The sequence below is a fragment of the Verrucomicrobiia bacterium genome, assembly GCA_035577545.1.
Classification (GTDB): domain Bacteria; phylum Verrucomicrobiota; class Verrucomicrobiia; order Palsa-1439; family Palsa-1439; genus Palsa-1439.
This window is the reverse complement of the sequence record DATLVI010000017.1, coordinates 1-57,671: the sequence shown is the minus strand read 5'-3', so window position 1 is coordinate 57,671 and position 57,671 is coordinate 1. Positions and strand designations below refer to the sequence as shown.

At 58.6% G+C, this 57,671-nt stretch carries 35 protein-coding genes and 1 tRNA gene (1 of these 36 running past the window's edge); 23 read left to right on the top strand and 13 right to left on the bottom strand.

The genetic code is table 11. From position 1 onward, the window contains the following. Both ilvC and ilvN read right to left on the bottom strand, forming a co-directional pair. Positions 1 to 525, bottom strand: partial view of a ketol-acid reductoisomerase gene (ilvC, locus tag VNL17_05760; GenBank protein ID HXI83580.1) — the 5' portion only. 501 nt of this gene lie to the left of the window's left edge; 525 of the gene's 1,026 nt are visible here — the first part of the coding sequence; it begins with the start codon at positions 523 to 525; its stop codon lies beyond the left edge, outside the window. Between the two features lie 62 nt (positions 526 to 587). Further along, positions 588 to 1,061 carry an acetolactate synthase small subunit gene (ilvN, locus tag VNL17_05755; GenBank protein HXI83579.1) on the bottom strand — a complete coding sequence of 158 codons (474 nt, stop codon included), beginning with the start codon at positions 1,059 to 1,061 and terminating at the stop codon, positions 588 to 590. Positions 1,062 to 1,267: 206 nt separating this feature from the next. Here ilvN and VNL17_05750 point away from each other — a divergent pair, with 206 nt between their 5' ends. From VNL17_05750 to VNL17_05735, 4 genes are all read left to right on the top strand, one after another. After that, the gene (locus VNL17_05750; protein HXI83578.1) at positions 1,268 to 2,542 is read left to right on the top strand and encodes a hypothetical protein; all 1,275 of its coding nucleotides are present in this window, start codon (positions 1,268 to 1,270) and stop codon (positions 2,540 to 2,542) included. Positions 2,543 to 2,544: 2 nt separating this feature from the next. Further along, a complete protein-coding gene (locus tag VNL17_05745; GenBank protein ID HXI83577.1) occupies positions 2,545 to 3,222 on the top strand; it encodes a carboxypeptidase regulatory-like domain-containing protein in 678 nt (225 codons plus the stop codon). Positions 3,223 to 3,225: 3 nt separating this feature from the next. Further along, on the top strand, positions 3,226 to 5,460 hold the full coding sequence (locus VNL17_05740; GenBank protein ID HXI83576.1) for an ATP-binding protein: 2,235 nt from the start codon (positions 3,226 to 3,228) through the stop codon (positions 5,458 to 5,460). 81 nt (positions 5,461 to 5,541) lie between these two features. Then, positions 5,542 to 6,765 (top strand): DEAD/DEAH box helicase, encoded by a 1,224-nt coding sequence (locus VNL17_05735; protein ID HXI83575.1) that lies wholly within the window; start codon positions 5,542 to 5,544, stop codon positions 6,763 to 6,765. A gap of 19 nt (positions 6,766 to 6,784) precedes the next feature. Here VNL17_05735 and VNL17_05730 read toward each other — a convergent pair whose 3' ends face one another. Together VNL17_05730 and dusB are read right to left on the bottom strand one after the other, a co-directional pair. Continuing rightward, on the bottom strand, positions 6,785 to 6,997 hold the full coding sequence (locus VNL17_05730; protein ID HXI83574.1) for a hypothetical protein: 213 nt from the start codon (positions 6,995 to 6,997) through the stop codon (positions 6,785 to 6,787). Between the two features lie 9 nt (positions 6,998 to 7,006). Beyond that, positions 7,007 to 8,104 (bottom strand): tRNA dihydrouridine synthase DusB, encoded by a 1,098-nt coding sequence (dusB, locus tag VNL17_05725; GenBank protein ID HXI83573.1) that lies wholly within the window; start codon positions 8,102 to 8,104, stop codon positions 7,007 to 7,009. A gap of 151 nt (positions 8,105 to 8,255) precedes the next feature. Between dusB and VNL17_05720 the strand changes: the two genes are divergently transcribed. From VNL17_05720 to VNL17_05710, 3 genes are all read left to right on the top strand, one after another. Then, complete coding sequence (locus VNL17_05720; GenBank protein HXI83572.1) at positions 8,256 to 8,921, top strand: methyltransferase domain-containing protein; 666 nt, start codon at positions 8,256 to 8,258, stop codon at positions 8,919 to 8,921. A 117-nt stretch (positions 8,922 to 9,038) separates the two neighbouring features. Next, positions 9,039 to 10,337, top strand: coding sequence for a citrate synthase (locus VNL17_05715; GenBank protein ID HXI83571.1), 1,299 nt, complete (start codon positions 9,039 to 9,041; stop codon positions 10,335 to 10,337). Between the two features lie 8 nt (positions 10,338 to 10,345). Further along, on the top strand, positions 10,346 to 12,700 hold the full coding sequence (locus tag VNL17_05710; protein ID HXI83570.1) for a DUF748 domain-containing protein: 2,355 nt from the start codon (positions 10,346 to 10,348) through the stop codon (positions 12,698 to 12,700). 19 nt (positions 12,701 to 12,719) lie between these two features. On the opposite strand, the gene VNL17_05705 is transcribed toward VNL17_05710, so the two are convergent. Further along, positions 12,720 to 13,532: an ABC transporter ATP-binding protein gene (locus VNL17_05705; GenBank protein HXI83569.1), complete on the bottom strand. Its 813-nt coding sequence runs from the start codon at positions 13,530 to 13,532 to the stop codon at positions 12,720 to 12,722. A 95-nt stretch (positions 13,533 to 13,627) separates the two neighbouring features. Here VNL17_05705 and VNL17_05700 point away from each other — a divergent pair, with 95 nt between their 5' ends. The 9 genes from VNL17_05700 (at position 13,628) to VNL17_05660 (ending at position 22,656) form a co-directional block, all read left to right on the top strand. Next, positions 13,628 to 14,899 carry an adenylosuccinate synthase gene (locus VNL17_05700; GenBank protein ID HXI83568.1) on the top strand — a complete coding sequence of 424 codons (1,272 nt, stop codon included), beginning with the start codon at positions 13,628 to 13,630 and terminating at the stop codon, positions 14,897 to 14,899. Between the two features lie 24 nt (positions 14,900 to 14,923). Beyond that, a complete protein-coding gene (locus VNL17_05695) occupies positions 14,924 to 15,655 on the top strand; it encodes an isoprenyl transferase (protein ID HXI83567.1) in 732 nt (243 codons plus the stop codon). After that, positions 15,652 to 16,554 carry a phosphatidate cytidylyltransferase gene (locus tag VNL17_05690; protein ID HXI83566.1) on the top strand — a complete coding sequence of 301 codons (903 nt, stop codon included), beginning with the start codon at positions 15,652 to 15,654 and terminating at the stop codon, positions 16,552 to 16,554. Before VNL17_05695 ends, VNL17_05690 begins: the two co-directional genes overlap by 4 nt. 75 nt (positions 16,555 to 16,629) lie before the next feature. Further along, entirely contained in the window at positions 16,630 to 17,814 is a 1,185-nt protein-coding gene (locus VNL17_05685; GenBank protein HXI83565.1) for a 1-deoxy-D-xylulose-5-phosphate reductoisomerase, read from the top strand. 13 nt (positions 17,815 to 17,827) lie between these two features. After that, positions 17,828 to 19,210 (top strand): RIP metalloprotease RseP, encoded by a 1,383-nt coding sequence (gene rseP, locus VNL17_05680; protein HXI83564.1) that lies wholly within the window; start codon positions 17,828 to 17,830, stop codon positions 19,208 to 19,210. Then, positions 19,207 to 21,267, top strand: a complete 2,061-nt coding sequence (gene ispG / locus VNL17_05675) for a (E)-4-hydroxy-3-methylbut-2-enyl-diphosphate synthase (protein HXI83563.1) — start codon at positions 19,207 to 19,209, stop codon at positions 21,265 to 21,267. The genes rseP and ispG overlap by 4 nt, the downstream gene beginning before the upstream one ends. A gap of 12 nt (positions 21,268 to 21,279) precedes the next feature. After that, positions 21,280 to 21,702 carry a thioredoxin family protein gene (locus VNL17_05670; protein ID HXI83562.1) on the top strand — a complete coding sequence of 141 codons (423 nt, stop codon included), beginning with the start codon at positions 21,280 to 21,282 and terminating at the stop codon, positions 21,700 to 21,702. Further along, on the top strand, positions 21,699 to 22,259 hold the full coding sequence (locus VNL17_05665) for an NUDIX hydrolase (protein HXI83561.1): 561 nt from the start codon (positions 21,699 to 21,701) through the stop codon (positions 22,257 to 22,259). The genes VNL17_05670 and VNL17_05665 overlap by 4 nt, the downstream gene beginning before the upstream one ends. Beyond that, complete coding sequence (locus VNL17_05660; GenBank protein ID HXI83560.1) at positions 22,252 to 22,656, top strand: DUF6306 domain-containing protein; 405 nt, start codon at positions 22,252 to 22,254, stop codon at positions 22,654 to 22,656. The genes VNL17_05665 and VNL17_05660 overlap by 8 nt, the downstream gene beginning before the upstream one ends. A gap of 9 nt (positions 22,657 to 22,665) precedes the next feature. Here VNL17_05660 and VNL17_05655 read toward each other — a convergent pair whose 3' ends face one another. The 3 genes from VNL17_05655 to ppdK form a co-directional block, all read right to left on the bottom strand. Further along, complete coding sequence (locus tag VNL17_05655; protein HXI83559.1) at positions 22,666 to 23,184, bottom strand: adenine phosphoribosyltransferase; 519 nt, start codon at positions 23,182 to 23,184, stop codon at positions 22,666 to 22,668. Positions 23,185 to 23,268: 84 nt separating this feature from the next. Then, positions 23,269 to 24,123, bottom strand: coding sequence for an RNA polymerase sigma factor RpoD/SigA (locus VNL17_05650; GenBank protein ID HXI83558.1), 855 nt, complete (start codon positions 24,121 to 24,123; stop codon positions 23,269 to 23,271). A 222-nt stretch (positions 24,124 to 24,345) separates the two neighbouring features. Continuing rightward, positions 24,346 to 27,114, bottom strand: a complete 2,769-nt coding sequence (gene ppdK, locus VNL17_05645) for a pyruvate, phosphate dikinase (GenBank protein HXI83557.1) — start codon at positions 27,112 to 27,114, stop codon at positions 24,346 to 24,348. A 227-nt stretch (positions 27,115 to 27,341) separates the two neighbouring features. Here ppdK and VNL17_05640 point away from each other — a divergent pair, with 227 nt between their 5' ends. Further along, positions 27,342 to 27,551 carry a hypothetical protein gene (locus VNL17_05640; GenBank protein HXI83556.1) on the top strand — a complete coding sequence of 70 codons (210 nt, stop codon included), beginning with the start codon at positions 27,342 to 27,344 and terminating at the stop codon, positions 27,549 to 27,551. A gap of 54 nt (positions 27,552 to 27,605) precedes the next feature. Here VNL17_05640 and VNL17_05635 read toward each other — a convergent pair whose 3' ends face one another. Continuing rightward, positions 27,606 to 29,150: a glycosyl hydrolase family 28 protein gene (locus VNL17_05635; GenBank protein ID HXI83555.1), complete on the bottom strand. Its 1,545-nt coding sequence runs from the start codon at positions 29,148 to 29,150 to the stop codon at positions 27,606 to 27,608. A gap of 621 nt (positions 29,151 to 29,771) precedes the next feature. Here VNL17_05635 and VNL17_05630 point away from each other — a divergent pair. The 6 genes from VNL17_05630 to VNL17_05605 all read left to right on the top strand — a co-directional run bounded on the left by VNL17_05630 (position 29,772) and on the right by VNL17_05605 (position 35,820). Continuing rightward, the gene (locus tag VNL17_05630; GenBank protein HXI83554.1) at positions 29,772 to 30,848 is read left to right on the top strand and encodes a S1/P1 nuclease; all 1,077 of its coding nucleotides are present in this window, start codon (positions 29,772 to 29,774) and stop codon (positions 30,846 to 30,848) included. 84 nt (positions 30,849 to 30,932) lie between these two features. Beyond that, positions 30,933 to 32,000 carry a glutamate 5-kinase gene (proB, locus tag VNL17_05625; protein ID HXI83553.1) on the top strand — a complete coding sequence of 356 codons (1,068 nt, stop codon included), beginning with the start codon at positions 30,933 to 30,935 and terminating at the stop codon, positions 31,998 to 32,000. Next, the gene (locus tag VNL17_05620) at positions 32,001 to 33,245 is read left to right on the top strand and encodes a glutamate-5-semialdehyde dehydrogenase (GenBank protein HXI83552.1); all 1,245 of its coding nucleotides are present in this window, start codon (positions 32,001 to 32,003) and stop codon (positions 33,243 to 33,245) included. Continuing rightward, positions 33,242 to 34,561, top strand: a complete 1,320-nt coding sequence (locus VNL17_05615; GenBank protein ID HXI83551.1) for a hypothetical protein — start codon at positions 33,242 to 33,244, stop codon at positions 34,559 to 34,561. Before VNL17_05620 ends, VNL17_05615 begins: the two co-directional genes overlap by 4 nt. 114 nt (positions 34,562 to 34,675) lie before the next feature. Further along, positions 34,676 to 34,749: transfer RNA gene (locus tag VNL17_05610), tRNA-Gly, on the top strand. Positions 34,750 to 34,800: 51 nt separating this feature from the next. Next, complete coding sequence (locus tag VNL17_05605) at positions 34,801 to 35,820, top strand: DUF1573 domain-containing protein (GenBank protein ID HXI83550.1); 1,020 nt, start codon at positions 34,801 to 34,803, stop codon at positions 35,818 to 35,820. A gap of 14 nt (positions 35,821 to 35,834) precedes the next feature. On the opposite strand, the gene VNL17_05600 is transcribed toward VNL17_05605, so the two are convergent. From VNL17_05600 to VNL17_05585, 4 genes are all read right to left on the bottom strand, one after another. After that, complete coding sequence (locus tag VNL17_05600; protein ID HXI83549.1) at positions 35,835 to 47,855, bottom strand: choice-of-anchor D domain-containing protein; 12,021 nt, start codon at positions 47,853 to 47,855, stop codon at positions 35,835 to 35,837. Between the two features lie 131 nt (positions 47,856 to 47,986). Continuing rightward, complete coding sequence (locus tag VNL17_05595; protein ID HXI83548.1) at positions 47,987 to 53,158, bottom strand: hypothetical protein; 5,172 nt, start codon at positions 53,156 to 53,158, stop codon at positions 47,987 to 47,989. Between the two features lie 210 nt (positions 53,159 to 53,368). Beyond that, a complete protein-coding gene (locus VNL17_05590; protein ID HXI83547.1) occupies positions 53,369 to 56,326 on the bottom strand; it encodes a hypothetical protein in 2,958 nt (985 codons plus the stop codon). Between the two features lie 1,021 nt (positions 56,327 to 57,347). Next, the coding region (locus VNL17_05585) for a nucleotide-binding protein (protein ID HXI83546.1) at positions 57,348 to 57,671 on the bottom strand (324 nt) is incomplete at its 5' end.

Below are 57,671 nucleotides of genomic sequence, written 5' to 3'. Positions count from 1 at the left end.
CGCACCGATACCCTTGGCCCACGCGAGCGCGACCTGCTTGGCCTTGCCGGTAGCGTCCTGATGGATCGCGACGAGCGAAGGAACGCCTTTGCCTTCGGTATACATGCGGCGGACGAGGTGGCCAGGCCCTTTCGGGGCGACGAGAAACACATCGACATCCTCGGGCGGAACGATCTGGCCGAAATGCAGCGAGAAACCGTGCGCGACGCCGAGCGCCTTGCCTTTTTTCAGGTGCGGCGCGATCTCACGGCGGTACGTCTCGCCGTGGCGCGTGTCGGGGATCGTGATCATGATAACGTCGGCTGCCTTCGCGGCGTCGGCGACGGAAAGGACCTCGATACCCTGGCTTTTGGCGACCGCAGCCGACTTGCTGCCCTCGTAGAGGCCCACAACAACTTTCACGCCGCTATCCTTTAGGTTGAGCGAGTGGGCGTGGCCTTGCGAGCCGTAGCCGATGACGGCGCAGGTTTTGCCCTTGAGGTATTTCAGGTCTGCATCTTTGTCGTGATAGATTTTAGCTGCCATGATTTTTCCTTACGTGTGTTTGAGATCCTTCGTCTCGCTCAGGATGACACCGCTGCGCGGCGTCACTTTCGCGCCATCGCCACTTTGCCGGTGCGCGTGATGTCGCGGACGCCGAACGGTTCCATCAATTCCAAAAATTTGGTGATCTTTGATTCGTTGCCCGTGATCTCGATGGTCAGGGCCTTATGGGCCACGTCGACGATCTTCGCGCGGAAAATGTCGCAAATCTGCATCAGCTCGGAACGCGTCTTGTTGTCCGCGTTGACCTTGATGAGGACGAGTTCGCGGTCGACGTACTCGCCTTCCGGGAAATCCTGGACCTTGATGACGTCGACGAGTTTGTTGAGTTGTTTGGTGACCTGCTCGAGCACGGTATCGTCGCCTTTCACCACGATGGTCATGCGGGACTGCGTCGGGTCCTGCGTCGGGGCGACGTTGAGTGTGTCGATGTTGAACCCGCGGCCGCTGAACAGCCCCGAGATGCGGGTCAACACGCCGAATTTATTCTCGACCAAGACTGAAAGGGTATGCCTCATAAAGCGCCCCGCTTATACGGCAATCTGTCGCGCCAATCAACCCCCATTTCTTCGTACAAAAATGTACAAATCTGGCCGTTTATCGGCACCAGAACTCGGCAACGCAGCCTGCGGCACGTCGGGTGCTAATTTATGTGTATATGGGTGGCGTCCGCAAATTTCTGGCGCAGGCCGAACTATGCGCTTGCGTTGTTGCCATCGTCACAATGACTGGCATTACCTGCCGTGGCGACGACACAAACGACGTTCGGGAACAACTGCGCGTCTTGCAGCAACAGAACCAGCAGCTTCAAGAGCAGCTCAACCGGCAACAGCAAATGATCGATTCATTGTCGCGAAAAGTGTCCGAAGTGGACACCGCGAGCCAGGCGCGCGCGAGCGAACTACAGTCGGAACTCGCCACGCCACCCGCCGTCGCGACTCCGGCAGCCAAGCCTTTCTCATTCGGCAAGATCGTCCTGAGCGGCGAGGGCGGACTCGCGTTTTTCGAATCAGGCTCCCAGGGCCAATTTCCCAATGCAGAGTTTCGCATTGACGAAGCAAGACTGTTTCTCGACGCCCAGGTTTGGGACGACACGTATTTCTTCACGGAATTGGACCTCGCGACCCGCGAGAACCCGGGCGTGAACGTCAGCGTCGAGGAACTGTACGTCGATTTCGAAAATGTGTCGCGGCTGTGGAACCAGGATCGCATGCTAAACATCCGGGTGGGCCGTTTCAATATTCCGTTTGGCGAAGAATACCAGACACGCTATGCCATCGACAATCCACTGATCGCGCATTCTCTCAGCGATATTTGGGGCGTCGATCAAGGTCTCGAAGTGTACGGCTGCCTCGGAAAATTCGATTATGTGCTCGCCGTGCAAAACGGCGGAGTCAACGTGGACGATTTCAATGCCGACAAAAGCATCGCAGGCCGATTGGGCTACAGTCCCACCCACTGGCTGCGGCTCAGCGCCAGCGCGATGCGCACGGGGAACATCAACGTCCAGCAGGACGGAATCGCCGCGCTGTGGTTCGGAAATGCCTATCTCAGTTCCATTGGATCGCCGAGCACCACCCTGTTCCATTCGGAACTGGCCGAAGGCGATGTCCAACTGCGACTGGGGCGCGGCCAAATCAAGGCGGCCGGTGGATACCTGCATTATGGGGACAACGACACTGCCGCGAACAACAATCGCGATGTGTACTACTACTTCGTGGAAGGCCAATACGACGTGACCAAGAAGCTGTTCGCGGCGGCACGGTTCAGCCAGATCATGGCCAACGACGGCTTCCTCCTGATTGGCGATGGCAGCTTTCAAAATTACGGCAGCGCTCTCAGCAAGAACCTCTGGCGTCTGACCCTGGGCACGGGCTATCGCTTCAGCCCCAACCTTGTTTTGAAAGCCGATTACAGCCTCGAGCGCGGCGAGCAGTCGAACGGTGAAACGCGCGACCATGAAGACCTGTTCGACATCGAACTAGCCTACCGATTCTAGGCATGAAAACATACCAGATACTGTTTCTGGGTTGGCTGGTGACGACGGCCGGGGTGGACGCGGGGACGATCACCGGGACCGTGAGCGCGCATGGCAAGGAGGGCGCGGATGAGGATGTGGCGGGCGGGAAGTACGCAAGCCACAAGTTCAAATTCGCGGAACGCGTTGACTATAGCCAGTTCCATGATTTTGTCGTGTCAATCGACCAAACATTTTTGGAGAAGATGGCCCCGCCAGCTGCGCCGTTGCATGTAGTCGTGCAGAAAGACGCGGCATTTTCGCCGCACATTTTGCCCGTTCTGGTGGGTACCACGGTGGATTGGCCGAATCACGACGAGATCTTCCACAATGCTTTTTCAATTTCGGAGGCGAAACCATTCGATCTGGGTCTTTATAAAGACAAGGTCAAGCAAGTGACCTTCGACAAGCCCGGTCGTGTTGACGTGTTCTGTTCCATCCACTCGACGATGCACTGCATCATCCTGATATTTGAAAATCCTTATTTCGCAATGACGGACGCGAACGGCCGCTTCACGATTCCAAACGTACCCGCGGGAACCTACAAACTAAAAGCCTGGCATGAACGCCTGCCCGCCACGACGAGGGAAGTCACGGTCCCTGAAAAAGGGGAGGTCAGAGTCGATCTGACTCTCGGCATTACCGGCCTGCCAGAATACTGATCCATGAACAGCAGGCCATCACAACGACGATTCACGGTTAAGGCAAAGGTGCTCTTTCCCGTTGTCACCATTATGGTGGTGCTTGTCGTCAGCCTGCTGTGCATTGCCAACCACCGCATGACCGCCCAGGTCCAGGCCGAGGCTGGGCGACGCCTTGCGACTGCCCGCGCGGTTTTTTCAAATTCGCAAAGGATTCGTGCCAAGCATCTGCTGATGCGTTTCAGCAATATCGTCAACGAACCGCGCATCGAAGCGGCGTCGCAGCTTGGCGAGCCCAAGACAATGCTTCACCAACTCAACGAGTTGGTCGGCGAAGTCGACGCGGATATGATCACCTACACCTCGGCGAACGGTCGTCCTCTCGCCAGTGTCCATCGCGACCCGGAATTGAATTTAACGGAATTTGAATCGACCGCGTCCTCATCCATCCGCAAAGCGCTGGAAGGCCAGCCGAACGTGGATACCATCAGCGTGAGCGCAAGGTTGTTCGACGTTGTTTCGGTTCCCATAAGCGTTAGTGACCACCTCGTAGGTGTGCTGACCATCGGGACAGAAATTGGTGACGCAGTGGCCCACGATTTCCAACAACTCACACACAGCGAAATCGCGTTATTCACGCACGGGCGCGTGGCCGCGTCCACGCTTTCCAATCTCCCAATACACGACCAATTCGTCGCGACGCTCGGCAATCATTTTCCGATTGCGGGCACGCCACAAGAGGTCCTCCTTGGCGGCGAGCATTACCTCGCCATGGCGGGCCGGTTCCCCTCCCTCAGTGGTGACGAACGGCTCGGCTACGTCCTTTACTCTTCCTACGAGCAACCCCTGGCAGCCCTGCGCGCAACGCAGCGCGTACTCTTGCTGTTGGGAGTCCTGGTAATCGCGTTGAGCACTGCCGTTGTCTGGGTGTTGATTGGACGCATCACCCGTCCCCTGCGCCAGTTGCGTGAGATGGCCGAGCGGGTGGGTCGTGGCGATTTCTCACAGCGTGTGGACATCGAGACGCGCGACGAATGTGGCGAACTCGCCGTAGCATTCAATCAAATGACCGGCAACCTGAAGACATCCCTGGACGAATTGGAGAAAACCGTTGAGAACCTGAAGAACACCAAGGCGCAGTTGACGCAAAGCGAGAAACTATCCGTGATCGGCGAGTTCGTGGCGGGGGTCGCACACGAACTAAATAACCCGCTGGCTTCCGTGTACGGGTTCGCCCAGATGCTGCAGCGTCCCGGCGTGATGGAGGGTGGGAAACACAGTCACTACCTGGATCGCGTCTTGCGGGAATCACAGCGCTGCCACAAGATCGTTCAAAACCTGCTCAGCTTCGCGCGACAAAGTACGCCGGAGCGGAAGCGAATCAACCTGGACGATCTCGTGCGCTCTGCACTGGAGATCCTTCAATACCAGTTGCATACCGGTAATATCGAGGTTGTCACCGATCTGGATGGATCTTCACACGATGTGGTCGGTGATTCCCATCAACTCCAGCAGGTCTTCGTCAACATCATCAACAACTCACGACAGGCGATGGAGTCGCATGCTTCCAACGGAATACTGCGCATTTCGACCCGGGTCCTCGATGGTCGGGCTGGCGTTTCATTTGCAGATAACGGGCCGGGAATCTCCCCGGAAAACATGGAAAAGATTTTCACCCCATTTTTTACGACCAAGGAACCGGGCAAAGGTACAGGGCTCGGCCTGAGCCTGTGCTATGGCATCGTCACGGAACATGGTGGCGCACTCCGAGTGAGCAGCACCCTGGGCCAGGGAGCCACGTTTGTTGTCGACCTCCCTGTCGCAGAGAACGCGGGACCGTCCGGCGTCGAAACATCGGAAACGGTTGCCATCGTATCGTCGGCGCCCGGGAACTCGGGCAAACGCGTGCTGGTTGTCGATGACGAAGAAGCATTGCGCGACCTGATATCGGACGTGCTGGTGGCCGAGCAGTACGACGTGGATACGGCGTCCGATGGGGAAGCCGCGTTGCGCAAGACCCGGAGCGCGCGCTACGACCTGATCCTCTGTGACTGGAAAATGCCGGGCCTGAATGGGTTGGATTTCTACCAACAACTGAAGACCACCAATCCAGAGACCGCGTCTCATTTCATTTTCCTGACCGGAGATGTCGTGGGCGCGCAGAAAGCCCTTGGCACGCAGGCCAGCTGTTGGCTTCCCAAGCCATTCTCACTGGATGAACTTCGCGGCGCGGTGAACAGGGTTGCTGTCGCCGTGTGATGTGGCTCGCGAGGTCGAGAACCAGAGCCCGCGCTCGAAATCATGTCTTGTGAAAGCGACGAGTCACACCTACCATAGGTCATGCCTTTCAAACAACTTGGACTTTCTGATGAAATCGTGCAGGGCGTGCAGGCCGCGGGTTACGTGCAACCGACACCGATCCAACTTCGCGCCATTCCGGTCATCCTGGCGGGCAAAGATCTTATCGGCGCGGCGCAAACCGGCACTGGTAAAACCGCCGCATTTGCCCTGCCGATCCTGACGCTGCTCAAAACGCACGGCAAATGCCGTTGCCTCGTGCTCGAACCGACGCGCGAATTGGCCGCACAGGTCGAGAGCGCCTTTCACGAGTACGGCCGCTTCACCAATATGAAAACGGCGGTCATCTTCGGCGGGGTCGGTTACGGCAACCAGAAACAGGAATTGCAGCGCGGTGTGGACATAGTGGTTGCGACACCGGGGCGGCTGCTGGATTTATTGGGGCAGGGCTCGCTGCATTTGAATGACGTGAATTTGTTGGTGCTCGACGAGGTGGATCGCATGCTCGACATGGGTTTCCTGCCCGACGTGCGGAAGATTATCGACCGTTGTCCGAGACAACGGCAAACGCTGCTGTTCTCAGCGACCGTTCCGCCGGAGATCGGACAGCTCGCGGCATGGGTGCTGCGCAATCCCGAGAAGATCGAGATCGGTGCGAGCCGTTCGCCCGCCGAAACGGTCACGCATGCCTGTTATCCGGTGGCGACCAGCCAGAAGTTTCAACTACTCTCCGCGCTGTTGCAGCGCACGAATTTCGACAGCGTGCTGATTTTCTCGCGCACCAAGCACGGCGCCGACAAGATCGCGACGCGGTTGCGGTCCGAACGGCACTCGGTGGCGGCGTTACATTCGAACCGCACACAGCGCGAACGCGTCGAGGCGCTCGAAGGATTCAAGTCCGGCAAGTACGAGGTCATGGTGGCGACCGATATCGCCGCGCGCGGGCTCGACGTCGAAGGCGTCACGCACGTGATCAATTACGACGTGCCGCAGCATCCCGAGGATTATGTGCATCGTATTGGCCGCACGGGTCGCGCCCAGAAGGTGGGCGATGCGTTCACGCTCGTGACCATCGAGGAACTCGAATACCTCCGCGCCATCGAACGTTTCATCGGCCAGAAAATCCCGCAACTCAAGCTGGAAAACTTTGACTACGTCCTGACCCCGCTTTTCGAGGGAAAGCAAATCTCAGGAGACCGCCGCAGCGTCCGCGCCGTCCGCACGATGAAAGGCTATTCCTTCAGCCCGAGCCGGAAACGGCGTTAGATTGCCACGCTCCCTTCTCTTAGCGAAACAAAGAAGAGAATCCAAGAAGGAGCATCAGGAAGATGAAGACCGTGAAGCTCCAGGTAAACCAGAAATCACGGGCGTTCTCCGTGCGAACAAATGGCTTCGCGTAACCCTTGAAGTGGATGACACCTGTTTTGAGGGCAACAAGTAATTTCCAGAACACAAACGGAAAGAACACGACAGCGAATACCTTCAGGTACGTTTCCATTTTGTCAACCTACCACAATTCATTCGGTCCCGCCGGCACCTTGACAGCGGGAGCGGGTTCAGCGGCCAGGCCCAGCGGATGTGGTTCATAGTGTGGAAGTAAGTCGCCGTCTGCGTCGAGGAACTGCATGCGCCAGATGCGATAAGCATCGAGGATTTTGTCGAAATCGGCGCGGGTGGTCAGATGGACGACGAGCTTGTGGAATTCCTTTGTTGGGCCGAAGGTCCGCGAGTATTGTAACGCGACCTTGCGGAACATGAGGCAACCCGTTTTTTCACCGAAGATTTCCACCATCAAATCCAAATGACGATTCATTACGTTAACGCGTTCTTCGAAACTCTGTTCAAGCGGCAGTTCGCCCGTCGTTAGGTAGTGCGCGGTGTGACGAAAAATCCACGGGTTATAGAACGCGCCGCGCCCAATGCTGATCGCCGCGCAGCCGGTTTCCTCGAACATCATCTTCGCCGTTTGCGGCGTCGTGATGTCGCCGTTGCCGATGACGGGCACGCGTTGCACCGCCTCGACCACGGCGCGAATACCCGCGAGGTTCACCGACCCGCTAAACCCCTGTTCCCGCGTGCGGCCATGGACAGCAATCGCGGCCACACCCACATCCTCCAACGCGCGCGCGAGATCGGGCGCGGTCAGGTTTTCGTCGTCCCAGCCAAGTCGCATCTTGCACGTGATGGGGATCTTCACCGCGCCCACCATCAGGCTGACGAGTCGCGCGGCGTTCGCGTGATCGCTCATCAGCTTGGAGCCGCCGCCAGTGCGGCAAATCTTGCGAACGGGACAGCCCATATTGATGTCCACCGAGCTCACGCCAAGCGATTCGAGCAACACGGCCGCATCACGCATTTCCTCGGGTAGCGAGCCGTAAAGCTGGACGGCCAAAGGGCGATCCGCCGGGCGGGTGGCGATGAGTTGCAACGCTTTGCGGTTTTTCTCCAGCAAGGAACGGGAGTTGACGAGGTCGGTGGTGCAAAGCCCGACACCACCAATTTCGCGTATGATGAGGCGGAAGGGCAGGTTGGTGTAACCCGCCAGCGGCGAGAGAAACAGATTCGAGTCGAGCGTTAGTTGACCCAAGGCGAACGGCATGCCCATTGAATAAGGCTTTTCGCAACGATTTGCAATCCACGGCGAAACGCAAGGCTTGATCTCTGGACACCCCGCGCAATCTCCTCGAAGAAGAAGATGGCTTTTTTCAGGGAAATGGCCGATACTTCAAGTCATGTCAACCCGAAGGAGGGGGGCCGTGGCAGGCGAATACACCGGGAAAATCTCTGGCGTCAGCGTTGGCGGGGCTGCTGGTCGGCCCCAAAAATCCATGGCATTAGAAGCCGTCGCATCGCTTTTCACCTTTGGGGGTGAGTTGCTCAACAATCCGGGGCCCGTCGGATCAGCCGTGCCCAGTTCCCGTTTTCTGGCACGCCGCATGGCCAGTTTCCTTCCCCGGTCGCCGAAGGGTTATATCGTCGAGTTGGGGGCCGGTACGGGTGCCATTACCGATGCCCTGCTCAAACGGGGAATTCCTGCGGACCGCATCCTGCCCGTGGAACGCTCGGAAACGATGGTGAAATTGCTAAGGCGGCGTTTTCCATCATTGAGCATTGCCTTGGGTGATGCGACCGAACTTCGTTTGCTTCTCAAGACCTGGCTTCCCAACGATGCGCTTGAAATCAGTTATGTCGTGTCCAGCCTGCCACTGCGGTCACTACCGGAAAACGTCGTCGTCAGCATCGTGCAAGAGATCTACCACGTTTTGCCCGAGCACGGGAAACTGCTGCAGTACACGTACGATCTTCGTAAGACGCCTCATCCTTTCCTGGCCAATTTCAAGCGATGCCGGACCACCGTCGTCTGGGCCAACATTCCGCCTGCCCGTGTGGACGTGTTTGAGAAGAAGAACACCGCACACTGACGTCGCTTCGATCGCTCTCCGTTTCAAGGCCCCGGTTTTTTCCTTCCCTGCGAAAACTTGTGGCGACGGGAACCAAATCGCAGTAAAAAGAAGGTAGCCTTTCAACCCAGAGGTCTTATGAGTGATCAGGCGAAATTGGAAATCGACGGCAAGGTTTATCAACTCCCGATTGTGGTCGGCACGGAAGACGAGCACGCCGTTGACATCTCGAAATTGCGCCAGGAGTCCGGATGCATCACGCTCGACGACGGGTATTCGAACACAGGCTCCTGTAGCAGCGCCATCACCTTCATCGACGGCGAGAAGGGGATCCTGCGTTATCGCGGCATCCCCATCGAGGAACTCGCCGAGAAGTCCACCTTCATTGAGAGCGCGTACTTGCTCATTTACGGCCACCTTCCGACGAGTATAGAACTCCGCCGTTTCTCCGACTTGCTGACGCAGAACGAAATGCTGCACGAGGACATGAAGTTTCATTTCGAGGGTTTTCCCCCCAACGCGCACCCGATGGCGATCCTGTCCTCGATGATCAACGCTGCAAGCTGCTTTCACCCGCGTTTGATGGAAGGTTATCAGCCAGGCAACTTCGAACTGCAGTCCGCGCGCCTGCTTTCCAAGGTCCGCACCATCGCGGCGTTTGCCTACCGCAAATCGCATGGGCTGCCGATCATCTATCCAAAGCCAATTTACAAATACACTGCCAATTTTCTGCACATGATGTTCTCCGAGCCGTATGAAGATTACGCCTTAAAACACGAGGTCGTACGCGCGCTCGACCTGATCTTCCTCCTGCACGCGGACCACGAACAGAATTGTTCCACGTCGACAGTGCGCATGATTGCTTCCAGCCGCGCGAACCTTTTCGCGTGCGCGGCCGGCGGCGTGTGTGCGTTGTGGGGACCGCTGCACGGCGGCGCGAACCAGGCCGTGATCGAGATGCTGGAACAGATTCACCGCGAAGGGGACGACGGTTCGAAATTCATCGAGGCAGCCAAGGACAAGAAGAGCGGCCGAAAGCTGATGGGTTTCGGACATCGCGTTTATAAGAACTATGATCCACGCGCCAAGATCATCAAGGAACAATGCGACAGGATACTGGCTGGCCTGCACATCAACGATCCGCTACTGGACATCGCGAAGAAGCTGGAGGCGGCGGCGTTGAGCGACGATTATTTTATCGAACGCAAACTGTATCCAAACGTGGACTTCTACAGCGGAATCATCATGCGCGCGATTGGCATCCCGATTGAGATGTTTACCGTGATTTTCGCCATCGGCCGTATGCCGGGTTGGATTGCGAACTACAAGGAAATCATGGACGAAGCCACCACCCGCATCTACCGCCCGCGCCAGGTTTACGTCGGTCCGACCGAGAACCAGTATATTGCCATTGAGAAACGCGCCAAGAACTCGTAGTGCGAATCATGGCCAAGCAACGCTCTTGGAAAGTGAAAAAATGGGGGATCGGCTTGGGCGTTGCCATCGTGCTCTACACCGTCAGCGGCTTCTTCGTCATCCCGGCGATCATCAAGTCACAGATACTCAAGCGGCTGCCTGCGTTGACGCATCGCCACGTCGCCGTCCAAGAGGTGAGACTGAACCCCTATACGCTTTCGTTTACGCTGCGCGGCTTCTCCCTTACGGAGCCGAACGGCGATGAATTCGTTTCGCTTGGCGAGTTGTATGTGAATCTGCAGTCCATTTCACTGCTGAAGCGCGGCTTCGTCTTCAAGGAGATCAGCGTCAAGAAACCGTCGGCGAACATCGTTCGGTTGATCGATGGCACGTTTAACTTCGCCGATCTGCTGACGAACGCAGCGCCGTCGGCAGTCAGCCCTCAGACCGGCCCCAAACCCAGTCAACAATTGCCCCTCATAATGATCGACGAACTAAAGGTGGAGGATGGCCAATTCTCGTTCACCGATCTGGACCGTAAGAAACCATTTCATCGACAGTGGGGGCCGATCAACGTCAGCCTCACAAAGTTCACCACGCGACCTAAGGAAGGTAGCCCGTATTCCGTGGTAGTGAACACCGAGGATGGACGGACGTTCGCGTGGTCGGGTGATGTCACACTGATACCTTTGCATTCGGCTGGCACATTCAAGCTCACGGGTTTCCAGATCTCAAGATATGCCCCCTACGTCGAAGACGTTGCGCCTGTTCAGATCCTCAGTGGGCAGATGGACATGCAGACGGACTACCGCATTGATGTAACCGGAGAGGAAGCCAGCATGGCCGTCTCGAATATGACGATGGATCTGTCCAATCTAGTGGTAGAGGTGGCGCAGCCAAAGCCCGCCCGCGCGGTTGTCGACGAACTTCACCTTTCCGTCAGCGGTGTGATGCTCGACACAGCCGCGAAGAGTATTGACGTGGCGGAAGTGCGGTTGACTGATCTCAAGACCAGCGTGACGATATTGCCCGGGACTCCCACTACCTCCACCGTTGCCGCAGTGGCAACTTCGCTCCCGCCCCAACCAACAAAACCCGCCGGCACCCAGACCAACAAATTCCAGATCAGGATTGGGGAGGTCTCCCTCGATAACGCGTCCTTCCACTTTACTGATGAGTCGGTCGAGCCGCATGTGGAATCGACGATCGGAGAGTTCAACGGGAGCGTGAAGGGACTCACTTCTGACCTCAACACCGTTGCTACCGTGGATTTCAAGGGCAAGGTGAACAATTACGCGCCGTTTTCGATTAGCGGCAAGATCAACCCCCTGGCGTCGGATTTATTTGTCGATCTCGAAATTTCACTGAAGGATGACGCCTTGATACCGGGGTCCGGCTACTCGGCGAAGTATGTGGGGTATCCACTGGAGAAAGGCGCCTTATCCCTTGACCTGCACTATTACGTCACCCAGCGCGAATTGAAGGCGGAGAACAAAGTGCGCGTGGACCAATTGCAACTCGGCGAGGCGAGCGGCAGCCCGGACGCGATCAAGCTTCCTGTAAAGCTCGGCATCGCGCTGTTGCAGGATCGCCACGGCGTGATCGCGCTCGACGTGCCGCTTAGCGGACGCATCGACGACCCGAAATTCCGTCTTGGTCCCCTCATCATGCAAGTGTTCATGAACGTGATCACCAAGGCGATCACCAAACCGTTTGCCTTGCTCGGCTCGGTCTTCGGCGGTGGTGAAGACCTCGACCACATCGCGTTCGATCTCGGCACAGCGGACTTCACCGCGGGCGAAGTCAGCAAACTTGACACGCTGGCAACAGCGCTCTACGAACGACCCGCGCTGAAGCTCGGCATCACTGGTTCGACTGATCCCGGCAAAGACCGCGAGGCCATGGCAAAACGCAAGCTGGAGAGGAAACTGGGCGAATTGCGCGTCAAAGAACTCCAGGTCGCGGGGCAAAAGGTGACGTCGGTGGATTCCGTGCGGTTGATGCCCGAGGACCGCGAGCGCTTGGTGAAGCTGGCTTACGCTGAAGCCATGGGCCTTGTTTCCAGCAAGGCTTCTGCTTCCGGCGCGTCAACCGTGCTGGCGCATTTGACGACCAGGCAGAACTTCGAGCCGCTGCACAAGACCAAGAGCGCTGGCGAATCGAAAGCTCCGGTCAGTCCTGCTGACATGGAAACCAAACTTCTGGAGTTGGCCGAAATCACGCCGGACGATTTCAAGAAGCTCATGGACGAACGTGCTGCAGCCGTGCAGGCCTATCTCTTACAGAGCGGTAAGGTTGAAGTCGGGCGGATCACAATCGCCGCTCCAAAGACAGTCGATGCGGCATTCCAGGGTTCGAATCGCGTGAACCTGACTTTACAGTGAAGGCGAACCGACAGTGGATTTACATAACGCCGCGCGGCTTCGTAGCGATAGACATGGTGTAGCGTCCATTCTTGTGCGCCAACCCGGCGCGCGAGCCGAACGCACGGCTTAGGGACTCGGATGTAAGGACCTCCGTCTTCGTTCCCTGTGCGAGGACGCCACCGGCTTTGAGCAGCAGGACGTGCGACAACGCAGGCATGATTTCCTCAACGTGATGCGTGACGAGGATGATCGTCGGCCCGCTCTTGCGGCGAGCAAGTTTTTGGAGAAACTGCAGAAAATGTTCGCGTGCGACCGGATCAAGCCCGGCGCAGGGTTCGTCGAGGATCAGCAAGGGTGGATTCGCCATCAGCGCGCGGCCAATAAGGACGCGCTGGCGCTCGCCTTGCGACAGGACGCGCCACGGGCGTCTCGCGATGTGAGAGCATTCGATGCTCTTGAGGATTTGCGTGGCGTGCTTACGATCGGCAGTTGATGGCTCGCCCCGGTAATCGATCATCGCGTACTTCCCGCTCACGACTGTTTCCAGAGCCGGCTCATCATCCGCCATCATTTGTCGAACCGATGAACTGACCAGTCCAATACGTTTCCGCAACTCACGCCAGTCGCTTTCCCCGTACCGCTCGCCGAGCACCTCGATTGTCCCGGCGGTGGGCGAGAGATAAGCTGTCAAAGCGTTGAGCAATGAAGTCTTGCCCGAACCGTTTGGTCCAAGAATGGCCCAGTGTTCACCCCGCTTCACGCGCCACGAGACGTCATTCAGAATAACGGTCTCACATCGCTCAATGCGGAGGTTGCGAACGTTCAGAACCGTCGTTTCTTTTGGCCGCATGGCGCGAATGTTAGCACAGAAAAGCCTGCTATACAGACCGTGGCAACGCTTGCGTCTTGCCAGCGGGTTTATGGTTCGGCTATGTTGAAGTGGTTATGGCGACAACGATTTTAGTGGGGGCCCAATGGGGCGATGAGGGCAAGGGCAAAATCATCGATGTGCTCACCGAACAGGCCGACGTGGTGGTGCGCTACCAGGGCGGCAACAACGCGGGGCACACAGTGGAGGTCGGCGACCAGAAATACGTGTTGCACTTAATCCCGTCGGGCATCCTGCATCCCGGCAAGGTCAGCGTGATCGGTAACGGCGTTGTGGTCGATCCCGTCGCGCTACTCGGAGAGATCGAGCACCTGCGCGGACGCGGCGTGAGCATCGGCGGCAATCTTTACGTCAGCGAAACGGCGCATCTGGTATTTCCGTACCACAAATTACTCGACGAAATCCGCGAGGAACAGAAGGGCAAACGCAAGATCGGTACCACCAAACGCGGCATTGGCCCGGCGTACGCGGATAAAGTCGCGCGCACGGGTTTGCGGCTGGTCGATCTGCTCGCGACTGAACGGTTTTCCGAGAAACTGCGTCGAAAGATCCAGGAAAACAACGAGATCTTCAAGGCGTTCGGTGCGAAGCCGTTGAGCTTCGCGAAGATCAATAACGAATACGTAGAATGCGGACGTAAACTGCGGCCATTTGTTACGGACACCGTGACGTTACTGAACCGGGCGGTGCGTGACGGCAAGAATATTCTTTTTGAGGGTGCACAGGGTACGCTACTCGACATCGATTTTGGGACGTATCCGTTTGTGACCAGTTCGAACGCGACTGCGGGCGGCGCGTGCGTCGGGACAGGCGTCCCGCCGCATAAAATCGACCGCGTGGTTGGTGTCATGAAGGCGTATACAACACGGGTGGGCGAGGGACCGTTCCCAACGGAACTACTCGACGATCAAGGTGCCATGCTTCGCGAGACGGGCCGGGAATTTGGCGCGACTACGGGGCGCCCGCGCCGCTGCGGCTGGTTCGATGCGGTGGCGACGCGCTACTCGGTCATGGTCAACGGCATCGACGAGCTGGCCGTCACCAAACTCGACGTGCTCGATGGCTTGCCAAAAATCAAAGTGTGTGTTGCCTACAAGGTGGACGGGAAGGTTTACGAAACCCTGCCCAATGACATCGACCTGTTGCAGCGCTGTGCGCCCATGTACCAGGAATTCAACGGTTGGCAGACCTCTACAAAGCTGGCACAGGATATCGACCAGTTGCCCAAGCCCGCGCGGGTCTACCTGCAAAAGCTCGCCCAGCTCAGCGGCGCGAAGCTCGGCATCGTATCGGTCGGCGCACGGCGGGAAGAGACGATGTTTTTGTAAGGCCCGTGAGTGGGATCGAGACAGATGACGCAACCGATTAAAAACCTCCCCCGCCATGTGGCTATCATCATGGATGGCAACGGGCGCTGGGCGCGCGAGCGCGGGTTTCCCCACATTGAAGGGCACCGTCGCGGTGCTGAGAGCGTACGCGAGATTGTCCGTGTTTCGGGCGAACTGGGCATTGACTATCTGACGTTGTACGCGTTTTCGACCGAAAACTGGAACCGTCCGAAGGCCGAGGTGACCGCACTGATGCGCCTGTTGGAGTTTTATCTCAAGCAGGAGATTGGGGAGTTGAACAAGAGCAACGTGCGGCTCGCGGCGATCGGGCGGGTGCATGAATTACCAGCCAGCGCGCAGAAACAACTCGAGAAATCGATCGCCGCATTGAAGAAGAACACGGGCCTGACACTCGTGCTTGCCCTGAGTTACGGCGGGCGGGCGGAGATTGTCGACGCCGTACGCTCGATCTGTCGTGAGGTGAAGGATGGACGGCTGCATGCGACGGACGTCGATGAGAAGGTCATCTCGCAGCACTTATATACGCGCTCAATACCCGATCCGGATCTATTGATTCGTACCAGCGGTGAGATGCGTGTGAGCAATTTTCTCCTGTGGCAGATTTCCTACGCGGAGATTTATGTCACGGAAACCCTTTGGCCTGATTTCCGAAAGGCTGCCTACCTGAAAGCGTTGGAGGACTACAGCGGACGAGACCGGCGTTTTGGCCGGGTTGGCTCTGGTGAGCTCGCATGAGCACGACGCCGGTAACATCCACCCAAGCAACGGCGACCACATTACCCGCTATCCGCAGCGGATTCCAGTGGCGATTGATCAGTTCCATTGTGCTCTGGGCGATCATGTTGTCAGTGATTTTCTGGCTGCCGCCAACGGCCTTATATATTTTTGTGAACGTGGTCCTGGCGCGGGCGGTTTGGGAATTTTACCGGATTTGCGAGGCCAAGGGGTTGCGCACGTACAAAGTCTGGGGCGTCATCGGCACGCTGGCGCTGGTTTCGGGCAGTTGGTTTTTCTACCGGCAACCGCAGCGGCTGCAGCTATCCTACGATTTCGATATTTTAATCCTGCTCGTTTTCGCGCTTGGTGTATTCATTCGCCAGTTTCCCCAGAAGCTGAATCCGCAAGGGATCGAGACGATGGCGGTGACGTTGTTCGGCCTCATTTATGTCGCGTGGTTGGGCAATTTCATCACGCGGATCAATTTTGCTTCGCCGCATGGCCGATACTTCATCATGTTACTGGTGGTCGCGACGAAGTTCACCGACATGGGGGCGTACATCGTTGGTTCGGTGTTCGGTCGCCATAAAATGATCCCGCGCATCAGCCCGAAGAAAACGTGGGAAGGCACCATTGGTGGGATTATTTTTGCCGTTGGCGGCGCCTTTCTTTGTCGCTGGGTCATGCCCAACGAAATGGCGGCCCTGACAAGCCTGCATGCTGTGGTCATCGGCCTGCTGCTGGGCGTGGCGGCGGTCATCGGCGACCTCGCCGAATCACTGATCAAACGCGAAGCTGGCGTCAAAGATTCCAGCACGATCCTCCCGGGACACGGCGGCTGCCTCGATATGATCGACAGCCTGCTCTTCACCGCGCCGCTACTCTACGTCTACATGCGGCTGGTGTTGCGTGGGTGATTTGCGGCCAGCCCACCTGCCATTCTTTTTTGTTTCGGCAAGCCGTGTGCTTGCCCTACAATCCGCCATTCAGCGATGAAACCAAAGAACATCGTCTTGCTCGGCTGCACGGGGTCCATCGGCGTTTCGACGCAGAAGGTGGCGGCGGATCTGCCCGAGCAGATTCGCATTGTGGGGATGGCGTCACGCGAGAATGTGGACGGGATGGAGCAAGCGATTCGCCAGTTCAAACCGCTCGCGGTGGGGATGACGGATCCCAAAAAGGCGGAGGAATTGAAGAAACGGCTCGGCGCACCCGGCGGTCGCGCCCTACCGGTACATTCCGGCGAGCGGGGGTTGATTGAGTTGGCGACGATGCCGGAAGCTGACGTCGTGCTGGTGGCGATTGTCGGCACGGCGGGACTGGAACCAGCGCTGGCGGCGATTCGTGCGGGCAAGGATCTGGCAGTTGCGTCCAAGGAAATCCTCGTGATGGCGGGTGAGTTGGTCATGAGCGAAGCGCGCAAGCATGGTGTCAAAGTGCTGCCAGTGGACAGCGAGCACAGCGCGATTTTCCAATGCCTCGAAGGTCGTGAGCCACAGGATGTAAAACGGCTGATTCTCACGGCATCCGGCGGGCCGTTCCGGCAGACGCCACGCGAGGAGTTCGCGAAGATAACCGTGGCGCAGGCGCTGAAGCACCCGAGTTGGAACATGGGGCAGAAAATCACGATCGATTCAGCCACCTTGTTCAACAAGGGGCTGGAGATGATCGAGGCGCGGTGGCTGTTCGATGTCGAGGTGGATCGTGTGGATGTGGTGATCCACCCGCAGAGCGTCGTGCATTCGATGGTGGAGTTCACAGACGGGTCGATCCTGGCGCAGTTGAGCGTGCCGGATATGCGTTATCCGATCCAGTACGCGCTCACGTGGCCGCGGCGAGTGCCGAATTCTATGCCGTCCACTGATCTTGCCAGGATCGGCACGCTGACCTTCGAGAATCCCGATCGCGAGAAGTTCCCGTCGCTACGGCTGGCGCACGAAGCGGGACGGGTCGGCGGGACGATGCCGGCGGTGTTCAACGCTGCCAATGAGGTTGCAGTGGCGCGCTTTGTAGTCGGACAGATTGGTTTCCTGCAGATTTTCGAGACTGTTGAGACGGTAATGCACGCGCATCAGAAAGGTGGAAGGGCTGGCTCCTCGTGGGTTGCATCGCCGCCGCTGGGTGTTATAATAGAGGCTGACCTCTGGGCCAGAAAGGAAGCCGAACGTGTCGTTTGAAACTGTAATAAGTGTGATTACTGATTGGGTTTACCCCGCACTCCTGGTGCTTTTCTTTTTTGGATTCACGATTTTTTTCCATGAGTTGGGACATTTTCTGATGGCGAGGCGCCGTGGAATGAAGATCGAGCGGTTTTCCGTCGGATTCGGGTCGAAGATTTGGGGTTATAAAAAGAAGGGGGTCGAGTATCAGGTTGGTTGGATTCCGTTTGGCGGCTACGTGGCATTGCCACAGATGTCGCCGATGGAGGCAATCGAGGGCTCGGATGGCTCTTCCGATGGAGGGCTACCGCGAGCAACGCCCACTTCCAAAATCCTTGTTGCGCTGGCCGGGCCGGCAATGAACGTCTTACTGGCCTTCGTCCTGGCTTGTATTATTTGGCAGGCTGGCAAGCCAAGCAACCCGTCGGTCATTGGCTGGGTCGAGGCGGGAAGCCTTGAGGAACAAAAAGGGATCCAACCCGGCGACCGCATTGTCCAGGTCAACGATCAGAAAGTGCAGAGTTGGGGTCAGCTCGTCGAGGCAGTAGCGTTCAGTCTCGAACCGGACGTCAACGTCATTGTCGAACGTAACGGCAAACGATTGGAGTTTAATCTCGAGACGAAACTCAACGAAGAGTTTCATGTCAAAACGCTCGACGGTCTGTACCCGCGTGTCCGCCCCTATGCGCGCGAGGTTCTGCCGGATTCTGCCGCCGAAAAGGCGGGAATGCTACCTGGCGACCGTTTCGTTTCGGTGTCCGGTGTCGCCATCTATAGTTCCGACCAGTTGCGGGAGCTGGTTGGCAAACGCGCCGACGAACCAACAGAGGTTAAAATGTTCCGGGACGGGAAGACGGTGGTGCTGACTGTTGTCCCCCGTGTGGATCCCGAAGAGAAGGCGGCCCGCATGGGTGTCAAACTTGGCGACGAGATGGAAATCATCCGTCCTGGTCCAACGCCTGGCGAACAGTTCGAGGAAGTTTTCGCCTCGATGTGGCACATGGCCAAGGCGCTACGCCACTCCAAGGAAACCGGTGTGGGCGTGCACAGTGTGAGCGGGCCGGTTGGTATTTTCGCCGCGTGGTGGTACGGAATCGTCAGCAACGGCGTTCGTCAGGGACTGGTCATCGCCGTGCTGCTGAATATCAACCTTGCGATCATCAACTTGTTCCCGCTCCCGATCCTCGACGGTGGACACATCGTCTTTGCCCTTGTCGAAGGGGCGATGCGCAAGCCGCTTAACGCCCGCATCGTACAAACCGTCTCCACCGCCTTTGCCGTGTTGCTGATCAGTTTTATGCTGTATATCACCTTTTTCGACGTCCAGCGATTCTTCGGCCGGTCTCGTGTCACCGACAAGCCGCCAGCCAATGACGTCATCGTACCCGCGGCCAAGCCCGCTTCGCAGCCATGAACTACTGTACCAATCCATTTTTCTGGCAGCGGCGCATCACGCGCGAGGTAAAGGTCGGTCCGATCGGTGTCGGCGGCGACAACCCGATTCGCGTCCAGACCATGTTGATTTCCGACACGATGAAGACAGAGGCTTGCGTCAACGAAGCACTCCCAATCATCGAGGCCGGTTGTGAAATCCTCCGCATCACCGCTCCGAGCATCAACGACGCGAAGAACCTCAAGAATATCGTTGCTGAGCTTCGCCGGCGCGGGCACAACACCCCCATTGTTGCCGACATTCATTTCGTCCCATCCGCTGCGATGGAGGCGGCGCTCTGGTGCGAGAAGGTCCGCATCAACCCGGGCAATTATGCCGACCGGAAGAAATTTGCGACCCGCGAGTACACGGACGACCAGTATGCCGAGGAATTGGAACGTCTGGAGAAGGCTTTTACGCCGCTCGTGCTCAAGTGCAAAGAATTAGGCCGTGCCATGCGCATTGGCACGAACCACGGTTCACTTTCCGACCGCATCATGAACCGTTACGGCGACACACCGTTGGGCATGGTTGAGAGCGCGTTGGAATTCGTCCGCACTTGCCGCAAGTGCGACTATCACGAGATCATCCTCTCGATGAAGGCCAGCAACCCGAAGGTGATGATCGAAGCCTATCGATTGCTCGTCGCACGGTTGAACGAAGAGGGCCCGGACTGGAATTACCCCTTGCACCTCGGTGTCACGGAAGCCGGGGAAGGGGAGGACGGTCGCATCAAGTCCGCCATTGGCATCGGCGCGTTGCTTGAAGACGGTATCGGGGACACGGTGCGTGTTTCACTCACCGAAGATAGTGTACACGAAATCCCGGTTTGCCGGGAATTGGTCAAGAAGTACAACATACTGTGGGAGCAACAACGCGCGGGAAAATCGGCAGGACGAGCGCCGTTGGCAGTGACCGAAAAACGAGATCCATTTACGTACACCCGACGACCCACCCCCGAGTATTTCATCGGCGACTTGCGCTTGCGTCTTGGCAAGGACCATCCGCAACGCGTCGAGCTGCCCGTGCCATTGACCGCGCGGATCGGCGATATCCAGCGCATTACGACCGCCGAGCCGGACACGTTTGCCGAGATCCTTCAATTCCACGTCAAGACGATGGCGGACATCGGCAAAATCGCGGCTCTGAAACCGGAGTTGCGCAAACGGCATATCCACACGCCAATCGCGGTGAAGCTCGATGATGCCGACGTCACCTTGCCGATATTTGACGTCGCCGAGAAGGTAAATGTTCCTTTCACGGTCGGTACGGAAGCGAGTCCGTTGTTACGCGCATCGCAGGAGCGCACGGTTCAGTTCGACGTGGTGGCTGATTCACCCGAACATTTCTTGAGAGCCTGTAAGCAGGTTGCTGCCACCCTCCGATATTTCCGTGGCCAACAGGTAATTCTCGCTGTCGGCCACGCGGAAGGACTGGACGTGATCGCGGCTTACCGCGTTCTGGCTGCCACACTGGACAACCACGGACTGAATCTGCCGATCCTGATACGTGACCGCGTCAGTTCCGGACGTGCCCATCATGCGCAGCAGGGTGCGCTCATCGGCGCGAGCACACACATTGGCGCGCTGCTGTGCGACGGTATTGGCGACGCGGTGGAAGTCACGGGCGAAGACGATTTGCTCAAGTCGGTCAAGCTCGTGTACAACATTTTACAGGGGGCCGGTGCGCGGACGTTCAAGACCGACTACGTAGCTTGTCCGAGTTGCGGGCGCACATTGTTCGACTTGCAGACCGTGACAGCGGGAATCAAGTCTCGTACGGCGCACCTAAAAGGTGTGAAGATTGCCGTGATGGGTTGCATCGTCAATGGTCCCGGCGAGATGGCCGATGCGGATTTTGGTTACGTGGGTACTGCTCCCGGTAAAATTTCGCTTTGGGTGGGGAAAACGCAGGTCAAACAACACATCCCCGAGGATCAAGCGGTGGATGAACTGATTGCGCTTATCAAAGAGCACGGTAAGTGGATTGAACCGCCGACAAAGGCTGAACCGAAGGAAGTTGCGCTCAGCGCGCGTTAACGGAAGGAAGACATGAAAAGATTCATAACTGCCACGATTTTGGGTTTCCTGGCGCTCAACGCGGGCGCAATCGCGGCTGTGAACTGGGGACACGACTATGACGCGGCCCTGGCGACGGCGAAAAAGGACAAGAAGTTGGTAATGGTGGATCTATACACGGACTGGTGTGGATGGTGCAAGAAGCTCGACAAGGACACGTATAGTGACAAGGATGTCGAGGCCAAACTCACGAAGGATTTCATCGCGGTCAAGGTGAATCCCGAAAAGAGCCAGCGGGACGCGAAACTGTCCAAGGATTTCGGCACGACTGGTTATCCACACATCGTCTTTGTGGACGCCGATGGCAAGAAGGTATCCGAGATCGGCGGCTATCTACCGGCCGCTCAGTTCCTCGAGCAGTTGAATAAGATAAGCGAAAAAGCGACAAAGAAGTGACCTGCGGTCAGCCACAACCCTGGCAAATCCAGTCCTCCGAGACTCTGGCAGACTGCCGCATTTTTAAGGTGCGCAAAGATCTGGCCGTAAACCCGCGCACGGGTCAGCCGCATGAGATGTTTGTCCTCGAGCAGCCGAATTGGGTCAATGTCATCCCACTCACTCCGGACGAGCAGGTCGTCATGGTCAAGCAGTGGCGTCATGGCACTCGTTCGGTTCACCTCGAAACGCCGGGTGGCCTGATGGACGACGGTGAAACACCGGAGCAGTGCGCCCGACGCGAGTTGTTGGAAGAAACCGGGTATGACATGGGCAGTATCGTCCGCTTGGGCACGGTTCATCCCAACCCGGCAATCCAGAACAATCGGCAGTATTACATTCTCGCCAAAGACTGCCACAGGGTCTCTGACCCGAAACTCGATCTTGCTGAAGATATCGCGGTGAAGTTAGTCCCTTTGGCCGACATCCCGCAGATGATTGAAACCGGTGAAATTACCCACGGGATCGTGATTGGCGGGTTTTACTGGTTGGACCTATATCGCCAACAACATGGCTGAGCTAGTCGCCAAACTGAACGAGATGATGGCCAGCGAGTGGGCCTGCGTCCGCACCCTGCGCCGTGCCGAGTCGCTTTGCGATGATCCCGGCCAACTCGAAGTCATCAAGCGCGTGCGCAAGGATTGCAGCATCAATTGCGTCAGCCTCGCCAACATTATCCGGGGCCTGGGCGGCCGTCCGACGGACATCCCCAACGCGCGTTTCTCCCTGAAGCTTGCCGACGAATCACTGGCTGACTGTCTCGACCTTGCCCAATCCGCTCAGGAGCATATCGTGGCGGAAATTGACACGGTGTTCGGTGAACCCGAGATAAAACCCTGGCGCGATCCGCTTGCGCTTGTCCGAGAACTCCACGTCACCGACACCCGCTGGCTGAAGTCGGCCATAGTCAGTTAACCGCGCCGCTCAATACACAATTGCGGCGAAGAGGGGGTAGTCTTTGAGGCGTTCGCGGCCTTTGAGGAAGGACAATTCAATCAGGAAATCGATCTCAACGATGTTGGCGCCGAGTTGCTTGACCAACGTCGCGGCCGCCATCGCGGTACCTCCCGTGGCGAGAAGGTCGTCGACAATAATGACATTGTCGCCCTTCTTGAGGGAATCGACGTGCATCTCGCTGGTCTCGCTGCCGTATTCGAGCGTGTAGCTGGTGACGACCGTCTTATAGGGAAGCTTGCCCTTCTTGCGGACGGGCACAAACCCCACCCCCAGCTTGTAGGCGACCGCGCCCGCGAAGATGAACCCCCGAGCATCGATACCAACTACCGCGTCAATCTTTTTACCCTTCTGGCGGTCCGCAAACGAGTCGACGGCGATGCGAAACAGCCGCCCGTCATGCAGAATGGGCGTGATGTCCTTGAACAGGATTCCCTTGATCGGAAAGTCGGGTACATCACGGACAGCAGCTTTCAATTCGTCATACATGGTGGTGGCTGCCTCAATGGTTCGCAAACATGTTTTTACTGGATTGGGCTACGGAAGGGAAGCCTGAATGTGATGAAGTGCGGACTAATTCCGCGAGATGGCCTTTGGCCGGTCCTGTTTTTCCATCACCCGACGGAGCTTGGTCAATGCAATGTTCTGGATCTGGCGCACACGTTCGCGCGTAACCTTGAATTTCCGGCCCACGTCCTCGAGCGTCTTCGGCTTGTTGCCGTCGAGCCCGAAACGCAGGTTCAGTATTTCGGCCTCACGCGGCTCAAGTTCCTCCAGGATGTCCCGCACCTCCTGCCGCAGCGTCTTGTCGCGCAGCAGTTCAAATGGGGTCAACGCGTTCTCATCGCCGACGATCTCACTGAACTCCGTCGCGTCATCCTCGCCAATCGGCGCATCGAGGCTGGCGGGGCGGATACTGATGGTGCGCAATTGCGCGACCTTCGCGCGCGGGATGCCAAGCACGTCGGCCAATTCCTGGTCGGTTGGCTCGCGCCCCAGCCTTTCGCTCAGTTTGTGCCCGGCCCGCTTCATCTTGCTGATCTTATCAACCAGATGCACCGGCAAGCGAATGGTCTTCGATTGGTTTGCCAGGGCACGCTTGATCGATTGCTTGATCCACCACGCGGCATAAGTTGATAGTTTGCCGCCCTTCTTGGGGTCGAAGCGCTCGACGGCTTTCATCAAGCCGATGTTGCCTTCGCTGATGAGATCGAGCAGCGGCAGGCCGAAATTCGAGTAATCGTGGGCAATCTTGACCACGAGGCGGAGATTGGCTTTGATCATCTGCGCCCGTGCCTGCTTGTCGCCCTTCTTGATACGCGCCGCCAGGCGTATCTCATCCTTGGGGGTCAGCAGGGCAATCTGCCCGATCTCGCGCAGATAGATCTTGATCCCATTCTCACTTTCTCTATCGCGGTCGATTACCATGTCTTTCTCACGCTAAAAAAACGCCCGGCCTTTTTGGTTCGCACCAAAACTATGCGGTCACTTTGCCCTACGCAAGAACTTTCAAACCGGATGCGCGATCGCACCAGTACCCTGAGCATAAGATGTTCGAACACGCTGTTTGGTTCAAAGCAGTAGTCGGGCCACAAAAAACAGGGCCGGGAATTCCACCGGCCCTGCGCTGGTTCTTCGATTTTCGCAAAACTAACTAATCTCACGACCTTTGGCGGCTTTCACATCCTTGAGAACCGCTTGCGCTGCCGCCAGGCGCGCGATGGGAACGCGGAAGGGGCTGCAACTCACATATGTGAGTCCGATGCGATGGCAGAACTCCACCGAGGAGGGTTCGCCGCCGTGCTCGCCGCAAATGCCGAGCTTTATACCGGGGCGGGTTTTGCGCCCCTTCTCAATGGCGATCTGCATAAGCTGGCCGACGCCCGTCTGGTCAATCGCCTCGAACGGATTGCGATTGACGATTTCCAGTTCCTGGTATTGTGGCAGGAATGAACCGCTATCATCGCGGCTCATGCCAAGCGTGGTCTGCGTCAGGTCGTTGGTGCCAAAGCTAAAAAATTCCGCGTCCTTGGCAATCTCGTCGGCGCAGAGCGCACCGCGTGGGATTTCGATCATCGTGCCGACCAAATAGTTGATCCGGGATTTCTTCTCTCCCATGACCTGCTTGGCGGTACGATGGACGATCTCCAACTGGTTCTGCAGTTCCTTCGGGAAGCCGACCAGCACAATCATGATTTCGGGCTTCACGGGGATGCCTTCCTTCCGCACCTTGATGGCCGCTTCGATGATGGCGCGGGTCTGCATTTCGGTGATTTCGGGAAAGGTGATGCCGAGCCGGCAGCCGCGATGACCGAGCATCGGGTTGGCCTCATGCAACGCCGCCACGCGGGCGGCGACTTTCTCGGGACTGATGCCGAGTTTGTGCGCGGTCTCGCGCTGCATTTCGCCATCGTGCGGCAGGAATTCGTGCAGTGGCGGATCCAACGTGCGGATCGTCACGGGATGACCTTTCATCGCGCGGAAAATGCCCGCGAAATCGTCGCGCTGCAGCGGCAACAACTTCTGGAGCGCGGCCACGCGAGCTTCCCTTGTTTCGGCGAGGATCATCTCGCGCATGGCATAAATACGGTCGCCTTCGAAGAACATGTGTTCGGTGCGACATAAGCCGATTCCCGCCGCGCCGAATGCGACGGCATTGGCCGCCTGATCAGGCTGATCGGCATTCGTGCGGATACCCAGCCGGCGGATTTTGTCGGCCCATTTCATCAGCTTGTCGAACCGCTGATAGGTCGGGGCCTGCCTGGGGTCGAGTGTCTTGGCGATGAGTACTTGCGCGACTTCGCTCGGGGCGGTCTTGAGTTCGCCCTCATAAACTTCGCCGAGCGTGCCGTCGATGGAGATGAAGTCACCCTCCTGGATCGTGCGGCCACCGACGTTCATGACCCGCGCCGTGTAATCCACCACGATATCGGCCGCGCCGCACACGCAGATTTTGCCCATCTGACGGGCCACCAACGCCGCGTGCGACGAAACGCCGCCGCGCGCCGTGAGAATACCTTCGGCGGCAATCATGCCCCGCAAATCTTCCGGGCTGGTTTCCACACGGCAGAGCAACACGCGTTCGCCCTTGTGGGCGCGATCCACAGCGTCTTCGGCGTTAAACACCACCTTGCCGGAGGCAGCGCCAGGGCCTGCCGCCAGGCCTTTGCAGAGTAAACGGCCCGCTTTCACCGCTGCGTCTCGGTCCTTGCGGTCGAAGATGGGCGCGAGCACCTGCGTGAGCGAATCCGCCGGCACGCGGCGAACCGCTTCCTTCCAGTCGATGACCTTTTCCTCCACCATCTCCACCGCGATACGCACCGCGGCCAGGCCGGTGCGTTTGCCGTTGCGGGTCTGGAGCATGTAGAGTTTGTTGTCTTCGACGGTGAACTCGAAATCCTGCATGTCCTTAAAGCGCGTCTCCAGGGTTTTGCAGACGGTCACAAGTTCGGCGTGCGCCTTGGGCATTTCCTGTTTCAATTTGGCAATCGGCTGTGGCGTGCGGGTGCCCGCGACGACGTCTTCGCCTTGCGCGTTGATCAGGTATTCGCCATAAAACACCTTCTCACCAGTGGCCGGATCGCGGGTGAACGCCACGCCTGTCGCGCTGGTGTCGCCGAGATTGCCGAACACCATCGTCTGGACGTTGACGGCGGTGCCCCATTCGTGCGGAATGTGGTACTTGCGGCGATAGACGATCGCTCGATCGTTCATCCACGAGCCAAACACGGCGCCAACGGAACCCCAGAGTTGTTTGACGGGTTCTTGCGGAAATTCCTTGCCCGTGCGTTTGCGAATCAGGTCCTTGAAGCGATCGACGAGGATGTGCAGTTCCTTGGCGCCGAGCTCCGTGTCCTCTTTCACGCCGACCTCGTGCTTGAGCTGTTCCATCACTTCGTCGAACGGTTCATGCTCGTCGCGGCCGGTGTTCTGGACGCCCATGACCACGTCGCCGTACATCTGGACGAAACGGCGATAGCAGTCCCACGCCCATCGCGCATTCCCCGACTTGCGGGCGACGACTTCGACGGTGTCATCATTCAGGCCGAGATTCAGGATCGTGTCCATCATGCCCGGCATCGATTCGCGCGCGCCCGAGCGGACGGAAACCAACAACGGATTCTGTTTGTCGCCGAACTTCTTGCCGGTGACACCTTCGAGTTTCGCGAGGGCCGCATTGACCTGGTCCGTTAGTGTCTTCGGATAGCTCTTCTTGTTCTCGTAATAGTAGGTACAAAGCTCTGTCGTGATCGTGAATCCCGGAGGGACGGGCAGGCCGATCCGCGTCATCTCATGCAGGTTCGCGCCTTTGCCGCCAAGCAACGCCTTCTGTGAGCCGTTACCGTCCGCTTTGCCGCCGCCGAAAAAATAAACGTACTTCACCGCTTTTTTGCCTGAACTTTTCGATTTCTTAGCCATGTTCGTAAGACTTCCTCTTGTGAGTTTGTACTGCCCAAAGGCAGGAACTGACCTCCAGCTAAACGGGGAGAAACTTAGCGTCAAAAGTTTACCAAACCCGCCCCCCCTGTCAACGTTCCTTTCCGCAAACTGCTAGCGCCATCGTCATTCGGACGGATAGGCTCTGTTGCCTTTGGACAAAGCTTGTGAGGCGGCTCAGATTCTGGTAACAACGCGAAATGAGAGTTATGGAATACAAGATCGCCACCGCTTCGTCCCCGGAGAGCCTGGTTGCCGAAGTGAACAAGCTTGTCAAAGACCGCTGGCAACCCTGCGGCGGAATGTGTGTGTCTCGTGAAACGGTCTCGGGAATCATGCAATCCTTCATGCAACCTATGGTTCGCGAGCCGAAAAAGCACGTGGGACGGTTGTTGCCCCAGCAGACTGCCGGTTCGTAGCGCAGGGCGTCTGGACTTTGGCAACGGGGTCAATTCTTGGCCCTCTTGGCGGCTCTAGGGCAGGTGCACATAGGAAGCCCCGGCTTGCACAGGCTTGACTCCGGTCGGCAGATTGTTCCCCGTAAGCGCGATTTCTTCGCCAGGCACACCACTCACTCCCACGAACACCGCCGTCCCCGGGTTAGGCCCTGCTGCGGTGATAAAGACGTGCTTGGTTTTCTCCAGTCCGATAGCGGCCAGCTTCGTTCCCGCGGGACCGCCGCTGAAACCACTGATAGAAAGATCCTCGACGCGCCCGGCATAGATAGCGTGTCGATCTTGCGGCGCTGCCTCAGTGTCCCAGATGACGCGCATATCACGCAGGTCCAGGCCGCGGATATTCGCGAAAATGAACGCTGCCGGCACGGGGCCATAATCCGCCTCCGGCGTAGCGGCGCGAATTTTGCCAACCCCGCGCGGTTTATGCTCTTTCGCGACCGTCTCGAATCCGGTGACGCGCATAAGGATATTGTGGAAGCTCAGGTTCTCCAGCGGGCGCTCCGGCCCGCCGGCGACCAGCACCCGGCCTTTGCCGCGGATACTGATGTCGCTGAAGCTCACGTCGCGGATGCGCCCCAGGGCCGAGCCTTCGCCGCGCCGTTCGAGGTCGAGGAAAATGGGATACTCCGACCGCGAACGTGTGCGGCCTGTTCGCGCATTCTCGAACGCGACCGACGTGTCGATCGTGATATTCGCGAAACGGATGCCTTCGACGAGCCCCCCGTCCTTGATGTACATCGCGATGCCGTACCGGGTCCCGGTGATCACGCAGTTCGCGAAAGTGCAATCCCGGAAATCACCCCAACTCGCCGTGCCCAGCTTGATCGCTGAGTCGTCGCTGATCAGGACGCAATTGGCCACGGTGACGTTTTCGCAGGCCTGCGCCGTCGTGGCCTCGGGACGTTTGTCCGTCTTCAGGCAAATCGCGTCGTCGCCTGTCTCGATGTACGAATCCGAGATGAACACGTTGCGGCTCGCATCCGGGTCGATGCCGTCCGTGTTCGGGCTGTCCATGTCGCTGATCATCGAAATACCGTGAATGTACACGCCGTCGCAGTTCCAGGGACGGATGCCCCAGCCGGGCGTGTTGCGAATCCGCACGTCGCGAATGTGCACGTTGCGGCAACCGACCAGTTCGATCAACGGGCTCGGGCGTTTTTCAATCGGCCTGAATTCGCGTCCCCAAAACGCGTCACCGTTGCCGTTGATCGTGCCGTCGCCCTCGATCGCGATGTTCTCGGCGTCCTGCGCGTAGATCAGATGGAACGGCTTGTAGTCTTCAATGCGCCGGCTGCCCCACAGCGTCGCGCCGGGCGACAGGTGGAGGGTCACATTGCTCTTCAGGACAATCGTTCCCGTCAGAAAGTTGCCGGGCGGGAGGTAAACCATGCCACCGCCGGCCTGCGCGCAGACATCGATGGCTTTCTGGATGGCGCCGCCGTCGTTGGTGACCCCATCGCCCCTCGCTCCATAGGACTTCGGGTCAAAAACCGAGCGCGGTAGTTCCGCCGCCAGGGCTGTCCACGACGCCAGGATGATCGCGATACCGACAAGTTTCATAAGAAGCCTTTCGCAGGAGCGCGCCAACACCCGGGCATTGTAGAAGGCGCTTCGGGCCTGTCCAGCCCTTAGACGCGCCAGCGGGCCTGCGTACCGGCCCGCCGTAGGCCTCCATGATTTGAGTTCGTTTTGGTCTCGCCGGCAGCCGAAACCCGCTATAAACCCCCTAAAATGGGTTCGTTTTTCGAAAACGAACCCATTTGCAAACGCTGCTGCAAACGGCATAAGTTCGTATGAATAAGATGGATACAGTACAAAATGTCCCGAAAATAAATGGGTTCGTTTCGCAGAAAACATGTTTTGGCGCCTCTCCCCGTCCGTTGTAGCTACGCTCCGTGGACGCGATTCGCCACACAGCGGCTTTGTCGGTGCTATCCATAAATCCACGCATGAATCCTAACTCAACCTCCCAAAACCCGTGAGTGAGCTTTGGAAGGTTTGGGAGCTTTGGAAGCTTTTTGGTTTACTTTCCCTTCGCCAAGGGCGGTCTTATAGCCCAGCCTCTCCTTGATCGTGTCGTGATTGACCGGGGGAGGCGTTCAGGGGTACAATGCCCACACAGGCAAGGTTCCGGGGCGGCTGTGCCCGAACCGCACAACCTCAGAAAAAGCAATTTTTATTATGATCAAAAGCATCAAACTCATGGCCGGTCTGTTTACCTGTTTTTGCCTTGTGGGCCCTGTATTGGCTTGGAACGGGGAAGGGCACATGGTCGTGGCGCAGATCGCCTATAACCATCTCGACGCTGCCGTAAAGGCCAAGTGCGACGCCCTCATCGCGGTGCCGGTCTATCACTCGAGTTCCGCCAACAGCAATTTTGTGACCGCGGCCTGCTGGGCGGACGATATTAAAAGTTTCACGTCGGCGTACAGTGACTCGCACTACATTGACATCCCTATCAGTCTCGATGGCTATCCGACCAACGGGGTTGTCAACGACCCATCCAATGTTGTCGTGGCTATCCGATCCTGCATTATCACATTGCAAGACCCAACTCAGTCGCTCAGCAACCAGGCCACCGCCTTGCGTTTTCTAATCCACTTCTGCGGGGACATTACACAGCCCCTCCATTGTTCCACAGGTGTGACTACTAACCAGCCTGCCGGTGACGCCGGTGGCAACAGTTTCAACCTTACCGGCACATGGAGTGAACTCCATGCTCTTTGGGATGCTGGCGGTGGCTATCTCTCTGACTCCGTGACGCGTCCGTTCACGGCCGCCAGCCAGGCCATCATCACCAACAAGGCCGCTGCCGTGGAAGCTGCCTACCCGTACAGCGCCAGTATCGGTTCGATTCCCGACCCGATGCCCTGGGCCTTGGAAGGACGGGGACTCGCAGCGACGGTATCCTATGTCGGGATCACCAACGGCACTTCTCCTACAGCCAGCTACCTCGCTACCGCTCAAAGCACCACCGTGCAGCGCATGGCCATTGGTGGCCAACGCCTCGCCAAGTTACTGAGCACGATCTACGTGACCAACGCTCCCGCTTTGACATCCGTGATCATCACCAATAGCCAATTCGGTCTTTCGTGGGGCTCTGTTTCGAGCAGGATCTACCGCGTTCAGTGGAAGCAACTGCCCACGGACGCGGCGTGGAACGATCTGACCGATATCACCGCGTCAGCCACCTCGGTTTCATTCGCCGACCCGGTCGCGCAACCGCAGCGATTTTACCGCGTCGTCGTGGTGAACTAGGCCCGCCGTTCGGTCCGGGAATTGTTGGGTAGCAGGCTCGGCTCCCAGCCACTCGACACATTCCCCAAACTCTGGTAAGCAATTATGGCTCTTATGAACCTCCGCAATGACATTCTCCGCAAGGTCAGCCGTATTGTGATCAAGCTCGGTACGGGCTTGCTCACCGATGCGCAGAACCGTCTTTCGTTGCCGCAGATCGAGCAGATCGTCGCGCAATTGGCCGCACTCCATGCGGCAAAGAAGCAGATCATCGTGGTTTCCTCGGGGGCCATCGGCGCGGGGATGTCGGAACTGGGAATCAAGCAGCGCCCCAAACGGCTCGATGAACTCCAGGCCGCGGCCGCCATCGGACAGAGCAAGTTGATGGCGGTTTACGACCGCTTATTCGGTAACTCCGGCATCACCGTCGCGCAGGTGCTACTCACACACGACGATTTGAAGAACCGCACGCGCCACCTCAACGCCCATAACACGCTTGCCACCTTGCTTGCCCGTGGCGTCGTTCCCATCATCAATGAGAACGACACGGTCGCGGTGGACGAGATCAAGTTCGGTGACAACGACCGGCTCGGCGCGTTGACCGCTACCCTCATCGATGCGGATCTACTGATCATCCTCTCGCACGTCGAGGGATTGTTGGACGAACAAAAGCGCGTCGTGGCGACCGTATCGGAGATACGCGAAATCGAATCGCTGGCGCGTGACACGGACCGCTTGACGAGCGTTGGCGGTATGAAATCGAAAATCGACGCCGCGAAGATCGCCACCCGCGCCGGTATCCCCCTCGTGATTGCGAACGGCAACCGCGCGCATGTCGTGCGGGACGTGCTGGCCGGGGAGGAAGTTGGAACGATCTTCCTGCCGCACGCGGACAAGCTGGCAAGCCGTAAACGCTGGATTGCGTTCTTCCAACATCCTGCGGGTAAGGTAGTTGTGGATGAAGGCGCAAGGGAGGCGCTCTGTGAGAATGGCAAGAGCTTGCTGGCCAAGGGCATTGTCTCGACGGAAGGCGAGTTTGCGGAAGGCGACGTCGTCAGTATCTGCGACAAAAATCAGGTTGAATTTGCGCGCGGCCTGGCGAAGGTTGGCGGCATCCTAATCAAGTCCGCCACTGGCGTGGTGATTCATCGGGACGACATGGTGATTCTCTAAATGGACCTGAAGCAACAAATTCGAGCGTTGGCCGAGCGTTCCCGCGACGCCTCGCGCGCATTGGCCAAACTCGACGCGCTAAAGAAAAACTCGCTGCTCTACGCGATGGCGGATGGGATTGAAAAGTCCACCGCCCGCATCCAGGCCGCCAACGCGAAGGACATCGAAGCCGGTAAGAAAGCCGGTCTCTCGCCGGCCATGCTCGACCGTCTGACACTCACCGACAAGCGCATCAGCGAAATGGCCAAGGGCGTGCGTGAGGTCGCCGCGTTACCGGATCCCGTCGGTAAGACCATCAGCGAGTGGACCCGCCCGAACGGAATCCGCATCCAGAAAGTGCGCGTGCCCATCGGCGTCATCCTGATCATTTACGAGTCCCGCCCGAACGTCACCGCGGACGCCGGTTGCCTCTGCTTCAAGACCGGTAATGCCGTGATCCTGCGCGGTGGTTCGGAGGCCATCCATAGCAATCTGGCCATCGCCGATGCGATGAATGTCCCCGGCCTGCCGGCGAACAGCATCAGCGTGGTCCCCACGACCGACCGCGCGGCCATCGACGAATTGCTCCAACTCGACGAGTTGATCAACCTCTGCATCCCACGCGGCGGGGAAGGGCTGATCCGCGCCGTCGCGGAAAAATCACGAATTCCCGTCATCAAACACTACAAGGGTGTTTGTCATGTTTACGTCGACCGTGATGCCGATTTCGACATGGCGGAGAAAATTGTCGTGAACGCCAAATGCCAGCGTCCCGGCGTCTGCAACGCCGTCGAGACGCTGCTTATCGACGAGAAAATCGCCGACCAGTTCCTCCCACGCATCGCCAGATCTCTCGCCGAGAAGAAAGTCGAACTGCGGGGAGATGAACAGACCCGAAGTCTCGTGTCAGGTGTGAAACCCGCAACCGAAGACGACTGGTATGCCGAGTACCTCGAACTTATCCTCGCTGTCCGTGTGGTCAACGGAGTAGGGGAGGCCATCGACCACATCACGAAATACGGCTCGGCCCACAGCGATGCCATCGTCACGGCCAACAAGGCAACAGCGGAGAAATTCCTCCGCGAAGTGGACAGTTCCAGCGTGTTCTGGAATGCCAGCACGCGCCTCGCCGACGGCGGTCAGTACGGCTTCGGCGCCGAGATCGGCATCTCCACGGATAAGCTCCACGCCCGCGGCCCGATGGGCCTGGAAGAATTGACCAGCTACAAGTTCGTTGTCGTCGGCGACGGCCAGTTGCGCGAATGACGACTGAAGTTACAGCATTGCAGCGGGCGCAGTATGTCCGTGACCAAATGCCCGCGCACGGGATGTTTACCGGCGCGACATGGCGCATCTCCCCGGAAGCTTTCCCGATTTCGCAGGAACTCGTGGCGAAGCTCGAAGCGCTCGGTCCCCAACTGCTGGCCTTCTACCGCGCCTGTAACGTGATGTACCGCCACAGCGTGCAGGGCAAGTTGCCGCCCTGGATCGCGGAGTATCTTGATGCGGGCAAGCCGAAGGAACTCATCGAATTGTCGCGGCGCGAGCGGTTCAAGAGCCACGTCCCCCGCGTGATCCGTCCGGACGTGATTCTCACCAATGACCACTTCTTCATCACCGAACTCGATTCCGTGCCCGGCGGGATTGGCCTAACGGGCTGGCTCGGCAAGACATACACGGAGCTGGGCGATGCGGTCGTGGGCGGCGCGCACGGGATGATGGAAGGGTTCGATGCGATGCTGCGCGCGGAAGCGAAGAGCGAAGAACCTGTGGCCGTCGTTGTGGTCTCTGAGGAGGCGGCAGCGTATCGGCCTGAGATGGAGTGGCTCGGCCAGCAAATTGGCTTCCGGGTCGTGCGACCGGAAGAATTGGTGAATTTGGACAAGACAGCAGTCGTCTATCGCTTCTTCGAATTATTCGATTTGCCGAACATCCCGAACGCGAACGTGCTGACGGAAGCCGCCGTGCATGGGCAAGTGGCGGTGACACCGCCTTTCAAGCCCCAACTCGAAGAGAAAATGTTGTTCGCCTTTCTTTGGATGGAGCAATTGCGACCGTTCTGGCGCGAACACCTTGGCGAACAAAACCTGGCGGCTTTGCGTGAAGTCTTCCCCTATACGTGGATCGTTGACCCAACGCCATTGCCGCCCCACGCGGTGATTCCCGAACTCGGCATTCACGATTGGCGCGAGATGGGCAGGTTCTCGCAGAAGCAGCGCGAGTTGGTCCTGAAAATCTCGGGCTTCAGCGAACACGCCTGGGGCAGCCGCGGTGTGTATGTGGGTCACGATTTGCCCGCCGGCGAATGGGCGGAAGCCATTGACCAGGCGCTGGCTGGTTTCGCGACGCATCCCTTCATCCTCCAGCGCTTCGAAAAATCAAAGCTCTTCGAGGCGCAGTACATCGATTTCGAGGCGAACGAAGTGCGGACGTTTGGCGCGCGGGTGCGGCTCTGCCCGTACTACTTCGTGGTGGGCGACGACGCGAAGCTCGGTGGCATCCTGGCCACGGTTTGCCCCGCCGATAAAAAAATCCTCCACGGCATGCCCGACGCGGTCATGGCGCCATGCCGCCTCCAGTAGGCGGATTTCCCTCTGAAGTTGTAGGCCGCGTGCCCCCACGCGGCGGGGTTCGGTGTTTTCAACGGCCTCTTGACGCTCCACCGATTGCCAGTGTACCTTGGCGGCGCGTTCGATGCGGGCGTAGCATAGTGGTAATGCGCCAGCCTTCCAAGCTGGTGAGGTGGGTTCGATTCCCATCGCCCGCTCCAACCCGCGCCGTAATTGACCCGCTTTACCAAAGAAGGTATAGAATGCCCGCCATGAATCATGCATACCGCTGGGGGTTGTTGGCGGCGCTACTGGGTGGAACGGCCGTCCGCGCGGAAGGCACGCCGAAAATCCAGTTCGACCGCACAAGCTACGATTTTGGCGTGACCTCGCTCGTTGAATCGGTGACTGGGACATTTACCTTCCAGAACACCGGTGACGCCGACCTGGAGTTGGAGAAACCCAAACCAAGCTGTGGCTGCACGGTGGCCAGCTTCACATCGGAGAAGTTGCGGCCCGGGGAAAAGGGGGAGCTGGTGTTCACGATCCAACTCGGTACGGCAGCCCACCAGCGCTTGTCGAAACTGATCACCGTCTCTTCCAACGATCCGGAGCATCCCGTTCTGCAATTGGGGATCATGGTCCAAACCAAATCGGTGCTGACCGCAGAACCGCCGTCGATCAACCTGGGCACACTGCGGTTGGGCGCGGTCACAAATGCCACCGTGATGATCCGTCGCAACGACGGCAAGAAATTGACGATCACCAAAGTCGAAGCCTCCAGCGACCTGATGGCCGCCACGGCCAAACCCACGGGAGACGGGGACCCGCAGGCGGCGCGTCTTCAGGTTGAATTCAAAGCGACGGGTCTTCCCCGTCGTTTCAGCGAACAGATTCGCTTGTCCACCGACGACTCGGTTGGGGCCGTCCTGACAGTTTTTGTCAGCGCCCGGCTACTGGGTGACATTGAATTGGAGCCGGAGACGCTGTCTTGGGGGATGCCGGACCCGACCAATTGGAAGGACGAAGACACGGAGGTCATCCTGTCACGGAGCATCATCATCACCTCCCGGCAAACCGAGCGGCCGCTGCTGTTGCGGAACGTTTCCTGCAGCCGTAAGGAGGTTGAGGTCAAGCTTGTGACCCTGCAAAAGGGCCAGGAGTATGAAATCGTGGCGACGTTGCCGAAGCGGCTCACGAAGACCCTGGAAGGCACCATCAACTTCGAGACGAATCTACCGAGCCTGCCAAAGGTCGAAGTGCCGCTGACCATCAGCGTTTGGACCCCGTAAAAGAGCTGTCCGAATCAAGGCGACGGTTCGAAAGTCACAAACCCGCTCTCATTAGTCCCCAAGAAGAACCCGGATCCGAAATTCTGCTTCTGCAGGATCGCCCCCTGATATGGCACCGTGCTCCCGTTGTCGGCCCGACGGAACTTGCCCTTGAATAAGCCGGTTGGCGTCGTGATCTTCATAGTGAGATTCGTGCTGAATACGAGATTGCCGGTGGTCAGCGTGACATGATTGCCCTGCACGGCCGGTAGATTACCGTTACCAAAGTTGACGACCGCGTTATTGTTTGCGTTGGCCACGGATATCACACTGTCTCCCGGCAGTGGCCGCACGTACTCTGAACCCACCAGGCCGATGTCGTCCGCGAACCCCGCCGGGTAGAACGCATCAGCTGCGGACGCCGGTTTCGACCAGTGCAACGAGGCGTCCAAATCGCTCACGGCGACGATATTGCTGTGCGTAATCCATCCGAACACAGCGCCCAGCCCCTTGTACAGCGGCACGTACAATGGCCACGTGCCATGCTTGGAGATGGGCACCGTCTGTTTAAACTTCTGGCCGTCGCCGGTCACACCCGACAGGCCAACAGTGCCCGGCGCCTTGATTAGGATGGCGCCAAAACCGTCGCCTTGCGGCACACTTTCCACCGTGTTCGTCGTGTCCGCCGCCAACAGCACCGTGTACCGGTGGCCCGCAAAGGGCGAAGCCGTTGTCTTGGTGAACACCGCGCGGTCCGCCACCAGTACTGCGGTAACACCCGCCTCCGTTACAGTGCCGGTTACTTGATCTGAACCGAACCCGTCCAGATGCAGATTTGCCGTCAACGCGCTTCCCGCCAGACGCGGGATGTTGACGGTGGCGTTGCCGAGCTTGTCAAAGAGGCCCGCGAACGAGTTCTTCACTGTGCCCTGCTGGAACGTGCCGCTGAACGCGCCCGTCGTACTGACCTTCATGACCACCAGCCCGCTGTTGGCAAACGTCGCTGGTTCACTGAGTCCCAAACCGTAGTACGTGCCCGTCATCTTCACAAACAGGTTGGTATCGACGACCGTGATAAAGTTCGCCTTGGTAACTGTATCGGTGCCACCCAACCCGATGGCCGACAGGCTGACGGTGAACACGCCGGAGTTGGTGTAGGTGTGTGTCGGGCTTGCCGTCGTGCTGGTCGAGCCGTCGCCAAACGTCCACTGCCTTCCAATAATGCTGCCCGTCGATTCATCGGTGAACGTCACTGCCAATGGCAACAGTCCCACGGTTGGTGTCGCGTCAAACGCCGCCACCGGAATGATCGCGCCAATGGCTGTGACCGTTCCGGTTGCGCTGCCGCCATTAGCACTGGCGAATACGACAGTGCCGGTGAACGCACCGGCCGCACCGGGCGCGCATTGCACAACCACGTTGGCTGAGCCTCCTCCAGACACCGCAAAGGTACTACCGGATGCAATCGTGAAGGCGGTGCCACTCACCGATGCGGTTCCGTTGCTGACCGCCGTCTGGCCGGTATTGCTGACCGTAAACGTTTGGGACTTTGTCGATCCCACCGACACCACGCCGAGGTCCGCGCTTGTGGGGCTCACGGCGATGCGGCCAGGCGTCAGACCGCTGCCGCTCACCGTATTGGTGGATGCCCCGCCGTTGCTGCTGAAGATCACCGAGCCAGTAACGCTGCCGGCGAAGGCCGGTGCAAACGCAATGCTGACGGTGCCGGTCGCCCTGCCCGGGACGGTGTAGGGGCTACCCGCGGCGACCTGGAACGGGCCTACAGCCGCCGCCGTGCCGTTCAACGGCAGATCACCGGGATTGAAGACCGTGAAGTTTAGCAGATTCGTCAGGCCGATGGTCACGGAATTGAAGTTCAAAGCACCCGGGGTAACGACCAGTTGCGGCGGATTGACACCGACGATGTACGCCGCTTTCGTGTTCGTGCTCACCCCGACGGGGCCGGCTACTATCAACTGCACCGTATTACTGCCGGCCAGCGTGTATAGGTGTGTCACACTCGTCGCCAGCGTATTTGTCACGCTGCCATCGCCAAACTTCCAGGAGCGGTTTGTGATCGTACCCGTCGAAGCATCCGTAAACGTTACCGCCAATGGCACCGCTCCGTTCGTCGGTGTCCCGCTAAAAATGGCAATCGGCACGATCGCGCCCGTGCCGGTGACCGGGTTCGTCGATCCTCCGCCATTGGCGCTGTTGAAAATAACCGCGTTTGTGAACGCGTTCGCGCTCGACGGCGCAAACCGCACCACCACGTTCGTCGACGACCCACCGGCCAGCCCAAACGTGTTGCCGGCCACGATGCTAAAGGGCGCGCCCACCGCAGCCGTTCCATTACTTACGGTCGTTTGACCGGTATTGCTGACGACAAACACCTGCTGTGACGCCGCCACCGTAGCGACAGTGCCGAAGTCGAGCGCCGCCGGGCTGAACGCCAGATTGCCGGGGGTGAGCCCGACGCCGGTCACCGCATTGGTCGACAGGCCGCCGTTGCTGGTAAAGACAACGTTGGCATTGAATGTCCCAGATCCGGTCGGCGTGAACGCCACGGATATCGTCCCGGTTTGGTGGGCCGCGACGACGACCGGACTGCCGGAAGTAAAGAACGGTGCCGACGTGGTCGTTGTGTTGGTCAGCGGCAAGTCACCGGTATTGGTCACAGAGAACGACATCGTGTTCGTCAATCCGATGGTGACCGAACCAAAGTCCAGACTGCCCGGGTTGACCGCCAGATGCGGTGGGTTGACGGCCACGATCAGGTTCGCTTGCGTGTTCGTGCTCACGCCGACCGGTCCACTCGTGATCAGGCGGACCGTGTTCGTGCCCGGGACGGTATAAGTGTGCGTGAAATTCGTGGTGGCTGTGGTCAGTGTTCCACCGTCGCCAAAACTCCAGAATCGGTTGGTGATCGTGCCCGTTGAATTGTCGGTAAACGAGACGATCAACGGGATCGCGCCAAACGTCGGCGTAGCCGTGAAGCTCGCCGCCGGCACGACCGCGCCATTGCCGGTCACGGTGTTGGTCACACTGCCGCCGTTGGCGCTGTTGAAGACTACCTGGCCGTTGAAACTGCCAAACGCGACCGGCGCGAATTGCACGACGACATTTGACGACACGCCGGCCGGCAGGTTGAATGCCGCGCCCGCGGCGATGGTGAACGGCGCGCCGCTCGCGGTCACCGTGCCGTTGCTCACGGTTGTGCCGCCGCTGTTCGTCACGGTGAAGATCCGTTGTGACACCGTCCCGGTTGCAACGACGCCGAAGTCCAGCGCCGCCGGTGACACGCCAATCTGTCCGGGGGTCAGGCCCACCCCGCTGACGGCATTCGTAGACAATCCGCCGTTACTGTTGAAGAAGATGCTGTTATTGAATGTTCCGCCCGCTGTTGGCGCAAAGACCACCGTCACCGCGCCGGTCTGGCCGGGGAGGACATTGAAGGGCGTACCGCCAGTGACCGCAAATGGTGTGGGCACGCTGGCCGTGCCATTCAGGGCCAGGTCACCGGTATTGATGACCGAGAATGTCAGCGTATTCGTTAGCCCAATGGTCGCCGGACCAAAATTGGCGCTGGCGGGACTGACGGTCAATTGGGGCGGGTTCATGACCGCGATGAGATTCGCTTGTGTGTTCGTGCTTACACCGACCGGGCCGGCCACGATCAGGCGGACAGTGTTCGTGCCCGCCGAATTGTAGGTGTAAGTGAAGCTGGTCGACGCTGTCGCCAGCGTTCCACCATCGCCAAAGCTCCAAATCCGGCTGTTGATCGTCCCGGTTGAATTGTCCGTGAACGTCACCGTCAACGGCGTCAACCCGCTGGTTGGTGACGCGGTAAAGCTCGCGACCGGTATGACGGCACCCGTGCCGGTAACCGTGTTCGTCGAGCGGCCGCCGTTCGCGCTCGTAACGATAACGGCATTAGTGAAACCGTTCGCCGTGGCGGGCGCGAACTGCACCGTCACGTTGACGGCCGCACCGCCAGCCAGGTTGAAAGTGCCCCCTGACAGAATGCTGAACGGACCGCCCGTTACCCCGGCCGTGCCGTTGCTGACGGTCGTCTGACCGACGTTGCTGACCGTGAAGACGCGTTGCGACGCGCTCCCGGTCGCCACCGTGCCAAAGTCAAGGGAAGCGGGACTGACCAGCAACTGGCCCGCCGTCTGGCCGACACCAGCTACACTGTTCGTGGATATGCCGCCGTTGCTGCTGAAGATGACGCTGTTGTTGAATGTTCCCGCCGACGTCGGCACAAACCGCACCGTGATGGTGTTCGTGTGTCCCGGCGCGACGGTATACGGGCTGCCAGACACGATGCCAAATGGGGCGGAGACGGCCGCCGAGCCGTTGAGGCTGAGATCACCGGCGTTGGCGACGGCGAACGTCAACGTGTTTGTCAGGCCAACCGTGATCGAACCAAAATCCCGGCTGGCCGGGGTGACAACCTGTGTGGCCGGTTTCACCACGACGATGAGGTTCGCCTGCGTGTTTGTACTCGCGCCGACCGGCCCGGACACGACCAATCGGACCGTGTTGGTTCCCGACACTGTGTAGGTATGAGTCACGCTGGTCGCGGTCGTAATCGTGCCGGCGCTGTCGCCGAAATCCCAGGTCCGTGAGGCTATTGTGCCGGTGGAGTTGTCGGTGAATGTCACCAGCAACGGCATCGGACCGAACGTCGGCGCCGCACTGAATGCCGCGACCGGCACGATCGCGCCGCTGCCACGGACGGTGTTGGTGGAATTGCCGCCGTTGTCACTGGTGAAGATGACGTTGTTGGTGAATCCATCTCCCGTCAGCGGTGCGAATTGCACGACAACGTTCGTGGATTCACCGGGGGCGATGTCAAACGTCGCGCCAGACAGAACCGTATACGGGCCACCAGTAACGGATGCCACCCCGTTTGATATAACCGTGCCACCGCTATTGGTGACGACGAACGTGCTCTGGGCGACCGTTCCGGTCACCAATATGCCGAAATCAATCAATGTCGGAGAGACGCTGATCTGGCCGGGCGTGAGGCCCGTGCCTACCAGTTCGTTGGTGGAGATACCTCCGTTGCTGTTGAAGATCACATTGCCGACGAAGACCCCACCCGCCAACGGCATGAAGCTTACCGTCACGGTTCCCGTCAGGCCCGGTCCAACAGAGTACGGGGTACCATTGGTGATGGCATACGGCGCTGCGGTCGCCGCCGTGCCGGAAAGCGTGATCTGACCGGCGTTGATGACGGAGAATACCACGCTATTGGTATTGCCAATCGTGACGCCGCCGAAATCGACGCTGGCTGGGCTGACAACGAGGGTCGCTGGTTTGAGCGCAATAATGAGATTGGTTTGGGTGGTGCTACTCACACCCAGTGGTCCGGTGACGGTCAACTGCACGGTATTCGTGCCCGGGACCGTGTAGGTATGGACGACGTTGGTTGCCGGGGTATTTGTCGTGGTGCCATCGCCGAAGTTCCACGCGCGGGTGGCGATCGTGCCCGTTGAATTGTCGATGAAAGTGACCGGCAACGGAGCCCCGCCGATCGTTGGATTCGCGCTGAAACTCGCGACCGGCACGGTGGCGGCGGCGCCGCGCACGACGTTGGTTGAACTACCACCGTTCGCACTGTTGAAAACAACATTGTTGGTGTATCCACCATCGCTACCCGGGGCGAATCGCACCGCGACGTTCGTGGAAGCCCCTCCAGCCAGCGTGAACGGACTCCCGGAAACAATACTGAACGGCGCTCCGCCTGCGGTCGCCGTGCCGTTGGAAACCGTTGTCTGGCCGGCGTTGGTCACCACAAACACTTGTTGCGTATTCGTGCCAGTTACGATGGTGCCAAAATCGAGGACTGCTGGGTTGACGACGATGTGCCCCGCCGTGATGCCGGTGCCGGTCAACGCATTGGTGGAAGCACCGCCGTTGCTACTGAAAACTGCGCTCCCACTGATGGGACCGGTTGTGGTCGGAGTAAAGGCCACGGTGACGGTCCCAGTCTTGCCGGGTAGCACGGTGTATGAACTGCCGGCGCTGATGGCAAATGGTGTCGCGGTCGTGACGGTACCGGTCAGGGTCAGATCGCCGGGATTGATGACTGAGAACGTCTGTGTGTTGGTCGCGCCGACGGTGACCTGGCCGAAATCGCGACCGAGTGGACTGATGATAAGCTGGGGCGGGTTCAGCGAGACAATGTACGCTGGCCGCGTGTTGGTGCTGACGCCCAGGGGACCGGTCACGATGAGCCGGACTGTGTTCGTGGCGGCGATTGTGTAGGTGTGCACGACATTGGTGGCGGTTGTGTTGGTCGTTGCGTTATCGCCGAAATCCCAGAACCGATTGGCGATTGTGCCCGTTGAGGCGTCGCTGAAGGTCACCACCAGCGGCACCGGACCAGTGGTTGGCGTCCCGGTGAAGCTCGCGACCGGCACGATTGCGCCGGTGCCGGTCACGGCATTTGTGGACGGACCACCATTGGCGGTGCTGAAGATCACAGTATTCGTGAACCCACCCGTCGACGAGGGATTGAAGCGCACCACAACGTTGGTCGAGCCGCCCGGCGGTACGCTGAAGGTGTTGCCGGACACAACGCTGAACGGTGCGCCCGACGCAGTAGCGGTGCCGTTGCTGACGGTCGTACCGCCGCTGTTGGTCACGGTGAAAACCGCCTGCGAACTCGTGCCCGTTACAAGAGTGCCGAAATCCAGAGCACTCGGGCTAACGCCGATTTGACCGGGTGCAAGTCCGACCCCGATGAGCGCGTTCGTGGACAGGCCGCCGTTGCTGGTGAAGATCGCCTTACCGTTGAACGTGCCGGTGCTGGTGGGGAGGAAGCTGATCGTGATGGTACCGGATTGACCGGCGGCGACGCTGTAGGGGATGCCGGCGGAAACCGCAAAGGGCGCGAGGGTCGTCACCGTGCCCGTCAACGTGACGTCGCCGGCATTAAGGACTGAAAATGTTTGCGTGTTGGTTTGGCCGATGGTCACGGCGCCGAAGTCGCGACTGGTGGGGCTGACGACTAGGGTCGCCGGGCGCAGACCGACGATGTAACCGGGCTTGGTGTTGGTGTTGACACCGACCGGGCCCTGAGTGATGAGCTTGACTGTGAAGGCCCCCGACGTGTTGTAAGTATGGACAACATTGGTGCTGGTTGTATTGGTCGTGCCGCCATCACCAAAATCCCAGGAGCGATTCGTAATCGTACCGGTCGAGGTGTCCGTAAATGAGACCGCGAACGATACAACACCCGTGGTCGGCGTTCCCGTGAAACTTGCCGTCGGCACGACAGCGCCCGTCCCGATGACGGTATTGACCACAATGCCGCCGTTGGAAGTGCTGAACGTGGCCGAGTTGGTGAATCCGCCCGCGCTGACGGGCGTGAAGCTGACGACAACGTTCGCCGCGCCGCCGCCAGACAAGTTGAACGGCGTCCCGGAGACGACGCTGAACGGGCCGCCCGAAAAGGCCACCGTGCCATTATTGACCACGCCACCACCCGTATTGGTGACAACAAACGTCCCCTGGGCGCTAGTGGTGGTCGCGACAGTGCCGAAGTTCAGGGTGAGGGGATTGACGAGGATTTGGCCGGCCGGCAGGCCGGTGCCAACGAGCGTGTTGGTCAAGGTGCCGCCGTTGGCGCTATTGAGGACAATGCTGTTGGTGAAGGTCCCGACGGCCACAGGCGCAAACTTGAGGACCAGGTTGGTCGCTCCGAACCCGTTCACGCTGAATGTGTTGCCGGAAACGATGCTATACGGGCCGCCGGTTACTGCGGCGGTGCCATTGCTGACGGATGTGCCGCCGAGGTTGGTAATGACGAGGGTGGCTTGCGCCGTCGCACCCGTTACGATGGAGCCGAAGTTCAGGCTGGCCGGGTTGGCGGCGAGTTGGCCGGCCGTCAACCCGGTGCCTGTGACCGCATTGGTCGAAGCTCCTCCGTTACTCGTGAAGATGACTTGGCCATTGAAGGGACCAGCCGAAGTCGGCGCAAACGCAATGCTCACAATGCCCGTTTGGCCGGCAATCAGGTTGTACCCGCCCGCCACGGAGAAGGGCGGGTTGACTGAAGCGTTGCCGGTCAGTGTGCCGCCGCCAGTATTCAGAACGGTGAACGTCTGCGTGTTAGTAAGCCCTATCGTCACCGAACCGAAATTGCGATTGGTGGGGCTTACGGAAAGCTGCGGCGGGATGTCGATCGCAATGATGTACCCGGGCCGTGTTAGCGTGTTTGGCCCTTGTGGACCGCTGACGGTGAGCTTGACGGTGTTGGTACCGCCAATGGTGTAGAAGTGCGTGACACCGGCACTTGGGGACGAGACATTCGTGGTGTTCCCGTCGCCGAAATCCCACGTGTGGGTGTCAATGGAACCGACAGAGCTATCCGTAAACGTAACCACGAAAGGCACATTGCCCGTCGTCGGGGCCCCGGTGAACTGCGCGGTCGGTGGCGCAGAGTCATCCGCGATATTCACGGTCGCGTTGTTCGGCGACCCGAGAACATAGACGGGGTTGGACGTCAGTTGCAGCACGACGGTTTCGTTGCTGTCCGCCAGCGCGTCAGCGAACGGCGCAATCGTGATGGTTGCGGTCGTAGCGCCCACCGGGATCGTGACCGACGAGCCAATGGCGGCGTAATCCAGGCCGTTGCTGGCAGTGCCGCCAATGGTGTAGTTCACGGTCATCGGCGCCTCGGTGCAGCCGTTGCGGGTGACTGTAAAGATCCCATTCGTGCCGGCTTCAGCAGCATTGGGCTGCGTGGCAGTGATCGTGACGGACGGCAGGTCGTTATCGATAATCGTCACCGTATCGCTGGCCGGTGTGCCGACCGTATACGCTGCATTTGTGCCGAGCGTAACGATGACCGTCTCGGAGCATTCCGGTGTTGTGTTATTGACCGGCTGAACGTTGATCGTGACCGAATTGGTATTGGCCGGGATCGTGGCAATGCCGCTGAGGGCCACATAATCAACACCGGAACTCGCCGTCCCACTGACTGCATAGTTCACCACCAGCGCGGAACTCAAACAACCGACGCGCGTGACGGTAAAGACGCCGTTGGTCGGTCCGGCCTCGGAGGCGGTCGGTTTTGTTGCAACGACAGAGACAATTGGCAGGTCGTTGTCGATGATGGTGACCGTGGCGGTGCTCAGGGAACTGGTGGCATAGGTTGCGTTGCTGGTAATCGTTACTACGACTGTCTCCGGGCATTCCGGGATGGCGTTGTCTATGGGCACCAAGAGAACGGTTCCGGAGCCGAATCCCGCCGGAATGGTGAACGTCCCCGGCAACGCAAAGTAATCCACGCCCGGTGAAGCGGTGCCGCCAACCGCGTAGTTGATCGTCAACGAAGTTTGGGTGACGCCGGTTCGCGAGAACTGGAATGCTCCTTGCACCTGGCCCTGCTCGAAGGCGTTGGAGGTGGTCGCCGTGACGCTGACGATTGAGCCGAGAGTCACGACCGACGTCGCCGCGTTGTTATTGGTATTGGGATCTGGTTGACTGGCGGAGATCCGGGCCAGGTTGGTGGTCAGGCCCGGCACGGACGCCGTCACGTTGATGGTTACGACCGCTCCGGCAAAAACCGGTAGATTGCCGATGTTGCAAACTACAACGTTGCCCGATTGGGTACAGGATCCAACCGTTGATGACGCGGAGACGTACGTTACGTTGGACGGCAGTTGATTCGTCACCGTCACACCGGTGGCCACCAGTTCACCGAAATTGGTTGCAATGATCGTATAGGTGAGGCTGTTGCCCAGCGCGACGGGGTTGGCGGAAGGGGATTGTGACACTGCGAGATCGGTTGCCGGTATGATCTTGGCCACAAACGCATCATAGTCGCCTTTGGGGACATTTGCAGAGACACCGCCGACGGTGGGGAAATCCGTCGAGAACGTGTCGCCAGCGACGTAGACGCTCCCGTCCAGGCCGACAGCGATTGCGTTCCCATCATCGGAGTCGCTGCCGCCGAGAAAAGTGGAATAAACCACCGAGGCGGCACCAGACGCGGCCGGGTTTATTTTGGTCACGAACGCATCCGTGAAGCCGCCACCGAATGCCGATTGGAACGCATGGGAGACTGGAAAATCTGTGGAACCCGTCGTGCCGGCCACATAGATCATGCCATTGGTGTCGACGCCAATGCCCTGCCCTTGATCGTTGCCATTGGCATTGTTGCCGTCGAGATAGGTCGAGTAAACGACCTGATTGGTCGGCGGCAACGTGAGGTTGAGCTTTGAGACGAACACGTTCTGATAGCCGCTTCCGAAGTTGGTCTGGTAGCCGCCAGTGCTCATTGGGAAATCTGTCGAGTAGGTGTAGCCGGTGATAAAGACATTCCGGTTGGTGTCCAGGGCCAGTGCCATGCCGATATCGGTATCACTGCCGCCAAAGTAAGACGAATACAGGAGACTGCTGCCGGTCGGCCCCAGTTCCGTTATGACGACATTGACGAAAGCGAATGACTGCGTCAGGATGCCGTTGGCGGTCGTCGGGTAATCCGCCGAGTACGAGTAACCGGTAATGAACGCATCGCCACTGCTATCCACGGCAATGGCCTGCCCGGCGTCATCATCCGAGCCCCCAATATAAGTCGAATATACCAGCGAGTTGGCGGCGGTTTTGGCGGTGTTGAATTTTGCGACAAACGCATCCATCGGGGTTGGATTATTGGTAATATCATCCGTCCCGCCGTATGTGGGCTGGAAGGCGCTTTTCACTGGAAAATTGTCCGACATGGTCCAGCCGGTCACGTAGGCATTGCTGCTGGTATCGGCCGCCACGCCGTACGCTGCCTGGTCGTTGGTACCGCCGAGATAGCTTGAATAGGCGATCACGCCGGAGGAGTTGAATCTGGTGACGAATGCGGCGTCATCGGCGTTGTTCGGGTAGGTGGTCTGAAATCCCCCCGGGGTTGGAAAGGACAAGGATTCGGCGTAACCAACGACATACACATTGGTGCTTCTGTCGACCGCGATTGCCAGGCCGGCGTCAAAGGCGCCGGAGTCCGTGTTTTTGGTGCCTCCCAGGTAGCTGGAAAACACCAGATTGCTACCGCCCGGAGTAAGTTTCGTGACGAACGCCGCGGACGCTGACCAGAGTCTGGAACTGCCGACCGTCTGAAAATCACTCGACAATGTATTTCCTGTCACATACACATACCCGTGAGTGTCGACGGCTACACCCCATGCCATGTCTGCCGCCGAGCCACCGAGATAGGTCGAGAAGCTGAGTTTGGGGTCGATGACGAGTGGCTGGGTTCGATCATAGTCGCCCACTTGAAAATCAACGCGAAACTTGCCATGCAGCGCATAGGCAACGGAAACTTGCTTTCGCACGCCATCGATTTCCTGATAGGCGACTGGCGGACGCCACAGCAGGCCGCTGCCAGCCACCAGCATCCGGAGGTTACCCTGCGCATCAATCTCCAGTTGGTCTACGCCTTTGAAATCCAAGCCGATGGCAGTAGGATCACCGCCGGGGGCCACGATGAAGTCATACTCCAGCTGCCCTTGATTACCGTAATAAACCAGATCGATACCTGGATAAACTCCCTGGTACTTGACCTTGCGGTAGACTGACAAATTGGAGAGCCATTGGCTGGGATCGTTTCCCAGGAAGTAATTGACCTTGCCTTCCAGTTCGTCCGTGCCGGTCGCCAGTGGGTGCGGATTGGCTTGTGCCAGGGACATCCGCAGAGTGGACGTGGTCACGTGCTTGTATTTTGCCTTGGCGCGATGAAGGCGGTCGTGGGCAGGCAGCTTCTCCGGTTCACTGTCGAACCGCCGCAGTTTCAGCACCGTCTCATCGGGCGTGAGGAACAGTGTATAACCGCGGCCCCGAGCAAGGAATTGGACTGCATTGTCGGCCTGCCCATGGTTCGCCTCGAAATGCATGGGCAGTCTGGCGAAGATACGGTCGAGGTTATTTGTGGGTGGGCTGTCCACCGGTCCGGTTTGGGCGCGAACAAAGCCGCCGGCTCCCAATCCGCAGGCCACCACGACGACCAGCCGCGCAAGCCGCCCACCGAATCTTTGCGAAGACCTGACTTGCATAACAACTTCCCCACTTACCACACACCACTAACTCGCTAAAGTCTGAGTGGGATGGAACCCCCTTCAGAATCCCATCCCACTCGTTTTAATTCAATCCTCCTTCATGGGAGGTTGATGCTAATTGTTCTGGCCTACTGGCAGGTTGCTCCGGTGTTGGGATGGATCTGGCGATTACCACGATCCAGATCCCCGCCGTCGTCAATATCCGGCTCTGGCACAAGCGTGCTGCCATTGATCGACTGGCCGCAGGGCAACGTGCCGGCGACAACTTCATTGTGCGCATCCACGCACGCGACGGCAACACGCAGCGCCCGAACGGACGGTGAATCCACCGCAGTCGGATCGATGATCCACATCCGCATGCGATAGCGATCCGGCGGATTGCTCTTCCCGGATTTACCAATCGCGTGGGCATTGCCCGGCTCGCCACGATCTTCAATATCCACGCGGAAGACCACTTTGTTTTCGGTCTTCTTGCCGTTGCTCAAGGTGTAGTCGCCCACGCCCGAGAAGCAGATCTTGTTGGCTGGCGCCGGACGCGGCTCAGGTCCGCAATTAGGCATACGGTCCGGATTGCACAGCCCATTCTCCGTGATGCCGTCGCCGGTGTAGAAGCGATCCTGTGGATGACACGCGAGGTGCGACGTGGGCCACACGGGTGTGCTCAGGTTGAACGTGTCGCATGGCAGGCAGGCACACTTGAGACTGTCGAAGTCATGCTCGTTGCCATTGCCGGCGGCATGGAATGTCCCGCGCAGACCGCCCTTGATGTGGCGGACGTGCTGGTACTCACCACGGATACAGGGATTGAAGAATCCCGTGCCTGCGCCCGTCGCACAGTCCGTGATAACCGGGGCTTCCGACGCGCCGAACGGAGCGCCGACCTGGCCGCCGTGGGTGACGTATCCGACCACCGGGCAGGTGTTATCGGCCGGTTGCTTGCCGCCACCCGTGGTGCGGCAGCCGACCTGTACGCATTTGATCGTCATGGTGTTCTGGCAACTGTTACTCACGGTCACCGGGACACCGTTACTCTGGAGCAGACAGACCAGAGCATTGGTGCTGACCTCGGCCGTGAACGTCACAGTGTCTGACAAGACATTCGGGCTTGGAGGACACGGCACGCCGGTCACCACGCACAGATCCACACTCACCGAGGCGCCAGCTGCCAGGAACGGCACGATGAAGGCGTTCGAGCAGAACCCGGAATCATTGCCCTGGATATTCTGCAGATCGACTGAGCCCGTATTGTGGATGACAACCGAGTAGGAGATGTCCGTCGTACTGCCGGAGGCGATCGTAATGGTCTGGTCACCCGCGACACCGTTGGCCAACTTCGTGCAGGTGGCCCCGATCGGGACAACCACCGCTGTCGCCGAACTCTGTTGTGTAACACTCGAACCGCTGAATGCTCCGATACCGACCACGGTGGCAATATCAATAGTGTTCACCTTGTGAGTAGCCTGGATTGCTGTGCAGGTCTCGGTGGCGCCCGGAGCCAGATCCGGCCAGACACAGCCGCTTACGTTCGGCTGGCCGTCCGGACTGCTGTCCGTCACCTTGATATTCGTCAGGGTTTCTATACCAGCGTTGCTAATGGTGATGCTGTAGCAGAACGCCGGATACTCACCCAGAGCCTGATTGACCACGCCGGTGGCAGACTTGCCGTAGGCTGTCAGCGGCAGTGTCGTGCAGTCCGTATTGGGCGGGATACAGGCGATCAGTTTGTTGATCGCCACCGCCGGGAAGCCGCTGCAAACAAGCGAGGCCGTGCAACTGGATTGGGCCGACGCCACCAGGCCATTCGTGCCGATCACGCAGACCGTACCATTCAACGAATCGGCCTGACCGCTTACTGTTACCTGATTCGGATTCAGATTGGCGAGGTTGTCCGCACAATTGACCGTATCGGTGCACAGGAACGTGAAGGATTGCGCGACTCCCAGGCTGAACGGCGCAGGGATCGTGCAACTACCTGCCAATGCTGGATCGGAGATGGTGACGCCGGTCAACGGCCACGACCCGGCGTTGTTCACCTGGATGCTCCAGATCACAGTTTGGTTCCCATTGATTGCGGGGATGGTAATGCTTTGCGCAAATGCGCCACCGTTGGTCTTGATCAACTTCTCGCAGGTGATGGCCACATTCTCGACAACCGTTGTCGCGCTCGATTGAGCGGACACCGCCGAATGCCCGATGGACTCGAAGCCTATGGCTGTCACGACATTGACGACGCCCGCCGCCTCATTGGTGTGCAATGTAAAGCTGACCGATGAGAACGCCGGCAACAGCTGGCTGCCAAGCGCGTTGGTGAACGTGCTCGTGATGTCGCCGAAGAAGCTGTCGATCACGTTTGTGATGACCAGATTGTCAGGACCGCAGTTTGTCGCCGTGATGGAATAGCAGAATCCCGGCGGGCCCGAGGCCGCGCTGGTGACGCCGGTTGCGACACTGCTGTAGGAGGCCGTGGCGCAATCTCCGCCAGGCGGCAAGCAGGCAACGAGCTTCGTAATCCCGAAGCAGAAGGACGAACTGCAGACGGCAGTTGCTTGCGCATTGACTTTATTGCCCGTGCACTGATCGCTGCCGGTTGCCGTCACCGTATCCGTCGAGACCAGACTCGTGGCCGTATAGCTGCCGCTGTAGGTGGCCGAAGCGCCTGGGGCGAGTGTCGTTGACGACAATGAAGCCGAGAGATCGCCTGCAACGTTGTCCGTAACCGTGATACTGACCAGCGTCACATTGCCGGTGTTGCTCACCGTGCCGTTGACGCTGACGATGCTATTCGTGCTGAAGTCACAGAACTTGGTCACTGCAATGCCCGGTGAGGTGGTTATTGTGCAGACGCCGGTGGCCAGGGCGGAAACCGGAGTACCCGCGCACTGGTCGTTGCCAGACGCCGTCACAACGTTGGTGAATGGACCACAGCCACCGTTAGGCGTATAGCTGCCGCTGTAGGACGCAGAGGCGCCTGGAGCCAAAGTGACGCCGCTCAATACGGTGCCGGCCGCCGAGCTGTCCACGACCGTGACGTTAATCAGGGTCACATTACCGCTATTGGTCACCGAACCCTTGAACTTGATTGGCTGGCCAATCACAAATGGCCCGCCGTCGCACTGCTTGGTCACCCCGATACCCGGTGCAGTGGCGATGGTGCAGACCCCGGTAGCCAGGGAGGAAACCAGAGTACCCACGCACTGGTCATTACCCGTCGCCGTCACAACGTTGGTAAATGGACCGCAGCCGCTGGCCGTATAGCTGCCGCTGTAGTTCGTGGAGGCGTTCGGGGCCAGAGTCACACCGCTTAATACCGTGCCGGCTGCCGAACTATCCACGACCGTGACATTCAGCAGCGTCACATTGCCGTTGTTGCTCACGGTGCCTTTGAACTTGATCGGAGCGCCGAGCGCAAATGGCCCGCCGTCACACTGCTTGGTCACCGTAATGCTCGGCGCGGTGACGATCGTGCAGACGCTGGTGGCCAGGGAGGAAACCAGAGTTCCCACGCATTGGTCATTGCCGGTGGCTGTCACGACGTTGGTGAATGGACCGCAGCCGCTGGCTGTATAGCTGCCACTGTAGGACGCCGAGGTGCCCGGGGCCAGAGTCACGCCGCTTAATACCGTGCCGGCCGCTGTGCTGTCCACGACCGTGACATTCACGAGCGTCACATTGCCGATGTTGGTCACCGAACCCTTAAATTTGATCGGGTCGCCAAGCGCAAATGGCCCGCCATCACACTGCTTGGTGACCGCAATCCCTGGCGAAGTGACGATCGTGCAGACGCTGGTGGCCAGGGAGGAAACCGGAGTGCCCACGCACTGGTCATCGCCCGTCGCCGTCACGACGTTGGTGAACGGACCGCAGCCGCTGGCCGTGTAGCTGCCGCTGTAGGAGGCCGATGTGCCCGGGGCCAGGGTCACGCCGCTCAGCACCGTGCCGGCCGCCGTGTTGTCCACGACCGTGACATTCACGAGCGTTACATTGCCGATGTTGGTCACCGAACCCTTGAATTTGATCGGGCTGCCAATCACAAACGGGCCGCCATCACACTGCTTTGTCACCGCGATGGCTGGCGAGGTGATCACCGTGCAGACATTCGTGGCGGTCGCTTCGATCGGTTTGTTGGGGCAGATTCCTTCGGTGGCGGTCGCCACCACTGTGTTGGTAAATGGACCGCAGCCGTTGCCGGAAGAGGCATAGCTGCCGTTGTACGTGGCTGAGGCGCCCGGAGACAGCGTTGTCGATGACAAGGAGCCCGAGACATCACCCACCACACTGTCCACGACTGTGATACCTGTCACGCTCACACTGCCGTTATTACTCACCGTGCCCTTGAATTTGATCGGCTGGCCAATCACGAACGGCCCACCGTCGCACTCTTTGCTCACGGTAATTGACGCAACCAAGACCTGCGCTGTGGCGCTTGCAGAAGCGGAAACGGCGGCCTGCTCGATCTCTTCCGTACCCAAAACGGTAACCGTATTGGTGGTGTCACCCGCTAGCGGAGTGGTGAGGAAAATTGTCCCGGATGCGCCGACCGGCAAGGACTTGCCGCTCAACACGCCCGTTTGATTTGTAAAATCACCGGTAATATCGCCAAAAATGGTATCGGACACGTTGGTGATGGTCAGATTATCCGTTCCGCAGTTGGTAACTGTGATGCTGTAACAAAATGAGGGAATCTGGTTCCCGTTCTTCGCGCCCGAGGCGAAGCCGCTGTAAGAAGCATTCGTGCAATTGCCATCCGCAGGTTGGCAGGCGACCAGTTTGATCACCTTAAGGCAGGGCGCGAAAATGAGGACCGGGGTCTGGCAGGCCGTGGAAGCAGGCAGATTTACCCCTGCCGAAACATTTTCAATACCCGAAACATCCTCTTCGACGATAAGAAAACCTTGAACTCCGTCAGCCGCGTTCGCGACGGTCGTCGAAGGCACGTTGGTCGTAGAGGCTCCCTGGCTCGGATCGCAACCGGGAAGCGTGAACTGGTGCGGGCTCGATAGAAGATTGCCCTGCACCTCGGTAAAATCACCATGGAATATCGTAAAGTGAACATTTGTTACGGTAACGCCGATGTCCGTGCAAACGGCCGTGTCGCCATTTCCCGTAAGCGCCCTTAAATCAATCGTATCGCCAACGATGGCTCTGGCAGTCTGGAAATTGTGGTCCGGTCCCGCCGCGCCCGCCGAGCAACAGATGCCGCGCTGGCATTGCTGGGCGGTGGCAACTCCTGGGAGCGCTAATGTGATAGCTGCGGACAATGCGACGAGCAGCAAACGGAATCCCTGGCGCGCTAGACACATATTAACCCCCTCATTATTATTGATGTATGACAATCGAAGACTCCCAAATACAGATGATCGCATTACTCTTCTCCCTTGGCTCAATTGAGCCACCATACCCTGCTTAACAGGTTACCACTGACTTTCTGCGGCAGTGGGATGGAACCTCGAGGATTCCATCCCACGCGCTGATTCTCAGCCCAAACTGCAGGCTGGTTATTTTCCGTTACTTTAGTTGCAGGTCGCGCCCGTGTTCGGGTGAATCTGGCGATTACCACGATCCAGATCGCCGCCGTCGTCGATGTCCGGCTCCGGCACGCTGGTATTGCCATTGATTGACTGACCGCATGGCAAAGTCCCAGCCACGACTTCGATGTGGGCGTTCTTGCAAGCCACCGCTTCGCGCAGTGCCAGGATCGGCGCCGTGTTCACACTCGCCGGATCGATGATCCACATCCGCATGCGATAGCGGTCCGGTGGATTGCTCTTGCCGGATTGACCGATCGCGTGGGCATTGCCCGGCTCGCCGCGATCTTCAATATCCACACGGAAGACCACTTTATTCTCGGTCTTCTTGCCGTTGCTCAACGTGTAGTCGCCAACGCCTGAGAAGCAGATCTTGTTGGCTGGCGCCTTCCTCGGCTCCGGTCCGCAGTTGGGTGTCCGATCCGGGTTGCACAATCCGTTCTCGATGATCCCGTCACCGTTATAGGTGCGATCCTGTGGATGACAGGTCAACGGGTGAGGGGTGCTGCTGGTCACGAACGGTCCCCACACCGGTGTTGATAGATCGAACGTGTCACAGGGCAGGCACGCGCACGCCAGACTGTCGAAGTCATGTTCATTGCCGTTACTGGCGGCATGGAACGTACCCCTCAGGCCGCCCTTGATATGGCGAACGTGCTGGTACTCACCACGGATACACGGGTTGAAGTAACCCCCGGCAAGACCCAGGCTGCAATCCGGCGCGCCAGCCGCACCGAACGGAGCGCCAACCTGACCACCGTGGGTGACATACTTGACCACCGGACAGGTGTTGTTGGAAGGCTGCTTACCGCCACCCGTGGTCCGGCAACCAGGGGTTGCCGGTGGTGTGCAGGTAACAGAGGCGGAGCTCGAGCAGATATCAGATTTCACCGGCAAGCCATTCGTGCCGATCGCACAGATACCTGTCGTCGGTGATACCTCTCCCTGCGCCTGGAAGCTATTTGCGGTGCTTCCGGGGCAAGAAACGGTATTGCTGCAGAGGATATCAATGCTCGCTCCCGCATCCAAGAACGGAACTGTCAGCGGGAACGTTACCGCATCGCCGTTGGTGGTGCACGATGTGCCATTTGGCAAAGCGTTGACCTCGCTGATTACGACATTCTGCAGCGGGAAGGTATTCGGGTTGCTCACGGTGAGCTTCCAAATCACGCTTTGGGGCGTGCTCTGTGCTCCCAAGTCGAGATTCTTGACGAAGTCGACACCGTTGCTGGAAACAAGCTTCTGGCAGTTGAGCGGAACCGGGATGATATGCACGCTCGCGTTGTCGGAGCTGCTCACCGTATGGCCCGCAGTATCCTGACCAACGGCGTGCACGAAGTCCGGAACGTCTCCAGTTACACCAGGATACGAAGTGCTATGGATGCAGTTCGTCGATGTCCCCGCCGCCAAGCTAAATGACGTCGGGAAACAAGCGCTCACCAGGGAATCAACCGGGCCTCCTGGAGTGGTGTCCGTTACATTGATGTTAACCAGATCCACGGACCCGGTATTGAGAACCGTGATGCTGTAGCAGAAGACACTGTTGACGACACCCGTCGCGATCTTGCTGTATGCCGGATCTCCAGCGGGCGGGCACCCGTCGCTGGTCAAGCAAGTAACCTGCTTGATGATTTGGATTCCAGGAGCGCATTGGCATTGCAAGAGCGCGCTGCACGTGCTCGTCACCATCACCGGTTCGCCATTCGTCCCGATGCCGCAGACGCAGCTGGCGGGATTATTCGGCACGACGGCCGAGACGTGAACGGTGTTGGGAAGTGTATTGGCGCAATTGGCCAGGCAGCCCGCGACATGGTCAGCCGTATCCGTGAAGAATAAGTTCGTGTGCGCACCGGCGGCGAGGGAACTAATGGTCTGGTCAAGCCCGGCAACCGCCGCATCTGTGACCTGAACGTTTACCAGCGGCGCAGTTCCATCGTTCGTAACGATGACACGGTAGGTGACATTCGGATTCGTTCCCGCTGGCACCGACACGGTATTGGAGAACACGCCACCCTGGCCATTCAGTGAAATATCTTTCTGGCAGCTGATTGACGCCTTGAAAACAGTCGTCGTTGCTGAATCCGAGGCTTGGAGCGACTTCCCATCAATGGCTTCGATGCCATTAACGGTTATCGTGTTGGTGTTGCCGTGGGTTTCGAGTTCACTAAAGAAGAACGTCGTCGACGCACCGGCGGGGAAGAATGCCCCGCTATTCGCGTTGGTAAAGGCGTCGAACTTGTCACCGAAGGAACTGTCGATCACGCTCTGGATCGTGATGTCGTCATTACCGCAGTTGGTCACGGTGACGCTGTAGCAGAACGCCGCTGCGGGTTGATCATCGATGAATCCAGTGGCCGACTTGCAGTAAGTGGCCAGGCTGCAATCGCCGCCGGCGGGCTGACAGGCAACCAACTTGGTCACCTTGAGGCAGGGCGTGAAAACGAAGACAACGGTCTGGCAGGACGTGGACGTCGGCAGATTTACGCCAGCCGAGACATTTTCAATGCCGGAAGCATCTTCTTCAACGATAAGAAAACCTTGAACTCCGTCAGCCGCATCCGCGACGGTCGTCGACGGCACGTTGGTTGTGGAGGTTCCCTGGCTCGGATCGCAACCCGGAAGAGTGAATTGGTGCGGGGCCGTTATGAGGTTCGGTTGCACCTCGGTAACGTCGCCGTGGAATATCGTAAAGTGAACATTCGTTACCGTAACGCCAATGTCCGTACAAACCGCTGTGTCACCATTTCCAGTGAGAGCCCTCAAATCAATCGTATCACCAACCAGGGCCCTGGCAGTTTGAAAGTTATGATCCGGCCCCGCGGCTCCCGCTGAGCAACATATGCCGCGTTGGCATTGGGCGCTGGCAACTCCCGAGAGCGCCATCGTGATAATTGCTGCGAATAGACCGGACATCATCCCGAACCGTTTAATCATCCTGTGCATACCACCCTCCTTATTTCCCAGTTGTTTGTCTCCAAATTGCGGAACCGATCGCGAATTGTTTGTTGATTTCATTACTATTGGTCTCCTCAATACCCTGACACTCGTCTTAATTTCATCACTCCAAATCTCATTGTCGGTGCGTCACCCTCGCACACCAAGCATACAAAGGCTTGGCGGAGCAAAGCAGTAACGGAAAATGTCCTGAAGAGCAAGCTTTTTCGGCGATTGCGGCTGACTTGCGTTTAGTATTTGAGCGGAGCGAAAGGGTTACCACCAAGGTTAAACCACAGAAGCACAGAGAGTTGAGAGCTAACCCTGAAGAGCCAGCCCGGCTCCAATTTTTTTTCGTTCGGCCCGTCAACCGCCGACCCGTGCAACCAGCCTAGTCGCGAATCAAAAGCGGCACTTAACGAAACACTTTCCGGCTGAGGCATGTGCGGAGTTGAGGGATTACTGCAAAGGCATCGGCGTTTGCGGCGGAAACGCAGCATTCATCGTGTCGCCAGGCTCGGCTTTCGTACAGCCAAGCCGCCGTGAGCGCCTTGATCGGTCATTCTCTGTGCCGCGCGAGGGCGTGTGGACGGGCGTCCGACAGATCACCGGACCAAAAGGGAACATGGACTGTGTTTTGACACAGCTTTTTGTGTGACCGGTGTGATCCTTAAGTATTGCACAAGCTTCATCGTGAACGCCCGTAGCCTCCGGGCGTCGTGAGCGCCCGATCTTCGAAAGCGAGAAGGCCAGTGGGCCCAGCCATTGGCAAAATTCATATTCGCTGAGTCGTCCGAGGAAACCTTGAGAAAGTGATCCGTGTGATGCGCAAGCGGATCATGGAATTCAAGGATCTGCTGTCGAGCGATTGTCGTTTTCGTTGGCAACGATGCGCCGGAACAACGCACGCTACAGAACATGGAAAGTGAAAAGCAGCTGGCTTTCGAGGGCAGCTGCTTCGCGATGCATTGCACCACCGGTTATGGCGCCGAGTTACGGAAGCAGGTTCCCGATGAGGCGCGCGGAGCTTCTAGGGCGCGAATTTACCCAGGTACATGTCGAACCCGCCGGCGGAGAGCTGACTGCCGCCACCCAGATCGATCGAGGTCATGAAACTCCCCGTCGTGAACACGTTGCCGGTGGAGTCCGAGGCCACGGCGTAGCCCATTTCAGTGGTGGTCCCCCCGAAGTTCTTCGACCACGACCAGGCGCCGGTGGGCGAGTACTTCGCCAGGAAGACATTGTAGCTGCCAACCGAGAGCAGGCCCCCGCCCAGATCCAGGCTGCCGGCGAAGTATCCGGTGATGACAGGATTGCCGCTGCCATCCACGGTCAGACCGGTGCCCTTGATGGT

Coding starts and splice junctions, on each gene's coding strand:
- VNL17_05590 (HXI83547.1), bottom strand. CDS start 56,326: ATGCACAGGATGATTAAACGGTTCGGGATGATGTCCGGTCTATTCGCA.
- proB (HXI83553.1), top strand. CDS start 30,933: ATGGCTCTTATGAACCTCCGCAATGACATTCTCCGCAAGGTCAGCCGT.
- VNL17_05655 (HXI83559.1), bottom strand. CDS start 23,184: ATGTATGACGAATTGAAAGCTGCTGTCCGTGATGTACCCGACTTTCCG.
- VNL17_05640 (HXI83556.1), top strand. CDS start 27,342: ATGGAATACAAGATCGCCACCGCTTCGTCCCCGGAGAGCCTGGTTGCC.
- dusB (HXI83573.1), bottom strand. CDS start 8,104: ATGGGCATGCCGTTCGCCTTGGGTCAACTAACGCTCGACTCGAATCTG.
- VNL17_05605 (HXI83550.1), top strand. CDS start 34,801: ATGAATCATGCATACCGCTGGGGGTTGTTGGCGGCGCTACTGGGTGGA.
- VNL17_05615 (HXI83551.1), top strand. CDS start 33,242: ATGACGACTGAAGTTACAGCATTGCAGCGGGCGCAGTATGTCCGTGAC.
- VNL17_05630 (HXI83554.1), top strand. CDS start 29,772: ATGATCAAAAGCATCAAACTCATGGCCGGTCTGTTTACCTGTTTTTGC.
- VNL17_05750 (HXI83578.1), top strand. CDS start 1,268: ATGACTGGCATTACCTGCCGTGGCGACGACACAAACGACGTTCGGGAA.
- VNL17_05740 (HXI83576.1), top strand. CDS start 3,226: ATGAACAGCAGGCCATCACAACGACGATTCACGGTTAAGGCAAAGGTG.
- VNL17_05745 (HXI83577.1), top strand. CDS start 2,545: ATGAAAACATACCAGATACTGTTTCTGGGTTGGCTGGTGACGACGGCC.
- VNL17_05695 (HXI83567.1), top strand. CDS start 14,924: ATGACGCAACCGATTAAAAACCTCCCCCGCCATGTGGCTATCATCATG.
- VNL17_05700 (HXI83568.1), top strand. CDS start 13,628: ATGGCGACAACGATTTTAGTGGGGGCCCAATGGGGCGATGAGGGCAAG.
- VNL17_05730 (HXI83574.1), bottom strand. CDS start 6,997: ATGGAAACGTACCTGAAGGTATTCGCTGTCGTGTTCTTTCCGTTTGTG.
- VNL17_05710 (HXI83570.1), top strand. CDS start 10,346: ATGGCCAAGCAACGCTCTTGGAAAGTGAAAAAATGGGGGATCGGCTTG.
- VNL17_05715 (HXI83571.1), top strand. CDS start 9,039: ATGAGTGATCAGGCGAAATTGGAAATCGACGGCAAGGTTTATCAACTC.
- ilvN (HXI83579.1), bottom strand. CDS start 1,061: ATGAGGCATACCCTTTCAGTCTTGGTCGAGAATAAATTCGGCGTGTTG.
- ispG (HXI83563.1), top strand. CDS start 19,207: ATGAACTACTGTACCAATCCATTTTTCTGGCAGCGGCGCATCACGCGC.
- VNL17_05650 (HXI83558.1), bottom strand. CDS start 24,123: ATGGTAATCGACCGCGATAGAGAAAGTGAGAATGGGATCAAGATCTAT.
- VNL17_05705 (HXI83569.1), bottom strand. CDS start 13,532: ATGCGGCCAAAAGAAACGACGGTTCTGAACGTTCGCAACCTCCGCATT.
- VNL17_05685 (HXI83565.1), top strand. CDS start 16,630: ATGAAACCAAAGAACATCGTCTTGCTCGGCTGCACGGGGTCCATCGGC.
- VNL17_05660 (HXI83560.1), top strand. CDS start 22,252: ATGGCTGAGCTAGTCGCCAAACTGAACGAGATGATGGCCAGCGAGTGG.
- VNL17_05635 (HXI83555.1), bottom strand. CDS start 29,150: ATGAAACTTGTCGGTATCGCGATCATCCTGGCGTCGTGGACAGCCCTG.
- VNL17_05595 (HXI83548.1), bottom strand. CDS start 53,158: ATGTGTCTAGCGCGCCAGGGATTCCGTTTGCTGCTCGTCGCATTGTCC.
- VNL17_05600 (HXI83549.1), bottom strand. CDS start 47,855: ATGCAAGTCAGGTCTTCGCAAAGATTCGGTGGGCGGCTTGCGCGGCTG.
- VNL17_05690 (HXI83566.1), top strand. CDS start 15,652: ATGAGCACGACGCCGGTAACATCCACCCAAGCAACGGCGACCACATTA.
- VNL17_05735 (HXI83575.1), top strand. CDS start 5,542: ATGCCTTTCAAACAACTTGGACTTTCTGATGAAATCGTGCAGGGCGTG.
- VNL17_05620 (HXI83552.1), top strand. CDS start 32,001: ATGGACCTGAAGCAACAAATTCGAGCGTTGGCCGAGCGTTCCCGCGAC.
- VNL17_05670 (HXI83562.1), top strand. CDS start 21,280: ATGAAAAGATTCATAACTGCCACGATTTTGGGTTTCCTGGCGCTCAAC.
- ppdK (HXI83557.1), bottom strand. CDS start 27,114: ATGGCTAAGAAATCGAAAAGTTCAGGCAAAAAAGCGGTGAAGTACGTT.